Annotated in this window: 41 protein-coding genes (1 of these 41 running past the window's edge); 26 read left to right on the plus strand and 15 right to left on the minus strand. The window is 48.3% G+C overall.

Translation table 11 applies throughout. The annotated features are described in order from the left end of the window. The 3 genes in view from CLV25_RS13285 to CLV25_RS13295 are tightly spaced (at most 18 nt apart) and all read right to left on the minus strand, a layout consistent with a single transcriptional unit that may run on beyond the window. A protein-coding gene (locus CLV25_RS13285; protein WP_131840151.1) for an AAA family ATPase crosses the window boundary here: on the minus strand, window positions 1-583 show its 5' portion. It extends 299 nt beyond the left edge of the window; 583 of the gene's 882 nt are visible here — the first part of the coding sequence; its start codon is at window positions 581-583; its stop codon lies off the left edge, out of view. Window positions 584-601: 18 nt separating this feature from the next. Beyond that, window positions 602-2,623 (minus strand): hypothetical protein, encoded by a 2,022-nt coding sequence (locus CLV25_RS13290; RefSeq protein WP_131840152.1) that lies wholly within the window; start codon window positions 2,621-2,623, stop codon window positions 602-604. Window positions 2,624-2,636: 13 nt separating this feature from the next. Next, a complete protein-coding gene (locus CLV25_RS13295) occupies window positions 2,637-2,834 on the minus strand; it encodes a hypothetical protein (protein WP_131840153.1) in 198 nt (65 codons plus the stop codon). Window positions 2,835-2,981: 147 nt separating this feature from the next. Between CLV25_RS13295 and CLV25_RS13300 the strand changes: the two genes are divergently transcribed. Beyond that, on the plus strand, window positions 2,982-3,416 hold the full coding sequence (locus CLV25_RS13300) for a hypothetical protein (RefSeq protein ID WP_131840154.1): 435 nt from the start codon (window positions 2,982-2,984) through the stop codon (window positions 3,414-3,416). Between the two features lie 620 nt (window positions 3,417-4,036). Here CLV25_RS13300 and rnhA read toward each other — a convergent pair. Beyond that, complete coding sequence (rnhA, locus tag CLV25_RS13305; protein WP_131840155.1) at window positions 4,037-4,522, minus strand: ribonuclease HI; 486 nt, start codon at window positions 4,520-4,522, stop codon at window positions 4,037-4,039. Between the two features lie 241 nt (window positions 4,523-4,763). On the opposite strand from rnhA, the gene nadC reads away from it, so the two are divergent. After that, complete coding sequence (nadC, locus tag CLV25_RS13310) at window positions 4,764-5,612, plus strand: carboxylating nicotinate-nucleotide diphosphorylase (protein WP_131840156.1); 849 nt, start codon at window positions 4,764-4,766, stop codon at window positions 5,610-5,612. A gap of 125 nt (window positions 5,613-5,737) precedes the next feature. Beyond that, window positions 5,738-6,379, plus strand: coding sequence for a pyridoxamine 5'-phosphate oxidase (gene pdxH / locus CLV25_RS13315; RefSeq protein WP_131840157.1), 642 nt, complete (start codon window positions 5,738-5,740; stop codon window positions 6,377-6,379). A 143-nt stretch (window positions 6,380-6,522) separates the two neighbouring features. Here pdxH and CLV25_RS13320 read toward each other — a convergent pair whose 3' ends face one another. After that, window positions 6,523-8,028: a glutamine synthetase family protein gene (locus tag CLV25_RS13320; protein WP_131840158.1), complete on the minus strand. Its 1,506-nt coding sequence runs from the start codon at window positions 8,026-8,028 to the stop codon at window positions 6,523-6,525. Between the two features lie 301 nt (window positions 8,029-8,329). Here CLV25_RS13320 and era point away from each other — a divergent pair, with 301 nt between their 5' ends. The 3 genes from era to CLV25_RS13335 all read left to right on the plus strand — a co-directional run bounded on the left by era (window position 8,330) and on the right by CLV25_RS13335 (window position 12,892). Beyond that, on the plus strand, window positions 8,330-9,214 hold the full coding sequence (gene era / locus CLV25_RS13325; RefSeq protein WP_131840159.1) for a GTPase Era: 885 nt from the start codon (window positions 8,330-8,332) through the stop codon (window positions 9,212-9,214). 33 nt (window positions 9,215-9,247) lie between these two features. Next, window positions 9,248-10,555: a ribosome biogenesis GTPase Der gene (gene der / locus CLV25_RS13330; protein ID WP_131840160.1), complete on the plus strand. Its 1,308-nt coding sequence runs from the start codon at window positions 9,248-9,250 to the stop codon at window positions 10,553-10,555. A 402-nt stretch (window positions 10,556-10,957) separates the two neighbouring features. Further along, window positions 10,958-12,892, plus strand: coding sequence for a peptide-N-glycosidase F-related protein (locus CLV25_RS13335; RefSeq protein WP_131840161.1), 1,935 nt, complete (start codon window positions 10,958-10,960; stop codon window positions 12,890-12,892). Window positions 12,893-13,175: 283 nt separating this feature from the next. Here the strand turns inward: CLV25_RS13335 and CLV25_RS13340 are convergent, their stop codons facing one another. Further along, window positions 13,176-14,471 (minus strand): alpha-L-fucosidase, encoded by a 1,296-nt coding sequence (locus tag CLV25_RS13340; RefSeq protein ID WP_131840162.1) that lies wholly within the window; start codon window positions 14,469-14,471, stop codon window positions 13,176-13,178. 88 nt (window positions 14,472-14,559) lie between these two features. Continuing rightward, window positions 14,560-16,803 (minus strand): glycoside hydrolase family 20 protein, encoded by a 2,244-nt coding sequence (locus tag CLV25_RS13345; protein ID WP_131840163.1) that lies wholly within the window; start codon window positions 16,801-16,803, stop codon window positions 14,560-14,562. Between the two features lie 504 nt (window positions 16,804-17,307). On the opposite strand from CLV25_RS13345, the gene CLV25_RS13350 reads away from it, so the two are divergent. The 6 genes from CLV25_RS13350 to omp85 all read left to right on the plus strand — a co-directional run bounded on the left by CLV25_RS13350 (window position 17,308) and on the right by omp85 (window position 23,888). Then, complete coding sequence (locus CLV25_RS13350; RefSeq protein WP_131840164.1) at window positions 17,308-18,909, plus strand: YfcC family protein; 1,602 nt, start codon at window positions 17,308-17,310, stop codon at window positions 18,907-18,909. 151 nt (window positions 18,910-19,060) lie between these two features. After that, complete coding sequence (locus CLV25_RS13355; protein WP_131840165.1) at window positions 19,061-19,723, plus strand: hypothetical protein; 663 nt, start codon at window positions 19,061-19,063, stop codon at window positions 19,721-19,723. Window positions 19,724-20,369: 646 nt separating this feature from the next. Then, a complete protein-coding gene (locus CLV25_RS13360; RefSeq protein ID WP_131840166.1) occupies window positions 20,370-21,128 on the plus strand; it encodes a sensor histidine kinase in 759 nt (252 codons plus the stop codon). 4 nt (window positions 21,129-21,132) lie between these two features. Next, window positions 21,133-21,828, plus strand: a complete 696-nt coding sequence (locus tag CLV25_RS13365; RefSeq protein ID WP_131840167.1) for a response regulator transcription factor — start codon at window positions 21,133-21,135, stop codon at window positions 21,826-21,828. A 183-nt stretch (window positions 21,829-22,011) separates the two neighbouring features. Continuing rightward, window positions 22,012-22,401, plus strand: a complete 390-nt coding sequence (locus CLV25_RS13370) for a hypothetical protein (protein ID WP_131840168.1) — start codon at window positions 22,012-22,014, stop codon at window positions 22,399-22,401. Between the two features lie 158 nt (window positions 22,402-22,559). Beyond that, window positions 22,560-23,888, plus strand: coding sequence for an Omp85 family outer membrane protein (gene omp85, locus CLV25_RS13375; RefSeq protein WP_165877084.1), 1,329 nt, complete (start codon window positions 22,560-22,562; stop codon window positions 23,886-23,888). A gap of 123 nt (window positions 23,889-24,011) precedes the next feature. Here the strand turns inward: omp85 and CLV25_RS13380 are convergent, their stop codons facing one another. Further along, window positions 24,012-24,806: a tRNA lysidine(34) synthetase gene (locus CLV25_RS13380; protein ID WP_131840170.1), complete on the minus strand. Its 795-nt coding sequence runs from the start codon at window positions 24,804-24,806 to the stop codon at window positions 24,012-24,014. 121 nt (window positions 24,807-24,927) lie between these two features. On the opposite strand from CLV25_RS13380, the gene CLV25_RS13385 reads away from it, so the two are divergent. After that, complete coding sequence (locus CLV25_RS13385; protein ID WP_131840171.1) at window positions 24,928-25,554, plus strand: carbonic anhydrase; 627 nt, start codon at window positions 24,928-24,930, stop codon at window positions 25,552-25,554. On the opposite strand, the gene ispE is transcribed toward CLV25_RS13385, so the two are convergent. After that, complete coding sequence (gene ispE, locus CLV25_RS13390) at window positions 25,544-26,392, minus strand: 4-(cytidine 5'-diphospho)-2-C-methyl-D-erythritol kinase (RefSeq protein WP_317129327.1); 849 nt, start codon at window positions 26,390-26,392, stop codon at window positions 25,544-25,546. The genes CLV25_RS13385 and ispE overlap by 11 nt on opposite strands. A 131-nt stretch (window positions 26,393-26,523) precedes the next feature. Between ispE and CLV25_RS13395 the strand changes: the two genes are divergently transcribed. Both CLV25_RS13395 and CLV25_RS13400 read left to right on the plus strand, forming a co-directional pair. Continuing rightward, window positions 26,524-27,150 (plus strand): NADPH-dependent F420 reductase, encoded by a 627-nt coding sequence (locus CLV25_RS13395; protein WP_165877085.1) that lies wholly within the window; start codon window positions 26,524-26,526, stop codon window positions 27,148-27,150. 143 nt (window positions 27,151-27,293) lie between these two features. Then, on the plus strand, window positions 27,294-27,659 hold the full coding sequence (locus tag CLV25_RS13400) for a protease inhibitor I42 family protein (protein ID WP_131840173.1): 366 nt from the start codon (window positions 27,294-27,296) through the stop codon (window positions 27,657-27,659). Between the two features lie 52 nt (window positions 27,660-27,711). On the opposite strand, the gene CLV25_RS13405 is transcribed toward CLV25_RS13400, so the two are convergent. After that, entirely contained in the window at window positions 27,712-29,031 is a 1,320-nt protein-coding gene (locus CLV25_RS13405; protein WP_131840174.1) for a S28 family serine protease, read from the minus strand. 288 nt (window positions 29,032-29,319) lie between these two features. Here CLV25_RS13405 and CLV25_RS13410 point away from each other — a divergent pair, with 288 nt between their 5' ends. The 3 genes from CLV25_RS13410 to CLV25_RS13420 all read left to right on the plus strand — a co-directional run bounded on the left by CLV25_RS13410 (window position 29,320) and on the right by CLV25_RS13420 (window position 32,659). After that, window positions 29,320-29,691, plus strand: coding sequence for a BlaI/MecI/CopY family transcriptional regulator (locus CLV25_RS13410; RefSeq protein ID WP_207895677.1), 372 nt, complete (start codon window positions 29,320-29,322; stop codon window positions 29,689-29,691). Continuing rightward, entirely contained in the window at window positions 29,688-31,097 is a 1,410-nt protein-coding gene (locus tag CLV25_RS13415; protein ID WP_131840176.1) for a M56 family metallopeptidase, read from the plus strand. Before CLV25_RS13410 ends, CLV25_RS13415 begins: the two co-directional genes overlap by 4 nt. 278 nt (window positions 31,098-31,375) lie before the next feature. Continuing rightward, on the plus strand, window positions 31,376-32,659 hold the full coding sequence (locus tag CLV25_RS13420) for a glycosyltransferase family 4 protein (protein WP_243649635.1): 1,284 nt from the start codon (window positions 31,376-31,378) through the stop codon (window positions 32,657-32,659). A 294-nt stretch (window positions 32,660-32,953) separates the two neighbouring features. On the opposite strand, the gene CLV25_RS13425 is transcribed toward CLV25_RS13420, so the two are convergent. Beyond that, the gene (locus CLV25_RS13425) at window positions 32,954-34,564 is read right to left on the minus strand and encodes a fumarate hydratase (RefSeq protein WP_131840177.1); all 1,611 of its coding nucleotides are present in this window, start codon (window positions 34,562-34,564) and stop codon (window positions 32,954-32,956) included. Window positions 34,565-34,825: 261 nt separating this feature from the next. Here CLV25_RS13425 and CLV25_RS13430 point away from each other — a divergent pair, with 261 nt between their 5' ends. The 5 genes from CLV25_RS13430 (at window position 34,826) to CLV25_RS13450 (ending at window position 42,742) form a co-directional block, all read left to right on the plus strand. Beyond that, on the plus strand, window positions 34,826-36,862 hold the full coding sequence (locus CLV25_RS13430; protein ID WP_131840178.1) for a M13 family metallopeptidase: 2,037 nt from the start codon (window positions 34,826-34,828) through the stop codon (window positions 36,860-36,862). 231 nt (window positions 36,863-37,093) lie between these two features. Then, a complete protein-coding gene (locus CLV25_RS13435; RefSeq protein ID WP_131840179.1) occupies window positions 37,094-37,540 on the plus strand; it encodes a deoxycytidylate deaminase in 447 nt (148 codons plus the stop codon). A 13-nt stretch (window positions 37,541-37,553) separates the two neighbouring features. After that, complete coding sequence (locus CLV25_RS13440; protein ID WP_131840180.1) at window positions 37,554-39,176, plus strand: S41 family peptidase; 1,623 nt, start codon at window positions 37,554-37,556, stop codon at window positions 39,174-39,176. 171 nt (window positions 39,177-39,347) lie between these two features. After that, the gene (locus CLV25_RS13445; protein ID WP_131840181.1) at window positions 39,348-41,192 is read left to right on the plus strand and encodes a glycoside hydrolase family 13 protein; all 1,845 of its coding nucleotides are present in this window, start codon (window positions 39,348-39,350) and stop codon (window positions 41,190-41,192) included. 266 nt (window positions 41,193-41,458) lie between these two features. Beyond that, the gene (locus CLV25_RS13450) at window positions 41,459-42,742 is read left to right on the plus strand and encodes a dicarboxylate/amino acid:cation symporter (protein ID WP_131840182.1); all 1,284 of its coding nucleotides are present in this window, start codon (window positions 41,459-41,461) and stop codon (window positions 42,740-42,742) included. 87 nt (window positions 42,743-42,829) lie between these two features. Here CLV25_RS13450 and CLV25_RS13455 read toward each other — a convergent pair whose 3' ends face one another. After that, complete coding sequence (locus tag CLV25_RS13455) at window positions 42,830-43,291, minus strand: GNAT family N-acetyltransferase (RefSeq protein WP_131840183.1); 462 nt, start codon at window positions 43,289-43,291, stop codon at window positions 42,830-42,832. A gap of 42 nt (window positions 43,292-43,333) precedes the next feature. Next, window positions 43,334-43,792 carry a YciI family protein gene (locus tag CLV25_RS13460; RefSeq protein ID WP_131840184.1) on the minus strand — a complete coding sequence of 153 codons (459 nt, stop codon included), beginning with the start codon at window positions 43,790-43,792 and terminating at the stop codon, window positions 43,334-43,336. A 210-nt stretch (window positions 43,793-44,002) separates the two neighbouring features. Between CLV25_RS13460 and CLV25_RS13465 the strand changes: the two genes are divergently transcribed. Together CLV25_RS13465 and CLV25_RS13470 are read left to right on the plus strand one after the other, a co-directional pair. Further along, the gene (locus tag CLV25_RS13465; protein WP_131840185.1) at window positions 44,003-44,455 is read left to right on the plus strand and encodes a hypothetical protein; all 453 of its coding nucleotides are present in this window, start codon (window positions 44,003-44,005) and stop codon (window positions 44,453-44,455) included. Further along, window positions 44,445-44,660 (plus strand): helix-turn-helix transcriptional regulator, encoded by a 216-nt coding sequence (locus CLV25_RS13470; RefSeq protein ID WP_131840186.1) that lies wholly within the window; start codon window positions 44,445-44,447, stop codon window positions 44,658-44,660. Before CLV25_RS13465 ends, CLV25_RS13470 begins: the two co-directional genes overlap by 11 nt. A gap of 46 nt (window positions 44,661-44,706) precedes the next feature. Here the strand turns inward: CLV25_RS13470 and CLV25_RS13475 are convergent, their stop codons facing one another. Next, entirely contained in the window at window positions 44,707-45,438 is a 732-nt protein-coding gene (locus tag CLV25_RS13475; RefSeq protein ID WP_131840187.1) for an SH3 domain-containing protein, read from the minus strand. Window positions 45,439-46,171: 733 nt separating this feature from the next. Between CLV25_RS13475 and CLV25_RS13480 the strand changes: the two genes are divergently transcribed. Next, window positions 46,172-46,909, plus strand: coding sequence for a DUF6261 family protein (locus CLV25_RS13480; protein WP_131840188.1), 738 nt, complete (start codon window positions 46,172-46,174; stop codon window positions 46,907-46,909). A 294-nt stretch (window positions 46,910-47,203) separates the two neighbouring features. Here the strand turns inward: CLV25_RS13480 and CLV25_RS13485 are convergent, their stop codons facing one another. Then, window positions 47,204-48,328, minus strand: coding sequence for a Fic family protein (locus CLV25_RS13485; protein WP_131840189.1), 1,125 nt, complete (start codon window positions 48,326-48,328; stop codon window positions 47,204-47,206). Between the last annotated feature and the right edge of the window lie 295 nt (window positions 48,329-48,623).

The raw sequence follows: 48,623 nt of genomic DNA on the forward strand, positions 1-48,623 counted from the left end.
CCTCAGTAGCATTCCAAAGCGCCTTAATTTCCAAGAAGGCCTCGTAGTTCAAGTCCCCTGCTTCGTCTAAGATCACAAGGGGACGGTCAATCGATCTTAGGTAAAAGGTAATGTTCTCGTAGATGTCAACGTAACGTCCGCTGGCGGTTAGCCCAAACTCTTTTGCAATGCTTCTTACCAGCTGCTGTTTGGTCTTATGCTGGCTGCAGTCAACCAGCACGGCGTTACGATTTTTCCTGACGTAGTCTCTAGCGGTAAAGGTCTTTCCAATATCCGAAGAGTCACAGAGAATAGCCGAGAGCGACTGCTCTTGGCAGGCAGTTAGCTGAGTCGTAACAAAGTCAAAAACCGTAGTTTTAGCCGTTTTCCACTCAACGTTGTTAAAGATGTTTACCTCAAGCTTCCTTGCAATGGTTATCCACTTTTGGTCGGATATCACCTTCTCAAGGTCGCCGTTAATAATTCTCGACAGCTGACTTGGCGAAACATCCAAAGCAACTGCCATCTTTGCTGCCGAAGGGTAGTTCCCCGAACGGGCTTTAACCTCCGCTGCAATCCGTTGTTTAACGTCGTTTGTCATCATGATATTATCAATTTTAGGTTATAATTCATCTAATGCTTTGCTGGAGTTGTACTCGCCATCAAACTGGCTAATAAGCTCCTCAATGTTGTCAAATCCCTCAAAGGCGGGTTGTGGAGTAGGGATAACCTCCGGCGTAAAATCTTCATCAACGGCATCCGTGTTAAGAATGCTCACCTTGGCAAGTTTCTGCTTGCCATCCTTCGTAATCTTATCAAAGCGGGCAATGTAGTGTTGCTGCTTTTCAAACACCTCTTTATCCTTATCTGTCCACTCGGCACGTGCCGTACTGAACTTCTCAATCTTTGTAGCCTTACAGATATATGATTCGTTTTGGTATAGGTAAACCTCATCAATGGCACCGGTAGTGGTCGGTATGTAGTAGGCCTCTACCTTGTAGTTGTTTGGTGCCAGTTTTGCCAGTACGTTAGGGTTGGGCAGCTGGTACTTGTTGTACATCACCTGCACGTACTGCGATCTTCTAACCGATGTTTCCGTAACTTCCCCTATGTATTTTGATAGAAGAGCAGGCTCGTAGCTTGCACAGTTGGGGTTTGGATTAGCCAAGAAAACATCCAATCGGCTCATACCCGGATATTTCTTCTGGTCCCTATGCTTGCCGTTGTTATATGCCTCAATAGCGGCCAAATCATCGGCAACAATCTGCTCAAAGGTGTAGTACTTCTCCACTACCTGCATGCCTTCGTCGTTCCACACCTTATGCTCCTTGGTATTGTTCACCTCAAGCTTAGCGTAGTGTCTACCAACACCCTCGCGGTAGCGCTTCTCGTAGCCATATTTCAGCTCGCGGTTGGCCGTTTCAGCATATTTTTCTTGAGAGTTTCCCGGATTACACCAGCGCACGTACTTAAACACTTCGCCCGCTTTTAAAAGGTCATCCTTAAACTTGTTGGCAAGGTGATTTTCAACCTCCACTTCCAAAGGCATGCCCAAATCATTTGCATTAAGAAACCTGAACATGTCTCGCATACATTCAACAAACAGGCTCTTATCCTTGCTTTGCGAGTAGGCTTTACCAATCAGCGCACCGCTCTTAATATCGTAGGCGTAGTACGCCTTTACAGCAACTCCGTTAGGCATTTTCCGCAAATCGCGGTCATCCATCGAAATCTTGCTAAGCGAGTACTCAACATTGGTAATACGGTGCACGTGGGGGCGGTGAGCGCTGTTGTACTTATGCTGGCTCATCCTTACCCGGTCAAGTATGGCCAAGTTGTGCGGATCGTTAATGTAGTTCCACACCGTAGCCTTACTAATCGTAATCGGAGCCCCCGTTTTCTTGTCAAAGAAGTCGGTCCTGTTAAATATTTCGCCCGTCTCACAGTCCACAATGTCAATACCACCACCAACAAACTGCAGGTATATATCCTGAATGGTCGTGTTGAAAGGCTTGTTGGGCATAGCAGCGATGCTAAGGAGAAGCCGCTTCATATCGTCGGTTACCTTGCGGCGGTTGGAATTTTTAAACCCTTTGTGAATTAGGGTCTCGTAACCTTCAGAAAGATATGAGGCGTACTTCTCCTTTAGCCTCGTCTGATTTTCGGGCAGTGTAACAAGGGCGTTTCCCTCTTTAATTTCCTTAACATCTACAACTATTTGCTCCCACATTCTTGTGGTGCTTATTTGTCTGGATTTTCTCCATGCCGTTCTAGACTTTATAACCTCATGAATAGCATTCAGCACCTCAGCATTCGCGCAGTACTCCTTTACATTCTCATCTGGAAGATATCTGTCATCATCAATCAGATAGCCCGTAAAGTACTCCAACGCCTTAGCATCAGGCACAATTCTCGCCTTAACCGTATTTGTCTGCACCCGCTTCCTAGGATCACCAATCGCGGAAATAATCACCCTCTGTCGGCTAACCTTAAGCGAGTTAAAATCAATAAGCACCCTATTCTCAGCACCACCACCACGATTAATGGTTCTCAGCTTACCCCTCTTTCGATCATTTTTATAATCATCGTAAGAAAGGCCAGCAGCATCCCACTCTTCAAGTGTAATAGTTACTATGTTAGGCATGCCCGTCATTTCGCTACTCCTTATCTAATGAGTAAATAACTTTGTAAAGAGGCATGTAATCTTCAAGACCAAGATCTTTGGCTATTAACATGGCAATCTCCTTTTTGCTTACGTTTTCGCCTAAAGCCTCTCTTTTAGCTTCCACTAAACGGAGAATGTGCTCTTTAAAAATGCCATCCTTGTACTCTTGCAATTCACGTTTTTTGCTCATTGTTCCGAATTTTGTTAGTTTTACAAACTTGCAAGCTTGTCGAAGGTCGTTTTGCGATGCTCGAAAAACTTACATGTTTATACTTGCAATGATAGATGATTATAATCAGCTTTGCAAGTATTTTGATGATTATTTTAAGTTTTTTTAATGAAATCACTGGATCGACTTTATTTATATCTTGAATATAAGGGCATTAAACCGACTACCTTTGAACGGAACGCAGGCTTTTCAAAAGGGTATTTTTCAGGTCAAAAGAAAAGAAATGGAGATTTTGGAGAATCTGCACTGAGAATAATCATCAGCATGTGTCCTGACATGGACGAAGTATGGTTTATTACAGGCGCTGGCGAAATGCTAAAAAAACAGTATATCACTAGCAACAACAGCGCAATCGTCGAAGAGCCCTCCGCATTATCATATCAGTCAAAAATTAAAGAGCTAGAAAATGAAATATCAAAACTTCAAAAAGACAGCCTAGAAAAGAGCAATCGCATAATTGAATTAATGGAGCAAGTATTATCATTAAAAGAAGAATTAGCCACTTTAAGGAATGCGGATGGTGCGGAGAGCCGTATTGCATAAATCGCCGTTATAAAAACCTCACATACCGCCGTAATAAATAAAAACACGTTTTTTACGCCGCTTCATTCGCAATTCGTTAACTATCAATAGTTTAATCTATACCTTATTATAATATAACGGCAAAATAGCGGAATTATCCCCCTACTTAAACACAAAAACCCATGCTTTAAACTTCGTTTTGCGCACCCATCCCCAAATTTAAACATCCATTTTTGCCACTTTTTGACCCCCCAAATGACCCCCCAAATGACCCCGCAAGCCATTTTTCACCCTGTTTTCCCCGGTTTCTGCATTGTGTAAATACACAACGCAGGTCCTCAAAAACAGGTCATAAAAAAAGCCCCATATAAGGGGCTAATTCGTTGTAATTATAGTAACTTACGTTCTAGTTGTCGTTAATTATAAATAGGTCCATAGCAATTGCATTTCCGGCCCGTTTAAATTATACATCAATTATACTTAAATTACAATTCGTATCAAATTTTACATTTTGCCACATGCCACATAACTCTCACACCTTCAATTTTTTCGCCTCAATTTTCACCACATCAACCTCTCACAATTCGTTCTGTCCCCCTTATATTGATGCGAATTAATAACGAATAAATTTTTTATAAAAATTAGTTGTCGTCGGCGCTGCTGATGTAGCCGTGGTCTACCTTTAGGTTCTTTTTGTCGGCGGCGGCAGCAACGGCCAGCTTGTCGCAGCGCTCGTTGCCGGGGATGCTGGCGTGGCCCTTCACCCAGATGAACTTGACGCTATGCTTGCGGTACTCGCGCAGGAACTCCATCCACAGGTCGGGGTTTTTCTTGTTCTTGAAGCGCGTTTTTTCCCAGCCGAACACCCAGCCCTTCTCAACGGCATCCACCACGTACTTAGAGTCGGAGTAGACGGTAACGTTGCACTTGGGGAACTTGAGCGCCTGCAGGCCGCGGATTACCGCCATCAGCTCCATACGGTTGTTGGTGGTAAGCTCGAAGCCCTCCGAGAGCTCCTTTACGTGCGGGCCCCAAATGAGCAGGGTGCCGTAGCCGCCCGGTCCAGGGTTGCCGCTGGCGGCGCCATCGGTGTATAGGGTGATGTTGTACGCGTTGCTGTTTTCCATAGCGCGAAGGTATAAAAAGGGGCGGAGATATTTAGCAAGCGGGATGTTGTTGCATGAACCTGTTCGGTTTTAGTCTTCTAATGCTGATATTCGTTTTAGAAAAATTGCAGCGGCTCGCCTTAAAACGGGTCAACTTTAGAGGCGTTTAGCGCGGCAAGTATTACCTTTACGGCATTGTTTACGAAACGCTGCCCTTGTGTGGCGAATAGGTACAATCAACAATAACCAGATAAGAAACGTCATGGTAAACACAACAGAACTCATAGATAAGCTAGTTGAGCTAGCCATTCTGGAAGATATTGGCGACGGCGATCACTCATCCCGCTCGTGCATTCCTGCTACGGCATCTGGCAAGATGAAGCTGCTGGTAAAACAGGAGGGCATTATTGCAGGGATCGAGATTGCCAAGGTCATCTTTAAGGGATTGGACAGCAACATGCAGATAGAGCAGCTTATCGAAGATGGCACTCACGTTAAGCCGGGCGATATCGCCTTTTACGTCGAGGGTAGCGTCATCTCGCTGCTTCAGGCCGAGCGCTTGGTGCTTAACGTCATGCAGCGCATGAGCGGAATCGCCACCCAAACCAACGTATACGCCGAGAAGCTAAAAGGGCTAAAGACAAAGGTGCTCGACACCCGTAAGACTACGCCCGGCATGCGCGTACTCGAGAAGATGGCCGTGAAGATTGGCGGCGGCGAAAACCACCGTATGGGCCTTTACGATATGGTTATGCTCAAGGATAACCACATCGATTTCGCGGGCGGCATCACCCAGGCCATCCGTAAGACCCAAGCCTACCTCAAGGAGACTGGCAGAGACCTAAAAATTGAGGTGGAAACCCGCTCGCTCGATGAGATCCGCGAGGCGATGGCCGTTGGAGGCATCCACCGCATCATGCTCGACAACTTTGACCTTAAGAAAACCCGAGAGGCCGTTCAGCTGATCGACGGAAAGTACGAGACCGAATCGTCGGGTGGCATCACCCTCGAAACCCTCCGCGACTACGCCGAGTGCGGGGTAGACTACATCTCGGTTGGCGCGCTTACCCACCAGATAAAGAGCTTAGACATGAGCTTGAAGGCGGTTTAGAATTAAAAGTGCTACTATAATAGGAAAAGGCAGCCTGCGGGTTGCCTTTTTTGTTGTCGGAGGATGGCTTTTGTTAAACAAAGCGTTTGTAAGAATGTTATTCGTGCAAGTAAAAGTATGTAACGATGAAAACTAACATTGCCAACCTACGGAAGGAGTACACGCTAGGAGCGTTAGATGGAGAAAGCGTTCATCCCGACCCTGTACGGCAGTTCGAGGAATGGCTGCAGGAGGCCATTAAGGCCAAAATACCAGAGCCCAACGCCATGACGCTGGCTACCTCTACCTTCGAGGGAAAGCCATCGGCACGGATGGTGCTGCTTAAGGCAGTTGGCGAGCAGGGGTTCTCCTTTTTTACGAGCTACGAAAGCCGCAAGGCTAAGAATATTCTGCAAAACCCATACGGTGCATTGGTGTTCTACTGGGCCGAACTGGAGCGACAGGTTCGGGTAGAGGGGAAGATAGTTAAAGCATCGGAAAAGGAATCCGATTCCTACTTCCGAACGCGTCCGGAGGGTAGCAAGATAGGTGCGTGGGCATCGCCTCAGAGTAAGGTTGTACCCAATCGGCGATATCTAGAGGATTTGATGGATGACTTTAAGGAAGAATTCGTAGGAAAGACGGTGAAGCGTCCACCTAACTGGGGCGGATATGTGCTCGAACCTTTCCTTGTGGAGTTTTGGCAGGGCCGAAAGAATAGGCTGCACGATAGGATTCAGTATAGGCTAGAAAATGGAGTTTGGTTCATAGAACGGCTTGCCCCATAGGGATAAAAAAAAAAAGCGACCCTCCCGGGGCGCTTTTCTATTTTACACCTTTTTACCTTAACTTTTCGAGTCTTTTTATTCAAGAATTCAAAGTGTCAATTCAAAGGTTAAGTTTTACTCGGTGTAATGAAGAGAGCAACTAATTACATCACATGCAAATACTTATCGACTAAAGCAGCAATTTGTTCATCATTTCCATATAGCAACTCGCTAAGTCTTTCGTCGTTGTACGACTTTAATATCTTGATCTTATTGTCAATCAAACCGTGTGTGAAGACTCCATATTTTTCGAACACCTCGCGCTTTGCGTTGAGCCTATCGGCAGATTCGCAGCACGATATTGGCAGCTGCTCGAGGTTTTCGAGGATATGCTTGTTTTCATCCTTAAAGATGTTGCAGTCTACGTAAAGCGCGGCTGCTTTTTCGAGCGCATTCTGCATCTTTAGTCCGTGGAGCGCACCTACAACCAAGCCGGTTATCAGCAGGTAGATATCGGCAGATCCGTCGGGTACTCTAAACTCTACGGTTTGCTTGCTGTCGCGTTCGATGTTTAGGGCGCCTCCCTTAGGGTTGGCATCCTTAATCATTTCGGCAGCGCCAATTCCTCCAAGCGGTACGCGGATAAGCACAGAGCGGTTTCTGTCGCCCCAGCATACGTTGGTTGGAGCCTCTTGGTGAGGAACCAAGCGTAGGTATGAGGTTGGGATGGTGTTGCCAAAGGCGGTAAGCGCATCGGCAATGTCGAGTATGCCAGCGATCATCTTCTTTGCAGCGTCGCTTAGGCTGCCCTCGCTAACCATCTGGTTCTTGCCATCCTTTTCGAGCATCATGTGAACGTGCAACCCGCTTCCTGCCTTGCCAACAGTAATCTTTGGGGCAAAGCTGATGGTTACTCCATACTTGTAGCCCAGCATGCGGATGATCCACTTAGCTACGATAAGCTGCTCGGCAGCATCTTCTACGTAGGTAGGAAGAAACTCTATTTCCTGCTGCTCGTAGTAGATGCCATCCTTAACGAAGGATCCTACCTCAGAGTGGCCGTACTTTACCAAACCTCCAGCTTGAGCTATAAGCTTCATTGCCTCTACGCGGAGCATTTCCCATTTTGCGTAGGGCGTAGAAGAATGGTAGCCCTTTTGGTCGATGCCTTCGTAGAACTGCTCATCCTCCGATATTACGTAGTACTCCAGCTCGCCCATTGCCTTAAAGGTGTATCCGGTTTCCTCCTTGAAAACAGATACTGCCTTGCGAAGCATGTATTCTGGTGAACTTTCGAGCGGTTTGCCGTTGCTGTTGTAGAACGAGCAAATAATATTGAGCGATGGAATCTCTGCAAAAGGGTCAACGAACGCGGTGCGGTACTTGGGCATAACGTATAGGTCGCTCGATCCGGCCTCGATGAACGAGAAAAGGCTCGAACCATCTACACGCTCACCTTGGGTGAGGATAGTCTCTAAGTACTCCTTGTTGTTGATTACGAAGTTTAGCGTCTTGAGCTTGCCATCTTCTGCAACGTAGCGGAAGTTGACCATCTCGATGCCGCGATCCTCGATAAACCTAATTATATCGTCGCAGGTAAACTCCGACGCTGGTTTTTGAAGATGTTTTACAAGCTCGTTTTGAGAGAGCTCTATATGTTTTAGGTTCATAGTCCGTCAAGCTAAAAATGTTGTTCTCTTTGATGGGGTCAAAAGTAATGAATTATTACAAAAAACAAATCTCAGGCAAAAAATTATTATCAAAAAAATAAAATATGCGGAAAATGGTTAGCGAAAAAAGGCGTCATGGTAAAATGTTTGTTTGTTAAAACGGAGAGGGGTTACAGCTAATATCTACGTAATCGGTGTTTTAGCCATTGATCTATTTGCCGAAGCAGCAAAGGGGTTCCGTGTGGGCAACTTTACTAAACCAATTGTTTATTGTACTTTTGTACCCTAAAAACGTGCAGCAATGGCTCATAAATCAGGCTTTGTAAATATATTAGGTAATCCCAATGTGGGGAAGAGTACGCTTATGAACGCCTTGGTGGGCGAGCGGTTGTCCATCATTACCGCTAAGGCGCAAACCACCCGCCATAGGATTATGGGGTTGGTGAATACCGACGACTACCAGATTGTATACTCTGATACCCCTGGTATACTTAAGCCAAACTACAAGCTGCAGGAATCGATGATGACGTTCGTGAACACCGCCATCACCGATGCCGACGTGTTTCTCTACGTTACCGATGTGGTGGAGACGCCCGATAAGAACATCGAGTACATCGATAGGCTGAAGAAAACCTCGACGCCAATCATCCTTATCATTAACAAGGTTGACCTTTCCACCCAGGAGAAGCTGGAGGTGCTGGTTGAGCAGTGGAAGGAGCGCCTACCCGAGGCAATGATTATTCCTGCTTCGGCAAAGCTGAACTTCAACCTCGAGGCCATCATGAGCAATATCGTACGCTTGCTGCCCGAGGCTCCACCGTACTTCCCCAAGGATCAGCTTACCGATAAGCCAATGCGCTTCTTTGCCGCTGAGATCATCCGCGAGAAGATATTCCTGAACTACGAGAAGGAGGTGCCCTACTGCACCGAGGTGGTAATCGAATCGTACGTAGAAGATCCTAAGATCGTACGCATTGGGGCGGTGATTTACGTGGCGCGTCAAACCCAAAAGGGTATTATCATTGGCAAGCAGGGTAGCATGCTCAAGAAGGTGGGCACCGAGGCGCGCAAGGAGCTGGAGGCGTTCCTAGGCACGAAAGTCTTCTTAGAGATCTTCGTGAAGGTGAGCGACAAGTGGCGCGACAACGAGCGCGACCTCAAGAATTTTGGATACATACAGGACTAAAATAGCTGCCCGGGCAGCACATCAACAAGTAAGATGGCAAACATTGTAGCAATAGTAGGGCGCCCGAATGTGGGGAAATCGACCCTCTTTAATCGTTTGGTAGGAATGCGTAAGGCCATTGTCGACGAGACTGCTGGCGTTACCCGCGACCGCCACTACGGCAAGTGCGAGTGGAACGGTAAGGATTTCTCGGTGATCGACACCGGGGGATACACCATCAACTCCGACGATACCTTCGAAATGGAGATCCGCAGGCAGGTGGAGCTGGCCGTTGATGAGGCCGACATCATCCTTTTTGTGGTGGACGTAATGGGCGGCATCACCGACTACGATGCGGCCATTGCCGAGATGCTCCGTAAGTCGAAAAAGAAAGTATTCCTTGTTACCAACAAGGTTGATAATAACGACCGTATCTACTTCTCGGCCGAGTTCTACGCGCTTGGGCTAGGCGATCCGTACAACATATCGTCGGCTAGCGGCTTTGGCACGGGCGACCTGCTGGATGCCGTAATCGAGAGCTTGCCCAAGGAGGAGAGCCCCGTTGAGGAGCTCGACATCCCCAAGGTGGCTATCGTAGGTAGGCCAAATGTGGGTAAGTCGTCGCTTACCAACGCGCTGCTGGGCGAGGAGCGTAACATTGTTACCCCAATTTCGGGTACCACCCGCGACTCCATCCACACCCGCTACAACAAGTTCGGGCAGGATTTCTTCCTGATCGACACCGCTGGGCTCCGTAAGAAGGGGAAGGTGCACGAGGATATCGAGTTCTACTCGGTGATGCGCTCGATCCGTACCATAGAGGAGTCGGACGTGTGCGTGCTGATGCTCGATGCCTCGCAGGGCATCGAGGCGCAGGACTTGAATATCTTCAACCTTATTGTGCGTAACAAGAAGGGCGTTGTGGTGGTGGTAAACAAGTGGGACTTGGTGGCCAAGGAGAACAACACCATGAAGGAGTACACCGATAACCTGAAGAAGCGCATAGCTCCATTTACCGATGTGCCCATCATCTTTACCTCGGTAGTCAACAAGCAGAGGGTGTTCGACGTAATCCAGCAGATATCGGTGGTGTACGAGAACCGCAAGCGCCGTATTCCAACGGCTCGCCTTAACGAGTTCTTCCTACCCATCATCGAGGATACGCCCCCACCTGCTAACAAGGGCAAGTACATCAAGATAAAGTTCGTAACCCAGCTGCCAACGCAAACGCCATCGTTCGCGTTCTTTGCCAACCTTCCGCAGTACGTTAGGGAGCCCTACAAGCGCTTCCTCGAAAACAAGCTGCGCGAGAACTACGACTTTAAGGGGGTGCCCATACAGATCTACATTCGCGAAAAGTAAGCGTAACGCTATAGGAAACTTCCGAGTACTGCTCGGAAGTTTTTTGCTTTTACCGATGCAGCTGTTTGATCGAACAACGACGATGTTGAAGCGAACATCGTCAATGTTGAGTCAAACAACGGGGATGTTGGATCGAACAAGCCATATGTTGAGTCGAACAAATGATTTTTCGGACGCAACAAGCCATATGTTGAATCGAACAAATGGCTTGTTGGATCACACAAGCCGCATGTTGAAGCGAACAAATGATTTGTTGGGTCGAACAAGGCACATGTTGGATCGAACAAATGGCTTGTTAAGAAGAACAAGCCTTAGGTTGGATCGCACAAGCGATCTTTTTGATGTTACAAGTAAGATGTTAACCGCTACTATTATCAACACAACCAATAAACACCAAGCATTATGAAGAGAGCGCTTCTCTCCCTGCTCCTCTTGGTAGGGGGGCTATCGGTGGCAACCGCCGGTAGTCAAGAAAAAATTCATGTGGTGCCGTTCAAGAAGGCCACCATTACCTGCGATGCCTCTAAGGGCAATAACGCCTATCCCGTTTGGGCAAAGTTTCCATCAACATCCACATCGGTACGCAAGATACTGATGCACGTTACCCTCGGCTGTCCCGATACCATTGCCTGTGCGCACTGGGACTACCTCGATCATGTCAGGCTGGTGAAGGCGGGAGGTGCCAGCGGAAAGGTGCTCAACTACGAGCTTAGCCGCATGCTGACCCCCTACGGGAGCATCTTCAGCAAGGGGTGGAGCTTCACCTGGACGGTGGATGTAACCGACTTCGCGCAGGTGCTCCGCGATAGCGTGCTGCTGGAGTACAACCACTCGGGCTACGAGGCCAAAACCGTGGGGTGGGCGCTAACCATCGACTTCGAGATTACCGAAGGCCCTCAGGTTATTAAGCCTCTCTCTATCGCTCCGCTGTGGAACGGAGGGTTTAAGTACGGCGATGCCTCTAACCCTATAAAGGATCAGATAAAACCTGTAAAGTATACCGTTGATGGGGGTAGCGCTATCAGCCGCATCCGCCTTCAGCACACAGGTCATGGTATGGATAGGCCAAAGGGTTGCAGCGAGTTTTGCAGCCGCTGGCGCGATATCCTCCATGATGGCAAGGTGGTTGAACACCGAAACCTTTGGATGGACTGCGGCAGCAATCCGCTCTACCCTCAGGGAGGAACCTGGATTTACGACCGTGCGTGGTGGTGCCCTGGGCATTTGCAGCCAGCCGACATTGTCGATGTTGCCGTAAAGCCAGGAGAATCGCACACCATCGATATGAACCTAGAGCCCTACACCGCCACGGGTAACGTTCAGGCCGTAGAGAGCATTGCCTCGTACCTGATTCAGTATAGCGCGCCGCTAAGCAAAAACGATGTGGCCATAGAGGAGATCATGGTTCCGAACAATAAGGCCAACTTCAACCGCATGAACCCCGCCTGCACTAATCCTCAGATTAGGATTCGCAACCTTGGAGCGAAGAGCCTTCGCACGCTCGACATCACCTACTTTACCGTGGGGCTAAAGCCCCGCACCTACAAGTGGAAGGGCAATCTTGCCTTCAACCAATCGGAGGTGGTAACGCTTCCTGGCGAGATTGCCGAGGTGGGGGCTAAGAACCAGTTCTCGGTTACCCTCGCCAAGCCCAACAACACCCGCGATGCGTGGGATGGCGATAACAAGCTGGTGACGGAGTTTGATGCGCCCCAGCATCTGCCCGAAAAGATGGTGCTGAAGTTCCTTACCAACAACGTGCCTACCGACAACTACCTGTTTGTTGCCTCGATTAAGGGTGATACGCTGCTGCGCTACACTCCTAAAAACCTTAAGCCACGAACGCTTTACACCGATACGCTTTACCTTCCTAAGGGATCGTACAACCTAACGCTTGTCGATACCACCGGCGATGGCTTGGAGTTCTGGTACGAGCCTCAATCGGGCTACGGATACCTTCATCTTCTGGACATGAACGGACGCATGGTAAAGCGCTTCGAGAGCGACTGCGGCAACGGACAGTTTTTCTCGTTCCGTACCTCGTCGGAGTATAGGGTTGATACCACCAAGAACGAGTACTCCTTTATCCTATTCCCAAGGATGACCAAGGATTCCATCGCGTTGGATGTTCATAGCGATGTTGCCCAGCGCATGGAGGTGGTGATTACTGCCGATGGGGTAGAGATAGAGCGTCACTCCTATAAGAAGGTAAAGAGCGGTAGATTTGTGTACTCGGTAGGGTACCTGCCCGATGGCCGCTACATCATGGATGTGCTAATGGACGGCAAGAGCCAGTTCAAGCGCCGATTCAACAAGATATCGAGGGATGAGGATTAGCGATTTCGCGAATTCTTTAGACTTAGACCATAAAAGTAAAAAGGGGTGAAGCTGATGCTTCACCCCTTGCTTGTATTTGAGATATACTGTAAGTTTCGAATCTGTTAGAAAAGTTCTAACCCATCCCTACCCCTCCCGAGAGGGGACCAGGAGCCCAGAGTCGGAGTTAGAGAAATTCTTAAGCTGTTGCTGTTTCAAAACTCTTCTGATTAATCCCGCTAAGGCGGGATGTCGCTTCGCTCCACTTCTGTTTATTTCCGTTTAACTTTTTGTTGTTTGGATGCTACTTCGTAATCGGTGTCTCCAAACTTAGGCAAACCACGGTTACTTGATTGTCCAGCTCAGTTTCGGGAACATCAATGTAAAGGATTCCGGGAACCGACGACCACCAAGGCTTCATCATCACCTTGTAGTTGATGGTTGCGCCGCTGCCTACAACCCATGCGGTTGCTACCTTGTTCTTAAGACCTTTTACAGCGATAGGTCCGTTTGGCTTGTGCTCGATGAATAGGTAAAGTTTCTTGCCATCCTTCGATAGGGTGCTAGGCCCTGAGAACCACTCGCGCAATATTCCGGCTTGTGTGCCATAAATGGCCTCCTGGTGCTTCTTTGTCCAACGGCCAAGTTCCTTTAGAATGGCCACCTGCTCGTCGGCAATGGTGCCATCCTCTTTAGGACCCACATCGAGAAGAACATTTCCTCCCTTGCCAATGCAGTCGGCAAAGATGCGGATTACCTGATTTGGCGTTTTGTAGTTCTTGTCGGTTGGCTGATAGCCCCAAGCGTCGTTCATGGTTAGGCAAAGTTCCCAGTGTGGATTTGCGGGCTTCTCAAGTGGAACGCCGTTCTCGGGGGTGTCGTAATCGCCGTAGCCCTGCAGGCGCGAGTTGATAATCACGTTTGGATTGTACCCGAATAGCTTTTGGCGGATCTCTTTAGCCTTCCACTGATCGGCGCTGAACTCCCAGTCGCCATCGAACCACCATAGGTCGGGGTTGAAACGCGAGCCCAGCTCGTCGAGCTGGCCGTTCATGAAGGTAAGGAACTTGTTCCAGCGAGCTGGATCATTCTCGTAGCGCTTCTGATCTTTAAGGAAGTTGGGGTAGTCGGGGTGGCTCCAGTCGATGAGCGAGTAGTACATACCCACCTTCATTCCCTTTTCGCGAATAGCCTTGCAGAACGGATCAACTAGGTCGCGCTTAATGGGGGTTTTCTTCACGACGCTAAGATCGCCAACTTTGGTATCCCAAAGGGCAACACCATCGTGGTGCTTGCTGGTGAGCACTGCATATTTTGCTCCGCTTTCGGCAAACAGGTTGGCCCATTTTTGAGCGTCGAATCGCTTACCGGTAAAGCCCTTTAGCTGCTTCATGTAATTTTCGTGGGTAATCTTGCCGTTGTAGAACGACCACGATTCGTCAATCCCATTTACGGCGTAAATACCGTAGTGGATGAAGATGCCCAGCTTGGCATCGGAGAACCACTGCATGCGCTTGGCCTTCTCCTCGGCGCTCTCCTGAGCAAACAGCGAGGTAACCGATGTTGCGAGAAGTAGTAGTAGAGTTGCTGTCTTTTTCATTGTATGGTGTTGATAGTTGTTGTTAGTGAGTAGGGTAGACTCTTCGTCTACTGCAAACCACTTCCGTCTATTTTTGTTTAACCTCTTCCTAGTACACGGTAATCTCATCAATAAACATGTAACCCCTCATCACATTGGGTGCAATAAAGCGTATGTAGCGCGTTTTTGTGTTGCCGCAATCGAAGGTGAAGGATTTGAACCTTAGCAGAAGATCGTTTGTAGGCGTAGTATTCACCTCTTTTTTGAAGGTGGTAAAGGTTTTGCCATCCTCCGAGAATTGCACCTCTACGTATGAAGGGAAGTACACTCCCGGACCGGGCTGCTGCATAAAGCGGATGGCTACGCTAGAGATGGGCTGTACGCTCTCCATATCTACGGTAACATCGAAATTCTTTAGGTAGCCCAGCCATTGCTTGTCGTGGTAGGTGAGCGAACCCTTTACGCCGTTGGTTAGCGTTTGCTCCTTTTGTGCGGGGTACGAGTCGCTCCACAGGGTGTTAAAGGTAACAGGTTTGCCGATTGCCAAGTGGTAGTTGGTGGTATCGCAGGCGGCCTCGCCCTGCATCTCCCCGTTCTTGAATATGGCTGCCTTTACAATCGTTTTTCCGGATGTGTAGAATGGCTTATCGTAGAGTTGCGAGCTGGCGGTTGGCGCGTTCCCATCGGTGGTGTAGCGAATCTCTGGCTTGTACTGCTCGCTGGTAAGGGTAATCTGGTTTTGCTTCCTTTCGTAGTCGGGAAGGGCCGCAATTGTTACGGAGTTGGATGGACGGTAGTAGTTAACGTTGTTGCTCTGAAGCAGGCGGTAGTGGTGCTGTAGGCGGCGCTGGAAGTCGGAGTAATCCTTCTTATCCTTAGCCGTCCAGGCTACCTCGGCAAGCGCAATGGCTCGTGGGTAGGCCATGTACTCCACCTGATAGGTTGTTGGCATGTACTCGCTCCAAAGGTTGGCTTGGGTACCCATTACGTGCTTGCTCTGCTCGGCTGTTAGCGCAGCAGGCACAGGCTCGTAGGCGTAAACGCGCGACAGCGGAAGGAATCCGCCAATGGCCTCGGGCTGTGTGGTGGGGTCGCTCTGGTAGGCGTCGAGGTAGGTTTCGCCGGGGGTCATCACCACATCGTGCCCCTGCTGCACGGCCTTAATGCCGCCAGCTTCGCCGCGCCAGCTCATCACGGTAGCATCGGCAGGTAGACCGCCATCTACAATCTCGTCCCAGCCGATAAGCTTACGGCCATTATCCTTTAGAAATTGCTCCATGTGCTTAATCAGGTAGGCCTGCAGCTCGTGCTCGTTGGTAAGCCCCTTCTCCTTTTTTAGCGCCTGACACTTGGGGCACTCCTGCCAAGGCTTGATGTTGGCCTCATCCCCCCCCACGTGGATGTAGGTGGATGGGAATATCGCCATAACCTCCTTTAGTACATCTTCGAGGAAGGTATAGGTTTGTGGGTTTCCGATGCAGAACTCGCCGTTCTTGTAGGGAACTCCGGAGCACGATAACTCGGGGTAAACCGCAAGCACCTCCTCGGAGTGGCCGGGCATCTCAATCTCGGGGATTACCGTGATGCCCAGTTTGGCGGCGTAGGCCACAATTTCGCGGGCATCGTCCTGCGTGTAGTAGCCACCGTAGGCGTTAGGAGCACCCTCGTCGGCATACTTGCGGGGAGAACTCCACCAATCCCTCCAGCGGTTGTGGGTGCGGAATGCCGCTTTTGATGTTAACAGCGGATACTTCTTGATCTCCAACCGCCATCCGGGGCCATCGGTAAGGTGCCAGTGGAAGGTGTTGTACTTGTAGAGCGCCATCATGTCGAGGTACTTCTTGACGAAGTTAACCGGCATGAAGTTGCGCGACACGTCGAGGTGCATGCCGCGGTAGCTAAAGCGGGGGATATCCTTAATATCGGTGCAGGGGATGCTGGCCATGTTGGGCTGCAGCTGCTGCAGTTGTAGCAGGGTAAACACGGCGTTGGTTGCCCCCTTTAGGGTTGATGCGGTAATGGTGATCTTGCTTGGGGCGACGGATAGCTGGTACCCTTCGTTGCCGAGGCTGTCCTTCTTATCGGCTTCTAGGAAGACGATGGATGCCTTTTTGCTGCTTCGGGCAATGGCGTTGCTCAGCCTCAGCTTCTCAGCAAGCAGGTTGGCTGCCTCCTTAAATTGCGATGGGGCATGCAGCTTTACGCTTGGGGTGATGGTGAAGGCGCCCGGCTTATCGGTGCACGATAGCGGCTTCGGAATCAGGTCTGATGCAAGTGGGGTGCTGGTGCCCTGAGCGCCTGCGGCTCCGGCAAGTAGCATAAGCCCCCACAGCAGTAGGTTGCTTCTTCTCATGTTGAATAATAGTGTGATGTTAGAGGTCGTTGCGGCATCATCAGCTATTCCCATTATTGCTGATGGCGCGCGCAGCTGCATCGCAAATGTAGCTCTTAAAATTGTGAAGTAAAATGATTAACGATGCGGTTAAACCGATTCCTCCCCTGTTCGGGAAATCGTCAAAGTAAACGGGTTGGGCATTCCCCTGCCAAGGGAATTGCCAAAGTAAAAGGGTTGGGAGTTCAATTGGCGATTGAATCATCAAAGTAACTGAGGTGAAGGTTCAATTGGCAATGGTGCCAATTGTTTCTTTAAAAATGGAATATGGCACAACTTTTCTTCGAAGGTTATCCCCCGCCAGCGGGGGATAACCTTTATACAACAAAATGCGGATTTCTTTACGTCTCTTTGCTATAAGAGATGGATGTTATAAAAGCAAAATCACTGGATTCCCCTCCCCAAAAGTTTGCTCGCGCCGATGCACTTCCTATATTTGTACACCTTAACATTAACAGCTAACCTATGGGTTCGAAAAGAAAATTCACCATACCGAATAACTTCGTTATCGTTTTTTGGATAATTGCCATCTGCGCCCTGCTTACCTGGTTTCTGCCCGGTGGCGAGTACGTAAAGGCCACCGACGGAACGGTTACCTTTAACCAAATCGACAATGTGCCGCAAACCTACCAGCTCTTCACCTCCTTCTTTAAGGGGTTCGAGAAGGGTGCGGGCATCATCATATTTATTCTTGTTGTGGGTGGCGCCTTCTGGGTGGTTAACTCCAACGGCTCCATCGACGTGGGCATCTACTCGTTCCTGAACAAGTCGAAGGGATGGGAGCGCTTCTGGCTGGTGCGCAAGCTGGGGGTAAACAACGTCATCATGGTAAGCATCATGATCATCTTTAGCCTCTTTGGGGCGGTGTTCGGCATGAGCGAGGAGACCATAGCCTTTGCCGTGGTGATTATTCCGCTGGCTATATCGATGGGGTACGACTCGCTGGTGGGCCTAGGGCTGGTGTACGTGGCGGCTCATACCGGTTTTGCCGGGGCAATGCTCAACCCGTTCACCATCGGCATTGCTCAGGAGCTCTCGGGTATTCCTCTCTTCTCGGGCATCGAGTATAGGTTTATCTGCTGGATCATCCTTAACGTTGCCCTAATCATCTTCGTGCTTCGCTACGCCCATAGGGTGAAGAAGAACCCTAAGATCTCGCCTGTTTACAACGAAGATAAGTTTTGGCGCGACCGCTTCAGCGAGGAGAAGTCGCACGTGGAGCATATCACGCCCAAGTCGGCCTGGTGGGCCTTTGGCCTTAGCCTTGCCGGGCTTATTGCCTTCTCCGTTGTGTATCCTACCACCTCGCTGGTAATCGGCAAGTCGACCTTAACGCCGATGCCGATAATGCCGTTAACAACGGTTCTCTACGCGCTGCTGTGCTGGAGGAGCCTCCGCAAGTCGGTGCACTTCTTTATCCTGCAGCTGCTGGGCTTCACCATCCTTTACCTTATTGTTGGTGTGATGGGCTACGGCTGGGGTATCGACAAGATTGCCGGACTCTTCTTTGCGCTTGGGTTGCTGAGCGGCTTGGCCATTGGATACAAGGCAAACGATATCGTGAAGCACTTTATGGATGGCGCCAAGGACTTCATGTCGGCGGCCATCATCGTAGGGTTTGCCGGGGGTATCATCGTCATCCTTCAGGACGGAAAGGTGGTGGACACCATCCTGCACGGGCTGTCCTCGACGCTCGGGTCCTACGGCAAGATAGCCGCTACCGAAACCATCTACGGTATCATCACCCTTATCAACATGATTATCCCATCGGGTAGCGCCAAGGCGGCCCTCACCATTCCGATATTTGCCCCCTTCTCCGATATCATCGGCATATCGCGGCAATCAACGGTAATGGCGTTTCAGTTGGGTGGCGGCTTTACCGAGATGATCACCCCTATTTCGGGAGTGCTCATCGGCGTGTTGGGCGTGGCCAAGGTTCCCTACGCCAAGTGGATTAAGTGGGTGCTTCCCTACATCATCGTCCTGATTATTATAGGAGCCCTTTTGCTGATCCCAACCGTAACGATGGAGCTGAGCGGCTTCGAGATGGTTCCTGCAACACGGTAGAAACGCCCAATTTGGGCATCTCTACGATGGTATCTACAATATTATGCGCAACCGACTTTGTGTCAGATGCGCATTTTTTTAGATGGTTAAAAAAATGTATATCTTGGCTCGTGTTTTTTAATTATTACAAACAGATTAAATCTAACCTGAAATGGAAATTGGGGAAATTAAACGGGCTATTGAAGAATGGTCCAAAGCCAGAACATCGGCAGACGATGTTTTAGCCTACCTAAAGCAGGGTACCTGTTTTAAGATCGAGAGATCGAACTACGATCTTTGGAAGACGAAGTCTCCAAAAGAGCTACATGTCTACCTCGGTGTTTTTAACGGTCAACTACAGTTTGTTCTTATCGACAGCGAGTCGGATAAGAATCCAGAGGCAAATATCGATTCGATAGTTGTGCAGGATTACTATCCAGGTCTTAATGTGCTTGATGGCGGAATTATCGACCATGCAAAGGATGGCAGCGTAAAAGTTGTTGAGGCCTTAAAGAGGGTAATGAGGTGGACGGTGTTTATGGAATCGTGGGTTAGGAACAGTGTGGAGTCGTCGGCTGGTGTTTTTCAGGCCTTTGTGCTACCCTTTAGTGATCTAACCTCGCAGTTCGAAACCGCAGGCTGCTACGAAACCATGGCCATCTTTGGGTTGAACGGTAAGAATGCCGACCTGATGCTTTGGGGAATGCCAACAACCATCGAAAGTAGTGGATTACGAACAGCCGCAGTCCCTACTGGTGAAGATAAGGGAACTCCTGTTGAGGATATATCTACTCCTTGCCCTCCTTTTCATAACGATGGATTAGGGCTTCTTTAAACGAACGGTAAGCTATGGATCAGAACCAGATTTGGACTTATGTCTCTTTACTTTCACCTATTGTTCTTTTATTAGGGATCTCAATAGGGCTTTATAACTTTAAGCATTTGGGCGTAAGTACAAGGTATTTATTCTACTATTTGGTGCTGTGCCTTGGTGCCGATTTTCTTTGCCGGTACTTTGGATATTACTCCCGCTTTAAGTACAACCTTTTTATTGTGCCCATATTCGGCTTTTTTGAGCTTGCAATATTCTCGAAGCTATACTACAGCCATATCCTTAGGCGCAGGAGTAATATCCTTATTGGGTTTATGGTATTAGCCCTTTTATGCGTCTCTTCCGAACTGCTTTTTGTAAGTAGGCTGTTACATCTAAAAAACTTTCAATCGTTTGGAAAGGTTATTGCCGATGTGGTTATTGTTTTATACTGTCTTATGTACTACTGGAGGATTTTTAATGGCAGTATTCCCATTGTGAAGGAGCATCGCTACTTAAATGTTGCTGCACTAATCTACTTTTCAATAAATCTAGTTCTATTTCTTCCCATAAATTTTTTGGTTAACGAGTCAATTAGCGTTGTTTTTCTATTTTGGGTGTTAAATTTGGTGTCGTTAAATCTCTTTTACCTTGTTTTAATCTACTTGATATGGCAGAATGGCAAGATCCGCAAATGTTTGCGGTAGGACTTCTTATCGTACTGCTTTTTACCGTTGTTTTAGTTGTTAGCATGGTTTTGCTCACACGAAAATACATTAAGCGAATCATTCAAGAACAGGAGAAGTTTACGCAAGCCAAGTTGGAACATCAGAAATCGTTGCTTTGGAATAGCGTTTTAGTGCAGGAAAAGGAGCGCGACCGTATTGCTTCGGATCTTCACGACGAATTGATTTCGAAGCTAACTGTTCTGACCTATGCGCTGCAAACCAACAATGAGAAGGTTAAGCCTGTAGAGTTGCTGGGCGACTCCATTAAGATTGCCCGTAGAATTACGCACGACCTTCGTCCTCCTATGCTCGAGGAAACTTCTTTAGATGAGTTGGTGGAGGATTTTATTCTACCTCTTAAAAGCGCATATTTAATCAGCTACCATTTTCACCATCAGCAGCACCAAGCGCTTAAGACCGATGTGAAGTTGCAGCTGTTTCGGATTGTACAGGAGGTGGTTAATAACATACTGAAGCATGCCCATGCCTCCGAGATTAGCATTAATCTGCGGATTACAGATGCCATTGTTGCTCTAGTTATTCGCGATAATGGAGTTGGATTTGATAGCACTGAAAAGGCAAAGGGCCTTGGGTTAAAGAATATCGAGTTTCGGGCTCAGCTGCTAAGTGCGAAGAGCCGGTTTAAGTCGGCGCCGAGCAGAGGTGCCACTTTTCAGCTTCTGTTGAAAAATAACGTTTGATAAAATGGAAGAGAATAGCTCATCAATAAGGATTGCGATTGTAGACGACGAGGCGTTGATTGTGATGCTTCTGTCTGACTTTTTTGCAAAGCACGAGCAAATTGTTGTGGACTTGACCGCTACAAGTGGACAACAAATTATTGATGCGTTTAAAGGAGCCCAAAGTATCCCAGAGATACTGCTGTTAGATCTCCAAATGGGAGAAATGAATGGGATTGAAACGGCTGCTATTCTTAAGCAGAATTATCCCGATTTAAAGATTATTGTTGTCTCTTCGCACTACAAGAAGTCGTTTATGGGCTACATGCTAAAGCTAGGGGTAAATGCCTTCCTTCCTAAAGGGATAGCACCGCAGCAGCTTGCCGAAGCCATAGAAGAGGTGCATGCTAAAGGCTTCTACTTTATGAGCGAGCAGATCGAAGTGATGCGCAATCAGATAGCATCGAGTGTGCCTGCTCCAGTATTTAAAACCGAGGAGACGCTTTCCGAGAGGGAAATTGCCGTGCTGAGGCTTATATGTATGCAGTACACCGCTCAGGAAATTGCCGATAAACTGTTCATCAATAAGCGAACCGTAGAGGGCTATAAAAGCAGCCTGCTGGCAAAAACTTCAGCAAAGAATACGGCGGGGCTGGTTATATACGCAATTCAGAAGCAAATAATCGATATAGACGACTGCTTCTTCACCCTTACAGAATAGGATATGCTTACATCCCTTCAAGCATAATTCGGACTTTACGTGCGAATACGTATAAATACCTGTTTTAAAAATCAGGTATTTCCTACCTTGTAAATACATTTTCGTCTGCTCATCTTTGTGCTCGACATTTACCGATTAGGACTTTGGTCGGTAAAGAGGGATTTATTCTTAGATGTAGAAATTATGGGTGCAGTTGATGTTTTAATTGTAATAGACACTGATGGTGCAGCCTCTAGTGGAAATCTTCGGGATAATGTTTCGCTAGTTGAAAAGGTAGATGGTGCAGGCTCGTGGAGTAAGCGCTGCTGCGATTTAATAACTTGCTGCAAAGCTGGGCAAACTGTTAAATGGAAAGCCGTTCCTAAATCTCCCGAAAGCGCAGTCGAGATTCTGGAGTTTAAGGGGCAGATGGTTCAAGGGGTTTGCAAGCCTATTCAAAAGAATATCTTTACCGGTATCTGGGAGGGGCAGATTAACCCATCCTCTAACGGACGATATCAGTATTCGGTAGATCTTGTTTTTGATGGAATTCGGATGTCTTTTGATCCGTATATTTTGGTAAATAAGGAATGACCAACAGCCAGTATCTAAATATAGCTATAGAAGAAACGTATAAAAGAATTGGGCAGTAATAATTATGGGGGGTATCTCGACGAGATATCCCCTTATTTTATGCGATGTGCTCATTAATTCCTTCTATTGTTCTAAATTCATCCCAAATTATTACTTGTATGAAGAAGACTCTGTTGGGCATCCTACTTGTTTTACCAGTGCTTGCTCTTGCTGGAGCAGACACAACCGCAAATCGCAAGGATGAGATCGTGAAAAAGGGCTGGAATCTTGGACCTATACCGGTTATTGCCTTCGACTCCGATCTTGGGTTCGAGTATGGCGCGGTGCTCAACTTTTTCAACTTTGGCGATGGTAGCAGCTACCCCGAGTACCGCCATTCGATTTATACCGAGGCCTCGCGCTACACCAAGGGCTCGGGCCAGTACCGCATCATCTACGACAGCAAGTACGTGCTTCCGGGTATTCGGTTGATGGCCGATTTGCAGTACCTGCCTACGCTGGCGGCCGAGTTCTACGGCTTTAACGGAGCCGAAAGCCGCTTCCATAAATCGTGGATTGACCCTGATAATGCCGACTACCGCTCGGAGCTCTTCTACAAGATGAATAAGGATATTGTTCGAATGGGGGTCGACCTTCAGGGTAAACTCAGCAACCCCAAGTGGGGCTGGCTGGTGGGCACATCGTACCAGCGCTACACCGTGGGGCCGCTCAGGCGTAGCAAGCTGAGCCCCGAGCCCAGCAGCTACGGCGAGTGGGATGTCCTCTACAACAAGTACGTCGACTGGGGTATCGTTGGTTCTGGTGAGCGCCGTGGCGGCGATCACCTTACCCTTAAGGGAGCCCTGATCTACGATACGCGCGACAACGAGCCCAACCCTATGCGCGGCATCTGGGCCGATGCGCTTATCTACTACGTTTCTCCAAGCCTTGCTGGCGGTACAAGCGGTCACGCCAAGCTGGCGATCACCCTGCGCAAGTACGTTACGCTTATCCCCAACGACCTATCGTTTGCCGTTAGGGCAATGGCCCAAAACGTGGTGGCCGGAAAATGTCCCTTCTACCTGCTGCCCCAAATTGTCACGGTATCGCCGCGCCGCTCCTTCTTCGAGGGGCTGGGCGGGGCCTACTCGCTTAGGGGCATCCTCCGCAACCGCGTTATGGCCGATGGCTTTGCGCTGGCCAACGCCGAGCTGCGCTACAAGTTCTGGCGGATGCACCTTCTCCGTCAGAACCTCTACTGGGCCATCACCGCCTTTGCCGATGCGGGGATGGTTACCCAAAATGCTTCGCTCGATCTCTCTGGCGTACCCCAATCGGAGTACGGCAGCTACTTCCGCAGCACCGCGCAGCGCCCGCACTACAGCTTTGGCATGGGCGGTAAGCTGGTGATGAACCAGAACTTCGTCATCTCGGGCGATCTTGGAAAGGCCGCCAGCAGCGACAATGGTTCGTGGGGCATGTACATCGGGGTGAACTTCCTGTTTTAGATTTTAGACTAAAGACACAAGATAATAAATGTGGCAGGGGTAATGCATCGATGCATTAGGCCTTCGGGAAATGTGGCAGGGGTGATGTAACGATGCATTGGGCCTGCCGGGAGCACGGGGAGGCTATCTCTTTTCCATCAAATTTTCGCTATTCCTTTTCTTAAGCGGCTTGCCCGATTGGGGCAGGTACTCGGGGAAGATGTTCTCCATCGAGCGGAAGAGGTTCTTGATGGCCGCCTTATTCATCGACTTGATTTGGGAAAGCACGTTGCGGATGTCCTGGCGCTTGGTGTTGCAGTCGTGCGGGCAGGTGGCCAGCGATGGCGGGTAGTCGCGCAGCGCGGTGTAGGCCGTAACGTCCTCCTCGGCGAGGCAGAGCATGGGGCGGATGAGGTGGATGCGCTCATCGAGCATCGAGAGCGAGCAGGGCATGGCGCTGATGGTGCCGTGCCATATCTGGTTCATCAGCAGGGTTTGTACGGCATCGTCCATGTGGTGCCCAAAGGCGAGCTTGTTGCAGCCAATCTCGCGGGTAAGGTTGAAGATCATCTTGCGGCGCATCCAGGCGCAAACGAAGCACATGCCCTTCTTCTTCTCGTTGTCGAGGTCCACTTCATCCTTTAGAAGGTAGAATGGGATGTTGAGGTGGTTGCAGAGCCGCGCCATGTAGCCGGTGTCGATGCGGTAGCCCACGTTGTCGAGCGCCACATGGGCTGCGCTAACCTTTATCGAGTAGGGCAGGCGGCGGACGCACTCGGCCATGAGCTCCAGCAGCAGGTACGAGTCCTTGCCGCCCGAGAGGCCCACCAGGATATGGTCGCCATCGGATAGTAGCTCCGTTTGGTAGATGTACTGGATAACCTTTGCGCTAACCTTCTTAAGCGCTTTTTCCACAAGGCGCTGCTCGTCCGTTTTCATGGGGCGCAAAGATAGTCGCGCGGCAGCTAATTTTATTGTAGTGAACGGGGCCTCGCACTATAATGCGTTAAACAATTTTCCCATTTGGACGTTAGGTTGTTATTTCAAATCAAAATTCCCAATGAAGGAGCTATTCGAGGGGGTTGTACGTTTCAACCAAAAGGATTTTGAGGAGCACGAGGAGCTGTTCAAGCAGCTGGGTAAGGAGCAGAAACCGCATACGCTTTTTATTGGTTGTTCTGATTCGCGGGTAGTTCCGAACCTTATAACCCGAACGCTTCCTGGCGAGCTGTTTGTTGTTCGCAACATCGCCAACATCGTTCCCAAATACCGCGAGAGTGGTGAGTACCTATCAACAACATCGGCCATTGAGTACGCGCTTACCATTCTGGGGGTGCAGAATGTGGTGATCTGTGGCCATTCTAACTGTGGAGGATGTAAGGCGATTTTTGCTGAACCCGAATCGCTTGCTGCTGTACCCCATGTAAGGAAGTGGCTCGAGTTGGCAGCCTGCGTTCGTCCAGTTGTAGAGCAAATGCTTGGCGAAGGCTCCGATCCGGAAAAGCAGGAGTGGCTGGCCGAGCAGGTAAACGTTGTACACCAGCTAAACCACCTGATGACCTATCCCAACGTGAAAGAGCGGGTTGCGCGAGGCGAGCTTAAGGTCTACGGGTGGCACTATATCATCGAAACCGGAGAGGTCTTCAACTACAACTTCGAAACAAAGGCGTTTGAGCTTATAGCTTAGCGGAAAATACCGTACAGCCCTCCACCGTAAAGTCTATTTCCTTATCGAATAATCCGAATATGGTAGATCCGCTTCCCGACATGGCTGCGTAGTTGGCGCCCTTGTCGTATAGCTGCTGCTTGATGGCTGCCAGCTGCGGATGGTTCCTGAACAGGTGTGGCTCAAAGTCGTTAAAAAGGACATCCTTCCAGCGCTCAATAGGCTGGCTAATGGCCTCCGTTAGCGGTATTTTGGGCTTTTTGGGGGTGATGCCCGCGAATGCCTCGGGGGTGCTAATGCCAAAGGGTGGCTTCACTAGCACGATGGTGTATCCTGATAAGTCTACCTTGATAGGAGAAAGAATCTCGCCACGACCGCTGGCAATCATCGGGCAGTTGTACACAAAGAAGGCGCAGTCACTGCCCAGCGTAGCGGCGTACTCGGCCAGCTTATCTTCCGATATGCCAAGTTCGAAGAGTTGGTTGAGCATCGTCAGCATAAAGGCGGCATCAGCCGACCCACCTCCTAGTCCGGCTCCAAAGGGTATTGCCTTATGAAGGTAAATGTCGAGCTTCGGAAGCTTGTATTCGTTAGCCAGCAGCTTATAGGCGCGCATTACCAGATTCTTTTCGGTAGGAGCATCAACGGCTAGTCCGGTTATATTGAGCGTAGTTTCGTTACCCGTAGCAGGAACAACCTCTAGGGCATCTCTCCAAGGTGCAGGATAGAAAATTGTCTCAAGATTGTGGAAGCCATCGGGGCGTTTTTCGACTACGTAGAGGCCAAGGTTAATCTTGGCGTTGGGGAATACAACCATTCTTTTAGAATTGCGGGTGAAATCTTTGCTGTTTGCTTGCAAAGATAGCAATGTTTGGTGGGCGATGCGAAATGTTGTGTGCGACCATAAAAAGAATCCGCCATAAATTGACGTTACCCTATTTCTGATGTTATACAGTAGAGAGCATTCGTCAACCAGTAAACATCATGGCTATGGAAATAGCAATTGTCGGATTAGGAAATTTGGGTGGAGCACTAGCGCGTGCTTTTGCCCGTGTTGGATATCGTGTGTTCGCAGGGGTTAGGGATGAGAAGGAGACCGATAGGGCTGCTTTGGAAAACTACCACAAGAACATATCGATCCACATGATGGAGGAGGTGGGGGCAATGTCCGATACCATTTTCTTCTGCGTTACGCCCCCTGCTATTACCGAAGTTTGCGATAGAGTCGGCAGCTTGGAAAACAAGCTTATTGTCGATACCATGAACTGCATTCACTCACATCCCGAAGGCTACGCTGATACCTTTGAGGCGCTTTCGGCCATTTATCCCCAATGCCACGTGGTGAAGGCCTTTAATACCACAGGCTACGAGAATATTCTGCATCCAAACTTTGGAGGCGTTCCTATCGATACCTTTATGGCTGGCGATGATGAGCATGCAAAGCATAGGGTTCATCGGATGGCAAAAGACATAGGCTTCTCGGAATGCTACGATTTTGGAGGTGCCAATACGGTTCATCTGCTCGAGGAGTTGGCTAGGATATGGGTTAACCTAGCCCTATTTCAGGGTAATGGTAGGAATATCGCATTCAAAATACTAAAAAGATGCCCTTACTAAAAATTATTGACAAAGATTGATGTACGACGCGAAATTTATTAGTTGTGCTTAGTATGGCTGATAGTCAGATTTATCGATTGCTTATATTCGCAGAGGATAGATGAATATATGACTTGGGTTGATAACTTGTAAGAGCAGCTACTATGACTAATTTTTTTTGCCTTGCTGCACTTATTGCAGCGCTTACACCACAAAACGGCAACGACTCTAAAAGCTCTACTCCTTCCTACGTAGTAAAGGAAAATGAAACCTTTAAAGTAGAGCTGCTTTCTAATCCATCGACGGGATATGCATGGTACATAGCAAAAAAAGGAGGTAGTACCGGAGTAGATTCCGTAGGGCATAGCTACCATGTTGCGTATGTAGGAATGCCATCTACAGGAGGAAAGGAGACCTTCGAATTTAAAGGGGTTTCTAAAGGGATTTCTACCTTAACCCTATACTACACGCGCCCTTGGGAAAAGGATAAGCCAGCACAGATTAGGGAAATTGTAGTAGAAGTAAAGTAGAAGAAAATGTAAAAAGGCTTTCATTACACGAAAGCCTTTTTTATGGTTGCTGCTATTCGCTAAGCCATTTCTCCAGCTTGCTTATCACCTCTTTCTTCATTGGTTCGGGAAGCGAAGAAATTCTTGCTCTATGGCTGCCTTGTGGTTGGACGTACATCTCCATATTCGTTCTATACCCTTTTATCACTGGCGATATTCTGCTAAATTTTGGAGCAACAGCAGTCCATGGGTCCCACTCTCCATAGATGAAGATCATCTTGGGGTCGTTTTGGTCTAGGAAGTTTTGGATTTTAAGAGCAAGACTTTTGTCAAACTTTGGAGCCGATCCTTCTGGAGCCATTAGCTTACGAAGGTAGCCTTTTGCTTTTTTGATCTTCAAGTATTTCTTGAATGGCTTAGTATCGTAGCCGTAGTATCCTAACTCTTTAGCAGCCTGAACAAAGAAAGATGTGGTTGGGCTGGTATTTTGGAAGTAGTCGGGCGAAGAGATGGCGATAAAGTGCTTGAATATGGTTGAGTCGGGCGAATCGAGAGTCGGTATTTTGTCGAGAGGAGTTCCCCACTGCCAAAAAGAGAAAGAGTATTCCAGTACGCAGTAGTCGAAAATTTCGTCGAGCGTTGTGTTAAACATCAGCTTGTCTTTCGAGCAAAGCGAATCGAACATGGGCTGCAGCGAACTTCTGCGCTTGAGCACCTCCACTTGGAAGTCCAGAACCTTTTTTCTTCCCTCTGGCGTACCAGTAATGTTGGCGATGAATGGTTCGTGACGGCCATCCTCCTCTCCAAAGTTGAGGGGCGCAACGTAGGGTACCGATATTTCCACATCGTTGGGGAAGAAGGTGCGGTAGATCATGGTGGTTTGTCCGCCTTTGCTGATACCGGTGCTTATCCACTTTCCTTTATAGATAGATCTTAGTGCCTTGTTGATACGGTGCAAATCGTTGGCCGACGCCTCGGCGGTAAGGTACTTCCAGTCGGCATTTGCGGGGGTTGACTTCGAGAAGTAGCGGTGCTCTACGAATACCAAGTTGGCGTTGAAAAGCTTCGACAGCTCCTCGCGGTAGCGGGGATTGGCGGAGTAGTCGGCGCTGTAGCCTTCGGTAACCATAACCGTTGGGCGGTCGTAGCCTACGTGCGCTACAAAAAAGCGCTGCTTAAACTTTCCCTTGGTGGTGTCGGCATAGTCGAGGGGTTGCTCGATGAATACCTCGTACTTTTCGTTGTACTGTTCGCTCTTTACAGATTCAATCGAAGCTATTCCGTAAAGATTTTTGAGCTGATCGGGCAGCGATGGGCCATTCTGTGCAAAGCCCCATGCTGCTTGAAGCGTAAAGAGCAGCAGAACGATGCTTCTAAGGATTTGTTTTTTCATTCGGTTTGGTTTTTAAGATGAATAAACCCTGCCGGTAGGGTTGTTTGTTGAACTTAGGTTTTGTTGTTGATGGGCATCCCGTTGCTTGCTTATCATTTAGCCTGTGACACGAATGCCCTGTTGTATTACATCTTTCGTACTTTCAAAGATAAAAAAGAAGAGTATTTGGGGAACTTTTTTAAAACGAGAATAAATAATTGGATGTGTTTTGAAAAAATATACTCAAAAGTTTGCTTTTATTCTTCAAAGCTTCTACAATTGTAGAATAAAAACTACAAAGATAGAATCATGAAGCTAACCAAGAGTGAAGAACAGCTGATGAACATTATATGGGAAAAGGAGAAGGCATTTATGAAGGATATCCTAGAGGCCATTCCAGAACCAAAACCAGCAGCAACCACCGTTGCCACGTTGCTAAAGCGTATGGTCGATAAAGGCTTTGTGGGGTTTAATACCTACGGTAACTCGCGCGAGTACTACCCGCTGGTTCAGAAATCGGACTACTTCTCGAAGCATATAAAAGGGCTTATCAAAAGCTACTTTGGCAACTCCGTTTCGCAGTTCGCCTCTTTCTTTACTGCTGAGGCCAATCTTAGTAAGGATGAGCTAGAGGAGCTAAAGCGAATTGTTGACGAACAGCTAAAGGATAAGAAGCAATGATTCCATTTCTCCTAAAATCGACCCTGCTGATGGCGCTGCTGCTGGCCGTGTACCAGCTTTTCTTAGGGCGCGAGAAGATGCACCGCTTCAGCCGCTACTACCTTTTGGCTGCGCTGCTGTTCTCGCTGGTGGCACCCTTCATTACCTTCGAAACGGAGCAGACGGTAATTCCAACTCTTCCAGCATTGGCTATCGATCGGGTGGTGGAGGCAACGGCTGATGCTGCGCCTACTGTACCTGCTACGGTACCTGAGGTGGTCGAACAACCTAAAGGTTTAGACTGGCAGATGCTGCTTTTGGTGATCTATTTTGCCGTATCGGCCACCTTCCTTGTTCGCTTTGCGCTTAACCTAGCTCTTGTCTTTCGTCGTGCCAAGATGGGCGAGCGGCAGCCCCTTGCCGGGGCAACGCTGGTGCTGATGGATGAGCCTACCTCGCCCTTTAGCTTCCTGCGCTTCATCTTTGTATCGGGTAAGGACTATCAGCATGGGGTTATTGGTCCCGAGCTGCTCACGCACGAGCTCACCCACGTTAGGCAGCGCCATACGATAGACGTGCTGCTGGTGGAACTGCTGCAGGTGGTACTTTGGTTTAATCCGTTGGTATACCTCTACAAGCGGGCTATCCGAACCAACCACGAGTACTTGGCCGATGAGCACGTAATCGATCATCATCTAAATGTAAAACACTACCAGCACCTGCTGCTAGACACAATATTCCGGAAGAATACCCCAAGCTTGGTAAGTAACATTGGTTATTCACTTACAAAAAAACGACTGATTATGATGACTAAGAAAACATCTAAGGGAAAGATGCTGACCGTTAAACTGGCAGTTTTACCCATTGTAGCATTGACCATGTTCGTATTCTGCGTTCGCTATGCCGAACCTGTAAAGGCTCATTCTCAAAACAAAAAGGAGAAGATGGAAAAGCTTATTATAGGTAAGAAAACTTTTGAAGTTTCGAGTGACACGCTGGAGATGATAAAGCGATTGGTGTACGAGCGTAGCAATGTCAAGTTCCGAACTAAAGGTGGAGATTGGCATAAGCCCCCATATGAGGAATTACCCGATTTTGAGAAGAGAATGTGCCTTGTCGGCTTAACAACCATGAAGGTGAACGCTCCAACTGGAGCTCAGCTCGCCGAGTGGAGCAATACCTCCAAGTTTGGGCTTTGGATTGATGGAAAGCACCAAAAGGATAACAGCATCCTAAAAAATTACAAGCCTTCCGACTTTAGCCACTTCTTTCTTTCTCGCCTTTACAAGAATGCGCAGCATGGAATTAATAAGGGCAAGCAGTACCAGCTCGACTTAACTACAAATGCTGGCTACGAAAAGGATTGCCGCGAAAAAGAGAAAAACTTTCAGGCGTTGCTAAAGCAGGTTAGGGCTGCCCAAAAGTAGTGGTGTGGGCCGTAAACAACGTTTGGGCGCATCGGATGGTGCGCCTTTTTTGTGGCTTCTCTTTTTCGAAATAGGTAACCTTAGATAGGATTCTTTAAACCGATATAACAGCCGGAGGGAATCTTCTTTCGTACTACACTATGATGAAGGAAGAAATTTCGGCTCTCTTTTAAGCGACTCTTACGATGGCGTGGGAGTCGTTTGCGTAAATAAAGGGCTTTTGGCGTATGAGGGATGGTCTCTGATACTAGTTACTAATCATAAAAAGGACCAGTAACATGCGCGTACTAATGTTTGGATGGGAGTACCCACCCCATATATCGGGAGGATTGGGTACGGCTTGCCTCGGCATCACTCAGGGGCTGGCGGAAAGGAATGTTGATATTCTATTTGTTGTTCCCAAGGCTTATGGCGATGAGCCTTTCCCCCGAGGGATGCTAATTGGAGCAGAGGGAACTCCGCATAAGCTGCAACAGGTACCGCGCAAAATAGGCCAGCTGCTACAGGTAAACGTTCCATCCAAGCTTCAGGCCTACCCACAGGCTGCATATCGGGGACTCTACGAAACAGAGCAGAAGAAATCTGAAACGGAAGGTACTGCAACGCATCGAGGTTTTCATTTTTCGGGTGGATATGGGCCAAACCTTTTAGCCGAGGTGGCCCACTATGCCAGCGTTGGCGGGCGCATTGCCCGTGACTACGATTTTGACCTAATCCACTCGCATGACTGGCCAACCTTTCCTGCCGGTATCGTTGCTAAAAAGGTAACGGGCAAGCCGCTGGTGGTGCACGTGCATGCTACCGAGTACGACCGTAGCGGCTTCAACATCAACAAGCAGGTGTACGCCATCGAGAAGATGGGCATCGACGAGGCCGATAGAATCATCTGCGTTAGTAACCTAACCAAGCATAAGCTCATCAACTTTTACCATGCCGACGAGCGCAAGATTGAGGTGGTGCATAATGGGGTAGAGCACTTCGAGAATGCCCTGAACGACGAGGAGAAGATCCGAATCACCTCCGAAAAGGTGGTTTCCTTCCTCGGGCGCATCACCTACCAAAAGGGGCCGGCCTTCTTTGTGGAGGCTGCCAAAAAGGTGCTCAACTATGTGCCTAACGTTCGGTTTGTAATGGCCGGCGATGGCGACATGCTTCCCGCAATGGTCGATCGCGTAGCGCAGCATCGCATGGGCGATCGATTCCACTTTACCGGATTCCTAAGGGGAAAGGAGGTTGCCAAGCTCTTTGCCCAAACCGACGTCTTTGTGATGACTTCGGTATCCGAGCCCTTTGGAATTGTTCCGCTGGAGGCCATGCAGATGAATGTTCCCGTGGTTCTGTCGCAGCAGTCGGGTGTATCGGAGGTGCTGAAGTACGCCATTAAGGTCGATTTTTGGGATATAGATTCCCTAGCCGATGCTATTTACGGGCTAATAACCTATCCGGCTTTGCACTCGTTCCTGAGCATCAACGGCCACATCGAGTCGCTAAGCCTGAGTTGGGCTGATGCCGTTAGGAAGATAGAGCGCTGCTACCAGAAAGTGGTGGGTAAGGTGGCGTAGGAAAGGTGCTTTTTTGAGTAGCCATTTTCCCATGGTAAAACGATCGAAAAATGCTTTGAGCAGCCGTTTCTCCATGGTAAAACGATCGTCAAAAGCTTTGAGTAGGCGTTTCCCTATGGTGAAACGCTTGTAAAAAGCTTTGAGTAGCTGTTTTCCTATGGTGAAACGATCGGTAAAAGCTTTGAGCAGCTGTTTTCCTATGGTAAAACGTCTAAAGAAAATCTGATATGGGTATCAACAACAAAAAAGGCGGAGCCTCTAAGCCCCGCCTTTCTAATATCTAACGTCTAACGACTAGTGTCTCATATGCTCGAAGAAGTCGTTGCCCTTATCATCTACAATGATGAAGGCAGGGAAGTTCTCCACGCGAATCTTACGAACGGCCTCCATGCCCAGCTCGGGGAAGTCGACCACCTCTACGCTCTTGATGCTGTTCTTGGCAAGGATGGCAGCAGGACCGCCAATCGAGCCGAGGTAGAATCCGCCGTGCTTCTTGCAGGCATCGGTAACCTCCTTCGAGCGGTTACCCTTAGCCACCATGATCATCGAACCGCCAAGGTTTTGGAATAGGTCAACGTAGCTGTCCATACGTCCTGCGGTGGTTGGCCCGAAGCTGCCCGATGGCATTCCGGCTGGAGTCTTGGCAGGTCCGGCATAGTATACAGGGTGATTCTTGAAGTACTCCGGCATTGGTTGGCCAGCGTCAATCATCGCCTTGATTTGGGCGTGGGCAATATCGCGCGCAACGATAAGGGTTCCCTTAAGGTTGAGGCGGGTCTTGATGGGGTACTTCGATAGCTCGGCAAGCACCTCGTTCATTGGTCTGTCTAGGTCGATTTCTACCGCAGGGGCAAGGTATGGAGCCTCGGTTGGTAGGAAGCGTCTTGGGTTGGTTTCGAGCTGCTCTAGGAAGATACCATCCTCGGTAATCTTACCCTTAACGTTACGATCGGCGCTGCAGCTAACCCCCATACCCACTGGGCACGATGCGGCGTGGCGTGGAAGACGGATAACGCGAACGTCGTGCACGAAGTACTTTCCGCCAAACTGCGCACCAATTCCGGCATCCTGACAAATCTTCTTCACCTTAGCTTCCCACTCTAGATCGCGGAAAGCCTGTCCACCCTCGTTGCCCGAGGTTGGAAGATGGTCGAGGTATCCGGCCGAAGCCTTCTTTACGGTGGCTAGGTTCATCTCTGCCGATGTACCGCCAATAACAATCGCAAGGTGGTATGGAGGGCAGGCCGATGTTCCAAGGTCGAAAATTTTCTCCTTAATGAACTTGGTTAGCGATGCCTCGTTGAGCAGCGCCTTGGTTTGCTGGTAAAGGAAGGTCTTGTTGCCCGATCCTCCGCCCTTAGTGATGAACAGGAACTCGTACTTGTTTCCCTTTTCGGCGTATAGGTCTATTTGAGCAGGAAGGTTGGTTCCTGTATTCTTTTCGTCGAACATGGTGAACGGAACCACCTGCGAGTAGCGGAGGTTGCGGTCGCGGTAGGTTTCGAAGATACCCTTCGATAGGTACTCGGCATCCTCGGCGTTGGTCCAAACACCCTCGCCCTTTTTACCGATAACGATGGCGGTACCGGTATCCTGACAGGTTGGAAGCTCACCCTCGGCAGCAACCACCTGGTTTAGGAGCATGGTGTAGGCCACAAAGCGGTCGTTGTCGGTAGCCTCTGGGTCGTCGAGAATAGCGCGAAGGCTAGCCAGGTGCGACGCGCGAAGGTAGAACGATACATCGGCCATTGCCTCGCGGGCAAGCAGCTGAAGCCCTTCGGGGGCAACCTTAAGAATCTTACGGCCATCTACCTCGATGGTCGAAACGTAGTCCTTGGTAAGTAAGCGGTACTCAGTGGTATCTTCCTTTATCGGAAAAGGTTTCTGATAGATAAATTCTGCCATTGCTTCCTCATTTACACGTCCCGAGTAAGGGGGCGTAGGTTTTTAATGTTTGTCGAATCACAAAGATAGTGGGAAAAGGATAAGATGTGCTGGTTTAAAATGTGCCTTATAACATTTTATAGGGAAGAGGGCGGTTGTAACATTCCTCAAAATTGAACGTCTGATGTGTTGGTGCATTCTGCCAATTTCCCACAAGTTCGAGGGCGGATGTAACCCTAAGATCAATATCTTTAACATCAAAAACTAAAGCTACAAGCTACGATGCAAACCAAATCATTCACAAAACCGCTAGTTATTCTTGCCGCGATAGGCCTTATTGCCGTGTCGTGCTCCAAGAATAAGGGTGAGTCGAAAGACCTGCTGCTTTCGACAATGGACACCACCGTTAATCCTGGCGACGACTTCTTTATGTACGCCAACGGTCTTTGGATAAAGAATAATCCAATCCCGGCAGCCTACAGCCGCTGGGGAATTGGCAACATCATCAACGATGAGATTTACGAGCGCCTACGCACCATCAACGAGAACTCTTTAAAGGAGGGTGGTGCAAAGGGTAGCAATACCCAAAAGATCGGCGACTTCTGGTACAGCGGTATGGATACCGTTTCCATCGAAAAGGAGAAGCTGAATCCGCTTAAGGCCGATCTGAACCGAATTGCAAGTATGAAGAGCTTGGCCGATGTGCTTGCCGTGGTTGCCTACATGCATACGCTGGGCATTCAGCCGCTGTTTACCATGTACGCCACGCAAGATCAGAAGAACTCGGACATGATTGCCCTTTACCTCGAGCAAGGAGGTATTGGCCTTCCCGATCGCGACTACTTCTTCAACACCGACAAGCATACCACCGATGTTCGTAAGGATTACCAAAACGTTTTCCTAGTGAACATGTGCAAGCTTTCGGGTTTAGACACTAAGCAAGCGGGCGAAGTTTATAAGTTGGAAGAGGGTCTTGCAAAGGCATCTCGTAAGCTAGAGGCACTTCGCGATCCTTATAAGAACTACAATAAGATGTCGATTGCCCAGCTTAACAAGCTAACACCCGGAATCGATTGGAGTAAGATGCTTCCAGCGATGAAAGTGAAGAAGGTTGATTCGGTTATCGTAGGCCAACCTGAATTCCTAAAGCAGGTAGCTACAAGCATCAAGTCGGTTTCTATCGACACATGGAAGGCGTACCTAACGCTTAACCTACTCAATGAGTATGCTTCGTACCTTCATAAGGATATCAACAAGGAAAGCTTTAGGTTCTACGGTACCGTGCTTTCGGGAGCCAAGGAGCAGCGTCCACGTTGGAAGCGCGTGCTTAGCGCCGAAGAGGGTGCCATGGGCGAAATCTTGGGCCAGCTGTTCGTTAAGGAATACTTCCCAGAGCACACCAAGAAGCGCTACGAAGCGATGGTGGAGAACGTAAAAACAGCCTTTGGAGAGCGTGTTAAAAAGCTCGACTGGATGAGCCAGCCAACTAAGGAGAAGGCTCTTGCTAAGCTTGCTACGGTATCGCAAAAGGTTGGATATCCTAACAAGTGGAAAGATTTATCGAGTCTTCAGGTTGATCGTGGCCCATACGTGCTCAACATGAAGCGTGCCGGCGAGTTCTGGTATGCCTATAACATCAACAAGCTGGGCAAGCCGGTAGATCGAACCGAGTGGGAGATGACCCCACAAACCTACAACGCCTACTACAACCCATCCAACAACGAAATTGTGCTTCCTGCCGCCATCTTCTCAATCCCCGGATGGAACGACGACGATATCGACGATGCCATTGTGTATGGCTATGCTGCCGCATCTACCATCGGTCACGAGCTTACCCACGGTTTTGACGATCAAGGCTGTCAGTACAACGAAAAGGGTAATCTTGTAAAGTGGTGGACACCTGAGGACGAGAAGAAGTTTGCTGAGCGTACCAAGAAGATCGTTACCCAGTTCAATAAATTTGTAGTGCTCGATAGCCTCCATGTAAACGGCGAGGCTTCGCAGGGCGAGAACATAGCAGATCTTGGTGGAATCGTTATCGCTTGGGATGCCTTTACCAAAACTAAGCAGTATAAGGAGGGCAAGAAGATTAATGGTTTAACACCTGCACAACGCTACTTCCTAGGCTATTCGCTAGGATGGTTAGGCCATCAGCGTAATGAGGCTTTGGCCAACCAGATAATGACCGACGTTCACTCGCCCGCAAATCTTAGGGTTAATGGTCCATTTGCCAATGTTGATGCGTTCTACAAGGCGTTCAACGTAAAGCCCGGAAACAAGATGTATGTTCCCGAAAAGGATAGAATTAAAATTTGGTAGCCTTTTAGGCTGAAGATGTTTGCAAGGCCAGCCGACTGATTTTGTTGGCTGGCTTTTGCTTTAGGGTTGATGGCAAATTAAAAATTGTTAAGCAGAAGCCTTTTGCAGTATGCTAGGGTAAAAGTTATATCTTTGCTCATTAATCTAAATTTGGATATTTTAGATTCGTTATTGCCTAAACGACTAGTATTTTTTTATAGACTTTCATCCAGATAACTAACTAAAATTGGTATGGATACCTGCCAAGAAATAGCTGTTAGTGCCGAAAAACAGCTTCAGTTCGATCGGAGCTACCTTGAAATGGCCAGAATATGGGCTAAGAATTCCTACTGCGTACGTCGTAAAGTAGGTGCTCTTCTCGTTAAAAATCGAATGATTATTTCTGATGGTTATAACGGCACTCCTGTCGGGTTTGATAACGTGTGTGAGGATATCGACGGCAAAACGTTACCCTACGTGCTGCATGCCGAAGCCAATGCCATCTCTAAGGTTGCCAAAAGCAACAACTCTAGCGAGGGAGCAACCCTTTACATTACGGCATCGCCCTGTGTGGAGTGTGCAAAGCTTATAATTCAGGCTGGAATAGTTCGAGTAGTTTACATAGATTTATATCACAATACCGACGGCATCGACCTCTTAATGCGTGCCGGGATAAAGGTAGAACAGATCGCTATTTAATTTTTTTATTGAAATGTCATACGACAACAAGAAGCGCGACATCCTGCTGCCTATTCTAATTGCTTCAGCCTTGATAGTAGGCGTTCTGATTGGGCTTCAGCTTCGCGAAAACGATATCAAACGCAGTCGCCTATTCAGCTCAAAGTCCGATAAGCTCAACGCCATAATGAACTACATTGAGGAGGAGTACGTCGACACCATAGCGAGAGACTCGTTGGTGGAGAAGACTATTCCTCTTATGATGGCCAACCTCGACCCGCATTCGGTGTATATCCCTGCTAAGGAAATTGAGTCCGTAAACGAATCGCTCGATGGAGAGTTTAGCGGAATTGGGGTTGAGTTTAACATGCCTAACGATACTGTGGTTGTCCTAAATACCGTTCCTGGAGGCCCGTCGGAGAGGGTGGGAGTAAAGTCGGGCGATAGGATTGTAAGAATTAACGATACTACTATTGCCGGCGTAAAGTTCCCTCAGGATGGTATTATGAAGCGCCTTCGTGGCAAAACAGGGACAAAGGTAACGGTGAGCGTTAAGCGCCGCGGTGTTGCTCAGCTCATCAAGTTTACCATTGTTCGTGATATAATTCCTGTAAAAAGCGTTGACGTAGCCTATATGGTAGAGCCTAAGGTTGGCTACATCAAGATTTCGAAGTTTGCCCGAGATACCTACAAGGAGTTTAGTGATGCTATTAATAAGCTTCACAACCAAGGGATGAAGAAGGTTATTATTGATCTTCGTGGTAATACCGGAGGGTATCTCGATCAGGCCGTTGAGATTGTAAACGAGTTCCTTCCCGAAAATACGCTGATTGTGTATACCCAAGGTAAAGCTCGTCCACGTCAGAATCTTTACTCCGATTCCAGAGGAAGCGCCAAGAACGATGAGGTTGTTGTTCTTATTGACGAAGAAAGCGCCTCGGCTAGCGAAATTGTTGCTGGTGCAATTCAGGATAACGACCGAGGAACCATTATTGGGCGTCGCTCTTTTGGAAAAGGATTGGTACAGGAGCAGGCTAGCCTAACCGATGGATCGGCGCTTCGCCTTACTGTTGCTCGCTACTATACGCCAACGGGTCGTTCTATACAAAAGCCTTACAAGCTTGGCGATGGAGCCGACTACTACATGGATATTAGCAACCGCTACATCCATGGGGAAATGAATAACATTGATAGCATTAAGCAGAACACAAAGCTACGCTACAAAACCCCTAAGGGTAAGATCGTGTACGGTGGCGGTGGCATTATGCCTGATATCTTTGTTCCCTTGGACACAGTTGGGGTTGGAAAGTTCTACAAGAAGGTGTACGAGCAGAGCTTGATCTTTAAGTTTACTGCCGATTACTCCGATAACCACCGACAGGAGCTTAACAAGATTACAAAGATTGGACAGCTTAAGCAGTATCTAACGGGTCAAAACCTTATGGGGCAGTTTATTCGCTACTGTGCAAAATCGGGCGTTTATCCCGAAGGTCGCGATCTTAAGCACTCTTACAAGCTTATCGATGCGCAGCTTAAGGCTTTTATAGGACGAAATACTCCGCTTAACGACGAAGGCTTCTATCCTTTTATAGAGCCTATAGATAGCGTGCTGAAGCAAGCGGTTGCAGAACTTCATAGGAAGAAAGGTAAATATTAAATATGGTAGAATAACGGGGAGATTCCATAAAGAATCTCCCCGTTTTGTTTTGCTGCTTTCGTGATGCATTCAAATAAGAAATTAGCCTTTTGATCGTTTGTTGCTGGCAGTGTAAATAGGCGACTGGAAAAAGATAGTACAAAGCAATATCTTGGGGCAAAAATACTATCGATGAGACACCTAAAAATATCTTTCCTAGCAGCGCTACTTTTGCTGTTGTTTTCAGGAGCGTATGCGCAGGTTGAGCGTATTGATCCTCCCTATTGGTGGGTTGGAATGAAGAATGGAAACCTGCAGCTGCTGGTTAAGGGTAAAGGCATTGCAAGCCTTGAACCACGTATTGTTCAGGCAGGTATTACCCTCGAAAAGGTAAGCCGATTCGAAAACGCCAACTATCTGGCGCTGGATGTTGCCATTGAACCCGAAATGAAGGCTACAACTTTTAATATCGAGTTCTTCAAGAATGGCAAGAAGGCTTTTGTAAAACCGTACGCCTTAAAAGAGCGAGTTAACGATCCAAAGGCCCATCAGGGATTTAGCTCGAAGGATGTGGTGTACCTTGTTATGCCCGATCGCTTTTCGAATGGCGATCCAACCAACGATAACATCAAAGGTATGGAGCAAATGGACCGTAAGGCGCTTTTCGGTCGTCATGGAGGCGATATTCAGGGCTTGATAAACCATATCGACTACTTCAAAAATTTGGGGATAACCTCTGTATGGCTTAATCCTGTTCAGGAAAACGACCAGCCAGTTCAATCGTACCATGGCTACGCTATCACCGATCTATACCGTATCGATCGTCGCTTTGGCAGCAACGAGCTTTACTTCGACTTTGTGAGGAAGATGCACGATAAGGGGCTCAAGGTAATCATGGATATGGTGTTCAACCATGTTGGTACCAACACCTACTTCGTTAAGGATCTCCCCTCCAAGGATTGGTTGAATTACCCCGACACCAAGGAGCGCTCCAACTTCCGTGGCGAGGTAATTAGCGATCCAAATGCATCGAAGGCCGATCGAGAGAAGATGAGCAATGGCTGGTTCGATAGCAGCATGGCCGATCTTAACCAGAATAATCCTTTTGTTTACCGCTACCTTGTTCAAAATTCCATCTGGTGGATTGAGGCTGCAGGGCTGGATGGTATTCGTATGGATACCTATCCCTATCCTGATAAAAACGCTATGGCTAGCTGGATTCCCGAGGTGATGAACGAATATCCAAACTTCAATATAGTGGGAGAGTGCTGGCTGCAAACCGTTCCCGCTACGGCTTACTGGCAAAAGGGCGGGTTTAACCGCGATGGATATCAATCTCCACTCCGATCAATTACCGATTTCCCATTGTTTAATGCGCTTGTTCCCGCATTCAAGGAGAAAACAGGATGGAGCGAAGGCCTCTCTCGTCTGTACTACGTGCTGACGCAGGATAATATGTACGGAAGCCCTAATGAGCTACTCGTGTTTCCAGAAAACCACGATGTAACCCGCCTTTATACTGCATTGGGTAATAACTTCGAGAGCTGGAAGCAGGCTATAGCCTTTATTCTTACTACTCGCGGAATTCCTCAAATCTACTACGGTACCGAGTACCTAGACCATAACAACGAGGGAGGCGAGCACGGCTATCTGCGCAAGGATTTCCCTGGAGGATGGGCTGGCGATACCGTTAACGTTGCTACCGGTAAGGGGCTTAGCGACAAGCAAACTGAAGCATTTAGGTATATCAGTACCATCCTAAACTGGCGAAAGACCAGTGAGGTTGTTACGAAGGGTAAGCTAACCCAGTTTATCCCCGAAGGCGATACTTACACCTACTTTAAAACCTACAACGGCAAAGCTGTAATGGTTGTGCTTAACAACGGCGAAGGGCGTAAGTTGGAGCTAACGCGCTTTAATGAAATCCTTAAGGATTTTAAGAAGGGTAGAGATGTAGCGACAGGGGATACCTACTCTTTTGAGAACGGTTTTATTGATCTAAAATCTCGTAACGCGCTTATCCTCGATCTAGAGTAAAAAGCATAATCTGCTACTTCTTATATTTTGAACAGGTAAGGGAGCATCCATATAGGGGTGCTCCCCTTACATTTTGAGCGCTTTATAGGGAAAAATTACGCTCTTCCTATTGATTGATGCCCTAAAATAGTGATAAATTACACGAGCTGTTTTGGAGGTCTTTTGCATCGTATGCGCTTTGCCTCCAGCCATTACTCAAATGCTAGGCTTATGAAGCACCCATACCATAGGTGTTCCATCTAACCGCTTACAAAAAAAATAGTCAGATGAAAAAGATTCCACTATGGGGCAAGATTATTATCGGGATGGTTCTCGGTGTTATCCTAGGGATTTTGGGCGTTCAGCTAGGTTTTTCGGGTTTTGTTACCGATTGGGTAAAGCCGTGGGGAACCATCTTTATTCGATTGCTGAAGCTACTAGCCGTTCCGCTGGTTTTTGTATCGCTGGTTAAAGGAGTGGCTAGCCTATCCGATACCTCTAAGCTGTCGAGGATGGGCATTAAAACGTTGGGCGTTTACATTCTGACAACGATGGCTGCTGTTACGGTTGGTCTTTTGGTTGTTAATATTATTGCTCCAGGCGATACTTTCCCCGAATCGCGTAGGGCAGAATTGATGCAGAAGTACACCGAGAACCTAAAGGTTAACCAAGAGCAGGCTGCTGCTCAGCAGGAACTAGGCCCAATGCAGTATGTGGTGGATATTGTTCCCGATAACATCATTTCGGCATCTTCCGATAATACGAAAATGCTCCAGATAATCTTCTTTGCGCTGCTCTTTGGGGTTGCCATGGTAACGCTAAAATCTCCGGTAACGCATGTGGTTGAGCAGTTCTTTGATGGGTTAAACGACATCATCCTCAAAATTGTGGAGATAGTGATGAAGATAGCCCCCTTAGGGGTGTTTGCGCTGCTCTCTGGTTTGGTGGTCGACTTTAGCGGCGATATTAAGCTTTTTAGCGCTCTAGGTCTTTACGTAGTGACGGTAATTGTTGGTTTAGTATTTATAATTATTATTAACTATGGCAGCATCGTTCTCTTCTTTACTAAGATGCCGCTAAAGCGGTACTACAAGGGTATTATGCCCATTCAGCTGGTGGCCTTCTCTACCAGCTCGAGCGCCGCAACGCTGCCCGTTACCAAGGAGGAATGCGAGAAATCGTTGGGGCTTAGTCCAGAGGTTACCAGCTTTGTGCTTCCGGTTGGAGTAACCATTAATATGGATGGAACGGCCTGTTACCAAGGGGTAGCTGCTGTTTTTATAGCTCAAGTTTTTGGGCTCGATCTAACGTTTACCCAGCAGGTAACCATTGTGCTAACGGCTACGCTTGCCTCTATAGGTACACCTGGTATACCAGGTGCGGCAATTGTGATGCTTATCATGGTGCTTACCTCTGTAGGCATTCCTGTTGAGGGGCTAGCGCTGATTTTGGGCATAGACCGTCCGTTAGATATGCTGCGAACGGTTGTGAACGTGTCGGGCGACTGTGCAGTTGCTACGCTGGTTAACCATGGCGAGGTGGTGCGAAATGCAAAGATGCAAACCGAGTAAAAGCTGACGAGTGCTGATGGGAAATGCAGTAATGCCGGGATAATCACTCCCGGCATTTTTTGTTTGCTGTGCTGGTTGTTTGGAGCCCTAATCGAGTATAAGCTTTTGCATTCCTACGCTATTGGCAATGTTGGCGTACATGCCGTAGCTGGCGATGCTTTTGTATCCGTATTTGGAGTAGAGCTGCATCGCCTCGGGCTGCTTAGTGCTGGTGTGGAGCGCCATCTTGATGAAGTCGTGCTGTGCAGCCCATAGCTCCAGCTCTATTAGAAGCAATGAGGCAACTCCTTTTCTTCGGTACTCTTTACGCACGTACATTCGTTTTATTTCGGCGGTGCTATCGTCGAAAGGCTTAAAGCAGCCGAAACCTATGGGGGTGTTGTCGTCGTAGGCAACAACCACGGTGTCTATGTAGTTCTTTGGTGTGTCGTAGTGGTCGAATTGCAGCTGAATGCTGTCGTTCCGAGTGCTAAGCTCCGACTCCAGCTCGGCTTCGAGCGTCTTAAAAGCGGGATTGTCGCTATTGGTTTTAATGATTTGTAGGTTCATGTTGTGGTCGTTGAGGTTGTTTTACGGTGATGTGCTTTGGCGTTACAGCTTGGAATTCTTCTGAATTTTGGAGTGGATCTTCGGAACCTCCATCAGCGCTGCCGACCCATACCAGGGGTGCAGCTCCATGATTAGCGTTCCGGCAACTACTGCCGGATCGGTATTGGCCAGCTGCTGGGCCTCCTCGAGCGAGTCGACGGCAAACAGGTAGATGCCGCGTAGCTCGGTATTGTCCATAAACGGACCGGCAAGGATAAGCTTACCCTCCTTGGCCAGCTTCCCGATATTGTCGAGGTGCGCGCGCTGCAGAGCGCTTCGCTTTGCCGTATCGGCTATGGTGGTGGGCCCTTTCTTTAGGAAGACCATGACGTACTGGCGCATCCCACGGAAATCGGCGCCCAGCTTGCGGGCATAGGTGGAGTCGTAGCTGGCGGATTGCTGTGCAAAGCCCGATAGGGCTAGGCTAAGCAGCAGGGCAAGGAGTATCGATGTTGCTTTCATATCCTACGAGTTATTTATGCCTAATATACGTAGAAATTGGAATCACAGGGTCAAAACCTCCTCCAAGATTCCATCAACGTAGAGCATCTCGAATCAGGCGGGAGTAGGTTTGCTAAAAAAAATGTATAGTAAACATTACATTTAGCTTTGTAAAATTGACAATATATCAAGAAATATTTACATTTGTCGAAACTATTAACACATTCGATTATGATGACAAACTACCTTTTTCCCCACAGCTACAAGCGCATTGGCTGGCTTCTATTTGTGCCAACTGCCGTATTCTTTATCCTTTGGATGGCCGGTGTGGTTGGGGATATTGAGATTCCGCTGCCAAAGATTTTCCGCTTCTACGGTTTTGCTGGTTCTACAACTGCCCTGCAAACAACCATTCTGCCGGTAATCCTAATCGCAGCCCTGCTCTTTATCGGCTTTTCTAAGGAGGAGGACGAGGACGAGTATGTGGCTCGGATTCGGATGGAGTCGCTAATCTGGTCGCTTTACGTTAACTACCTTCTGCTTGCCGTCGCCTTTTTGGTTGTTTACGGAGTAGAATTTTTGACGGTAACCTGGGTTGGCCTTTTTACGCTCCTGATCGTGTTCGTATTTCGCTTTCAGTGGAAGCTGTACCAAACCCGTAAGCTTGTTAAGGATGAAAAATAGCATTAAGGTCGAACGGGCCATCAAGAACATCACCCAGGAGCAGCTGGCGCAGCTGGTTCAGGTGAGCCGCCAAACCATCAACGCCATCGAGTTGGGGAAGTACAACCCTTCCACCACGCTGGCGCTAAAGATGTCGCAGGTGTTTGGCAAGGGGGTGAACGAGATCTTCCAGCTCGAGGATACCGACTGGAAGGAGGAGAAGTAAAAAAGGCGGAGCATGTGCTCCGCCTTTTCGGTATACTTTTTTGCAGCTACTCGGCAGCCATGGTGGTGTCGGGAGCCTCTTCGGGAGCCTCGGCGGGCTCTACCGGAACCTCGGAGGTGAGCGCAGCCAGCTCGGCAATAAAGCGCGAGCTGCTGAAGTCGGGGTTCTCCACGATCTCCTTAAGCGCGGCCATGCGGGCATCGTTGCCCACCTTTTTGTTGGCCTTGGCCACGTAGATGGCTACGGCCACATCCACATCCTCGAACGAGAGGGCGTCGTACTTTACCCATCCGCCCTTAACCTTCTTGCCGTCCTTGGTCTTGCCGTACACCTCTACAAAGTCGCCCTGCTTCTGCTTTACGGCCACGATGTCGAGCGGGCTAAACACCTTGCTGGTTTTGGTTATCAGGTCGGGACGTCCGTACACGATGGCGTCGGTTGCCACGGCAGCCGGCTTGGCGGCGGTAACGATGTTGGCTTCCTTCACCCAGCCCGATTCGCCGCCGGTGAGCTCCACCTTGTAGTATTTCTTAGCCCCATTTTGGGTTTCGATCTCCTTTTCGTCGGCAATGGTCAGCTTCTCGCCCATGTTGAGCGTGGCCACAAAGGCGCCCTCCTTGCCGGGAGCGTCGCGCAGCGCAACCCCGTCTACGATGCAAACGGCGTCGTTCTTGCCAATGCCCAAGCCGCCCGACTTATCCTGCAGGTTGGTAACAATGTAGTATGTTGCTACCCCGGCTGCGGCCAAAACAAGTAGTACAATAATCCATTTTTTCATATCCAAAGCGTTTAGTATGATTTTACCACAAAAGTAGGAAAAGATTGCGGGATGCCGTTTCGCCAGCTCGAATAAACTGCTTTGCGCGACGGGGTAAAGTAGCCTTTAGATGATGATGATGGAGTGCCGCAGGGCTCCGAGCTCGATTTTTTTGCCCGAGCAGGACTGCACGGAGCTTCCAAGTGCACTTTTTTTGCTGCGCCGAGCGGATTCTCCGAATAAAGTACGCTTTTTCGTCAGTGCCGTGTGGCGCAAGGCTCCAAGTACGCTTTTTTGGCTGCGCCGAACGGATTCAGGCTTCCAAGTGCACCTTTTTTGCTGCGCCGAACGGATTCTCCGAAAAAAGTACGCTTTTTTGTCAGCGCCGTGTGGCGCAAGGCTCCAAGTACGCTTTTTTGGCTGCGCCGAACGGATTCAGGCTACTAAGCGCACTTTTTCCCCGCTGCTTTTTGTTCTCGAATCGACAGGTAGGCTTTCGCTAAACCGTTGTCTTTGCTTTCGCCAATAGAAAATGGTTTTTAGGTGATATTTGTATAAATGTTGTACGTAAATCTTAGCTGAAGCTTGATTCCATAAGGGATTGCTGATGGTTTTGCGTGGAGTTAGATCGGTAGTGATTTACGATTAGTATTTGATTTGTATGGTGTTGTTGAGAAAAAAATGAGCAATAAGGAACCAATGTATAATTATTCTGCTATTTTTACGGTGAAAGTATTATTTAACAGTATTAAGTATGAAAACTGTAAATCTTTTTGGATCTCCGAGCTACTCGCTCACCAACGTTCAGTTCTCGCAGTTTATGGCCGATCATCTACAGCATCTAGGCTTAATCAGCAAAGATGAAATGACCGACGAGGAGCTCGTAAAGCTAATTGCTACCCTTACCGCTCTTTTGGGCGACTACGACAAGGTTTTGGTCAAGATCACCAAGAGCGCCATCAGCCAGCTGGTAAAGCAGCTCGACATGAAACGTGATGTTAGCTACCGAGCGCTGAAGTCTGCCCTAAAAACCGAATCGCTCTCTACCGATCCCGAAATGGTCGCTGCCGTTCACGCTATCGAAACGCTTCTCGACCCCTACGGTAACGTGCCCGGGCTATCGCTCGAGGCCGAAACCCGTGCTATTGATGCCATTGTTGCAGCGCTCGAAGGGCCTACGTATCGGCCACTGGTGGAGAAGGTCGGCATCACCGCCAAGGTTACCCGCCTGAAGAACGACAACGAGCTCTTTAAGGCTAAGTACAACGCCCGTACTGCCGAGTACATGGAGCAGGAAACTGCCGACAACATTGACCTCCGCAAGAAGGTAAACGAGATGTACACCACCCTTTGCGACTACGCCGCTATGAAGGCTCGCCTAGAGCGCGGCCCCGTTTTCGACAAGGTGGTAACCATTGTCAACACCATCCGCAGCCAGTACGCCGCCCAGGCGAACCGCTCGGGCGAGCGCAAGAAGGACGAAACAAAGTAGGGCTACACCCTCCCACATAGCAACAGCAGCACCTCGGTTGGGGTGCTGCTGTTGGTTATATGGGGGTAGAGTGTTTCTCAGGATATTTTAGATCGCCCAACGGTTATTTAATAGCCGAGGTGCTTATTTAAAAAAAAGGCCATTTCGTTTAATAAGGGATTTGCTTATTTAAAAAAAAGGCCATTTCGTTTAATAAGGGATTTGCTTATTTAAAAAAAAGGCCATTTCGTTTAATAAGGGAGGTCGCTATTTAATACCGGAGTCCATTTCTTAACTAAAACGTATCAGCGATGACTACCTAAACAGTGTCAAGTAACTATCAAACGCATAAATTCTCCCGCGTTGCGCCCCTGTAATTTCTTTTATGATTCCAACTCGTTCAAGTTCTTCTATCATCTTATAAGAATAAGGCATGGATTTACCGATGATTTCCTTAACCTTTTCCGGTTTTATAATTGGATTTTGGTATAGATATGTTATGATTTTCTGGGCATTTGCCGCTCTGCTCCCCAAGCCTTGAATGATTAGGTCGTTTTGTTTTTGAAGTTGTAGGATGTTGTCTAACGTTGTAATACCCTTTTGTGCTGTTTCAATAATACCAACAAGGAAAAACTTAAACCATTGGTTGATGTCATTTTTTTCGCGAACATTCATGAGGTTATCATAATACAGCTTGCGATGATTCTCCATAAAGTCGGAGATGTAGAGAATAGGCTTCTTTAAAATGCCCCGGTTGACAAGGTATAGCGGAATCAGCAGCCTGCCAACCCTTCCATTACCATCAAGGAAAGGGTGTATGGTTTCAAACTGATAATGAACCAGCGCTATTTTTAGAAGTTCAGGGAAGAAAATCTCATCGTTATTAAGGAATTTTTCAATATCCCCCATCAACTCTGGTATGGAGGTATGGACTGGTGGTATGAAAACGGCATCGTTTATGGTTGCACCTCCAATCCAGTTTTGGCTGTTCCTAAATTTGCCAGGTTGCTTTCTTTCGCCTCTGACGCCTTGTAGCAAAACGCCGTGCGCCTCCCTAATTAACCGAGATGAAAACGGCAATGTACTTAGCGACTCAATGGAATGCTCCATAGCCTTTATATAATTCTGAACTTCTTCCCAATCATCTCGCTTATCGAGCGCGACATCCTCCCTATTGAGAAGCGCCTCTTCCATATTCGTTTGCGTTCCCTCAATTTTGCTACTTTGTGTAGCCTCCTTAAGAACGTGCATACTAATAAACAGGTCGATATTAGGAATGTAGTTGGAATACATGTCGAGACGTCCTAATACCCTATCGGCCTTGCTCAAAAGTTGGATGATCTCCATGTCATCAATGCTCCACTTTCGATTTATAGGGTTAGGCTGAAAACTTTTGTAATATCCTTGGCTTATGTAATGACCTGAAATAAAATCTTTCATTGCATTTTATCATTTATACAAATATAGTTTATTTAAATTTTTGCCCCACTTTTTGAATTGGAGCAACCTTTATTTAAAAAAATGGCCATTTTGTTTAATAAGGGATTTGCTTATTTAAAATTTGGGGTGTTTTGTTTACTAAGAAGAATCGGGATGGAGCATTTCTCCGATAAAAGCTCCGTACCCTCCGCATCTCCGTGCCTCGTATGTTTGCATGCCCAAAAAAGAGAGGACCAATTGTACTCTGAGAGTTGTATTTTCGGAAGACGATTGGAGAAGGATAGAGAGCAACTGT

Origin of the sequence: Acetobacteroides hydrogenigenes, assembly GCF_004340205.1 — a bacterium.
In the GTDB taxonomy this organism is placed as follows: domain Bacteria; phylum Bacteroidota; class Bacteroidia; order Bacteroidales; family ZOR0009; genus Acetobacteroides; species Acetobacteroides hydrogenigenes.

Excerpts from the sequence above, each read along its gene's own strand:
- CLV25_RS13435 (WP_131840179.1), top strand. The coding sequence starts at position 37,094 with ATGGATACCTGCCAAGAAATAGCTGTTAGTGCCGAAAAACAGCTTCAG.
- CLV25_RS13345 (WP_131840163.1), bottom strand. The coding sequence starts at position 16,803 with ATGAGAAGAAGCAACCTACTGCTGTGGGGGCTTATGCTACTTGCCGGA.
- nadC (WP_131840156.1), top strand. The coding sequence starts at position 4,764 with ATGGTAAACACAACAGAACTCATAGATAAGCTAGTTGAGCTAGCCATT.
- CLV25_RS13470 (WP_131840186.1), top strand. The coding sequence starts at position 44,445 with ATGAAAAATAGCATTAAGGTCGAACGGGCCATCAAGAACATCACCCAG.
- CLV25_RS13405 (WP_131840174.1), bottom strand. The coding sequence starts at position 29,031 with ATGAAAAAACAAATCCTTAGAAGCATCGTTCTGCTGCTCTTTACGCTT.
- CLV25_RS13430 (WP_131840178.1), top strand. The coding sequence starts at position 34,826 with ATGCAAACCAAATCATTCACAAAACCGCTAGTTATTCTTGCCGCGATA.
- CLV25_RS13320 (WP_131840158.1), bottom strand. The coding sequence starts at position 8,028 with ATGAACCTAAAACATATAGAGCTCTCTCAAAACGAGCTTGTAAAACAT.
- CLV25_RS13380 (WP_131840170.1), bottom strand. The coding sequence starts at position 24,806 with ATGAAAACGGACGAGCAGCGCCTTGTGGAAAAAGCGCTTAAGAAGGTT.
- CLV25_RS13455 (WP_131840183.1), bottom strand. The coding sequence starts at position 43,291 with ATGAACCTACAAATCATTAAAACCAATAGCGACAATCCCGCTTTTAAG.
- CLV25_RS13460 (WP_131840184.1), bottom strand. The coding sequence starts at position 43,792 with ATGAAAGCAACATCGATACTCCTTGCCCTGCTGCTTAGCCTAGCCCTA.
- CLV25_RS13465 (WP_131840185.1), top strand. The coding sequence starts at position 44,003 with ATGATGACAAACTACCTTTTTCCCCACAGCTACAAGCGCATTGGCTGG.
- CLV25_RS13400 (WP_131840173.1), top strand. The coding sequence starts at position 27,294 with ATGACTAATTTTTTTTGCCTTGCTGCACTTATTGCAGCGCTTACACCA.
- CLV25_RS13440 (WP_131840180.1), top strand. The coding sequence starts at position 37,554 with ATGTCATACGACAACAAGAAGCGCGACATCCTGCTGCCTATTCTAATT.
- CLV25_RS13350 (WP_131840164.1), top strand. The coding sequence starts at position 17,308 with ATGGGTTCGAAAAGAAAATTCACCATACCGAATAACTTCGTTATCGTT.
- CLV25_RS13360 (WP_131840166.1), top strand. The coding sequence starts at position 20,370 with ATGGCAGAATGGCAAGATCCGCAAATGTTTGCGGTAGGACTTCTTATC.
- der (WP_131840160.1), top strand. The coding sequence starts at position 9,248 with ATGGCAAACATTGTAGCAATAGTAGGGCGCCCGAATGTGGGGAAATCG.
- rnhA (WP_131840155.1), bottom strand. The coding sequence starts at position 4,522 with ATGGAAAACAGCAACGCGTACAACATCACCCTATACACCGATGGCGCC.
- CLV25_RS13365 (WP_131840167.1), top strand. The coding sequence starts at position 21,133 with ATGGAAGAGAATAGCTCATCAATAAGGATTGCGATTGTAGACGACGAG.
- CLV25_RS13475 (WP_131840187.1), bottom strand. The coding sequence starts at position 45,438 with ATGAAAAAATGGATTATTGTACTACTTGTTTTGGCCGCAGCCGGGGTA.
- CLV25_RS13485 (WP_131840189.1), bottom strand. The coding sequence starts at position 48,328 with ATGAAAGATTTTATTTCAGGTCATTACATAAGCCAAGGATATTACAAA.
- CLV25_RS13385 (WP_131840171.1), top strand. The coding sequence starts at position 24,928 with ATGAAGGAGCTATTCGAGGGGGTTGTACGTTTCAACCAAAAGGATTTT.
- CLV25_RS13340 (WP_131840162.1), bottom strand. The coding sequence starts at position 14,471 with ATGAAAAAGACAGCAACTCTACTACTACTTCTCGCAACATCGGTTACC.
- era (WP_131840159.1), top strand. The coding sequence starts at position 8,330 with ATGGCTCATAAATCAGGCTTTGTAAATATATTAGGTAATCCCAATGTG.
- CLV25_RS13420 (WP_243649635.1), top strand. The coding sequence starts at position 31,376 with ATGCGCGTACTAATGTTTGGATGGGAGTACCCACCCCATATATCGGGA.
- omp85 (WP_165877084.1), top strand. The coding sequence starts at position 22,560 with ATGAAGAAGACTCTGTTGGGCATCCTACTTGTTTTACCAGTGCTTGCT.
- CLV25_RS13335 (WP_131840161.1), top strand. The coding sequence starts at position 10,958 with ATGAAGAGAGCGCTTCTCTCCCTGCTCCTCTTGGTAGGGGGGCTATCG.
- CLV25_RS13480 (WP_131840188.1), top strand. The coding sequence starts at position 46,172 with ATGAAAACTGTAAATCTTTTTGGATCTCCGAGCTACTCGCTCACCAAC.
- CLV25_RS13295 (WP_131840153.1), bottom strand. The coding sequence starts at position 2,834 with ATGAGCAAAAAACGTGAATTGCAAGAGTACAAGGATGGCATTTTTAAA.
- CLV25_RS13425 (WP_131840177.1), bottom strand. The coding sequence starts at position 34,564 with ATGGCAGAATTTATCTATCAGAAACCTTTTCCGATAAAGGAAGATACC.
- CLV25_RS13355 (WP_131840165.1), top strand. The coding sequence starts at position 19,061 with ATGGAAATTGGGGAAATTAAACGGGCTATTGAAGAATGGTCCAAAGCC.
- CLV25_RS13415 (WP_131840176.1), top strand. The coding sequence starts at position 29,688 with ATGATTCCATTTCTCCTAAAATCGACCCTGCTGATGGCGCTGCTGCTG.
- CLV25_RS13410 (WP_207895677.1), top strand. The coding sequence starts at position 29,320 with ATGAAGCTAACCAAGAGTGAAGAACAGCTGATGAACATTATATGGGAA.
- CLV25_RS13370 (WP_131840168.1), top strand. The coding sequence starts at position 22,012 with ATGGGTGCAGTTGATGTTTTAATTGTAATAGACACTGATGGTGCAGCC.
- CLV25_RS13445 (WP_131840181.1), top strand. The coding sequence starts at position 39,348 with ATGAGACACCTAAAAATATCTTTCCTAGCAGCGCTACTTTTGCTGTTG.
- CLV25_RS13395 (WP_165877085.1), top strand. The coding sequence starts at position 26,524 with ATGGAAATAGCAATTGTCGGATTAGGAAATTTGGGTGGAGCACTAGCG.
- CLV25_RS13290 (WP_131840152.1), bottom strand. The coding sequence starts at position 2,623 with ATGCCTAACATAGTAACTATTACACTTGAAGAGTGGGATGCTGCTGGC.
- CLV25_RS13300 (WP_131840154.1), top strand. The coding sequence starts at position 2,982 with ATGAAATCACTGGATCGACTTTATTTATATCTTGAATATAAGGGCATT.
- CLV25_RS13450 (WP_131840182.1), top strand. The coding sequence starts at position 41,459 with ATGAAAAAGATTCCACTATGGGGCAAGATTATTATCGGGATGGTTCTC.
- pdxH (WP_131840157.1), top strand. The coding sequence starts at position 5,738 with ATGAAAACTAACATTGCCAACCTACGGAAGGAGTACACGCTAGGAGCG.